54 protein-coding genes (1 of these 54 only partly in view) are annotated in these 56,700 nt (G+C 63.9%); 25 read left to right on the top strand and 29 right to left on the bottom strand.

The features are described 5' to 3' along the window. The 4 genes in view from grxC to GJ668_RS03310 are tightly spaced (at most 18 nt apart) and all read left to right on the top strand, a layout consistent with a single transcriptional unit that may run on beyond the window. On the top strand, positions 1-107 hold the end of the coding sequence (gene grxC, locus GJ668_RS03325; RefSeq protein ID WP_155448704.1) for a glutaredoxin 3. Its footprint begins 160 nt before the window's first position; the window shows 107 of its 267 coding nt (coding positions 161-267); its start codon lies off the left edge, out of view; the stop codon is at positions 105-107. Then, positions 100-516, top strand: a complete 417-nt coding sequence (locus GJ668_RS03320; RefSeq protein WP_155448703.1) for an RNA-binding S4 domain-containing protein — start codon at positions 100-102, stop codon at positions 514-516. Before grxC ends, GJ668_RS03320 begins: the two co-directional genes overlap by 8 nt. Before the next feature lie 18 nt (positions 517-534). Beyond that, positions 535-987: a hypothetical protein gene (locus GJ668_RS03315; RefSeq protein WP_155448702.1), complete on the top strand. Its 453-nt coding sequence runs from the start codon at positions 535-537 to the stop codon at positions 985-987. An 8-nt stretch (positions 988-995) separates the two neighbouring features. Beyond that, positions 996-1,859, top strand: coding sequence for an SDR family NAD(P)-dependent oxidoreductase (locus tag GJ668_RS03310; RefSeq protein WP_155448701.1), 864 nt, complete (start codon positions 996-998; stop codon positions 1,857-1,859). Here the strand turns inward: GJ668_RS03310 and GJ668_RS03305 are convergent. Continuing rightward, entirely contained in the window at positions 1,845-2,444 is a 600-nt protein-coding gene (locus tag GJ668_RS03305; RefSeq protein WP_155448700.1) for an EF-hand domain-containing protein, read from the bottom strand. The genes GJ668_RS03310 and GJ668_RS03305 overlap by 15 nt on opposite strands. A gap of 277 nt (positions 2,445-2,721) precedes the next feature. On the opposite strand from GJ668_RS03305, the gene vapB reads away from it, so the two are divergent. Next, on the top strand, positions 2,722-2,958 hold the full coding sequence (gene vapB / locus GJ668_RS03300) for a type II toxin-antitoxin system VapB family antitoxin (protein WP_155448699.1): 237 nt from the start codon (positions 2,722-2,724) through the stop codon (positions 2,956-2,958). After that, positions 2,958-3,365: a type II toxin-antitoxin system VapC family toxin gene (locus tag GJ668_RS03295; RefSeq protein WP_155448698.1), complete on the top strand. Its 408-nt coding sequence runs from the start codon at positions 2,958-2,960 to the stop codon at positions 3,363-3,365. Before vapB ends, GJ668_RS03295 begins: the two co-directional genes overlap by 1 nt. A 76-nt stretch (positions 3,366-3,441) precedes the next feature. On the opposite strand, the gene GJ668_RS03290 is transcribed toward GJ668_RS03295, so the two are convergent. The 16 genes from GJ668_RS03290 to dsrA all read right to left on the bottom strand — a co-directional run bounded on the left by GJ668_RS03290 (position 3,442) and on the right by dsrA (position 18,594). Further along, positions 3,442-4,233, bottom strand: a complete 792-nt coding sequence (locus GJ668_RS03290; RefSeq protein ID WP_186342851.1) for a DUF3108 domain-containing protein — start codon at positions 4,231-4,233, stop codon at positions 3,442-3,444. A 244-nt stretch (positions 4,234-4,477) separates the two neighbouring features. Further along, a complete protein-coding gene (locus GJ668_RS03285; RefSeq protein WP_155448696.1) occupies positions 4,478-5,599 on the bottom strand; it encodes a sulfur reduction protein DsrS in 1,122 nt (373 codons plus the stop codon). A 15-nt stretch (positions 5,600-5,614) separates the two neighbouring features. Next, a complete protein-coding gene (locus tag GJ668_RS03280; RefSeq protein WP_155448695.1) occupies positions 5,615-5,929 on the bottom strand; it encodes a HesB/IscA family protein in 315 nt (104 codons plus the stop codon). 97 nt (positions 5,930-6,026) lie between these two features. Beyond that, the gene (locus tag GJ668_RS03275) at positions 6,027-7,400 is read right to left on the bottom strand and encodes a cobyrinic acid a,c-diamide synthase CobB (RefSeq protein ID WP_155448694.1); all 1,374 of its coding nucleotides are present in this window, start codon (positions 7,398-7,400) and stop codon (positions 6,027-6,029) included. 1 nt (position 7,401) lies between these two features. Beyond that, positions 7,402-8,652, bottom strand: coding sequence for an NrfD/PsrC family molybdoenzyme membrane anchor subunit (nrfD, locus tag GJ668_RS03270; RefSeq protein WP_155448693.1), 1,251 nt, complete (start codon positions 8,650-8,652; stop codon positions 7,402-7,404). A gap of 89 nt (positions 8,653-8,741) precedes the next feature. Continuing rightward, complete coding sequence (dsrO, locus tag GJ668_RS03265) at positions 8,742-9,548, bottom strand: sulfate reduction electron transfer complex DsrMKJOP subunit DsrO (protein ID WP_155448692.1); 807 nt, start codon at positions 9,546-9,548, stop codon at positions 8,742-8,744. Further along, the gene (locus GJ668_RS03260; protein ID WP_155448691.1) at positions 9,545-10,021 is read right to left on the bottom strand and encodes a sulfur reduction protein DsrJ; all 477 of its coding nucleotides are present in this window, start codon (positions 10,019-10,021) and stop codon (positions 9,545-9,547) included. Before GJ668_RS03260 ends, dsrO begins: the two co-directional genes overlap by 4 nt. A gap of 17 nt (positions 10,022-10,038) precedes the next feature. Continuing rightward, entirely contained in the window at positions 10,039-12,003 is a 1,965-nt protein-coding gene (locus GJ668_RS03255) for an NAD(P)-binding protein (protein ID WP_155448690.1), read from the bottom strand. 116 nt (positions 12,004-12,119) lie between these two features. Next, positions 12,120-13,694, bottom strand: a complete 1,575-nt coding sequence (gene dsrK, locus GJ668_RS03250) for a sulfate reduction electron transfer complex DsrMKJOP subunit DsrK (protein WP_155448689.1) — start codon at positions 13,692-13,694, stop codon at positions 12,120-12,122. A 47-nt stretch (positions 13,695-13,741) separates the two neighbouring features. Continuing rightward, complete coding sequence (locus GJ668_RS03245; protein ID WP_155448688.1) at positions 13,742-14,473, bottom strand: respiratory nitrate reductase subunit gamma; 732 nt, start codon at positions 14,471-14,473, stop codon at positions 13,742-13,744. Positions 14,474-14,560: 87 nt separating this feature from the next. Next, positions 14,561-14,899 carry a TusE/DsrC/DsvC family sulfur relay protein gene (locus GJ668_RS03240; RefSeq protein ID WP_155448687.1) on the bottom strand — a complete coding sequence of 113 codons (339 nt, stop codon included), beginning with the start codon at positions 14,897-14,899 and terminating at the stop codon, positions 14,561-14,563. Between the two features lie 40 nt (positions 14,900-14,939). Then, positions 14,940-15,248, bottom strand: a complete 309-nt coding sequence (gene tusB / locus GJ668_RS03235) for a sulfurtransferase complex subunit TusB (RefSeq protein WP_155448686.1) — start codon at positions 15,246-15,248, stop codon at positions 14,940-14,942. 12 nt (positions 15,249-15,260) lie between these two features. Beyond that, on the bottom strand, positions 15,261-15,671 hold the full coding sequence (tusC, locus tag GJ668_RS03230) for a sulfurtransferase complex subunit TusC (RefSeq protein ID WP_155448685.1): 411 nt from the start codon (positions 15,669-15,671) through the stop codon (positions 15,261-15,263). Positions 15,672-15,683: 12 nt separating this feature from the next. After that, a complete protein-coding gene (gene tusD, locus GJ668_RS03225) occupies positions 15,684-16,076 on the bottom strand; it encodes a sulfurtransferase complex subunit TusD (protein ID WP_155448684.1) in 393 nt (130 codons plus the stop codon). 139 nt (positions 16,077-16,215) lie between these two features. Next, the gene (gene dsrB, locus GJ668_RS03220; RefSeq protein ID WP_155448683.1) at positions 16,216-17,286 is read right to left on the bottom strand and encodes a dissimilatory-type sulfite reductase subunit beta; all 1,071 of its coding nucleotides are present in this window, start codon (positions 17,284-17,286) and stop codon (positions 16,216-16,218) included. A 54-nt stretch (positions 17,287-17,340) separates the two neighbouring features. Beyond that, a complete protein-coding gene (gene dsrA, locus GJ668_RS03215; protein ID WP_155448682.1) occupies positions 17,341-18,594 on the bottom strand; it encodes a dissimilatory-type sulfite reductase subunit alpha in 1,254 nt (417 codons plus the stop codon). Between the two features lie 548 nt (positions 18,595-19,142). Here dsrA and GJ668_RS03210 point away from each other — a divergent pair. From GJ668_RS03210 to cas6, 3 genes are read left to right on the top strand one after another with little or no spacing between them, the layout of a single operon-like run. Next, a complete protein-coding gene (locus GJ668_RS03210; RefSeq protein ID WP_155448681.1) occupies positions 19,143-19,334 on the top strand; it encodes a sulfur relay protein DsrC in 192 nt (63 codons plus the stop codon). A 45-nt stretch (positions 19,335-19,379) separates the two neighbouring features. Next, complete coding sequence (locus GJ668_RS03205; protein ID WP_186342850.1) at positions 19,380-20,096, top strand: hypothetical protein; 717 nt, start codon at positions 19,380-19,382, stop codon at positions 20,094-20,096. A 16-nt stretch (positions 20,097-20,112) separates the two neighbouring features. Then, positions 20,113-20,817 (top strand): type I-MYXAN CRISPR-associated protein Cas6/Cmx6, encoded by a 705-nt coding sequence (gene cas6, locus GJ668_RS03200; protein WP_155448679.1) that lies wholly within the window; start codon positions 20,113-20,115, stop codon positions 20,815-20,817. Between the two features lie 30 nt (positions 20,818-20,847). Here cas6 and GJ668_RS03195 read toward each other — a convergent pair whose 3' ends face one another. Together GJ668_RS03195 and GJ668_RS03190 are read right to left on the bottom strand one after the other, a co-directional pair. Then, positions 20,848-21,480 (bottom strand): response regulator transcription factor, encoded by a 633-nt coding sequence (locus tag GJ668_RS03195; protein WP_155448678.1) that lies wholly within the window; start codon positions 21,478-21,480, stop codon positions 20,848-20,850. Between the two features lie 10 nt (positions 21,481-21,490). Next, a complete protein-coding gene (locus GJ668_RS03190; protein ID WP_246194611.1) occupies positions 21,491-24,073 on the bottom strand; it encodes an ATP-binding protein in 2,583 nt (860 codons plus the stop codon). A 150-nt stretch (positions 24,074-24,223) separates the two neighbouring features. On the opposite strand from GJ668_RS03190, the gene GJ668_RS03185 reads away from it, so the two are divergent. Then, positions 24,224-24,679, top strand: coding sequence for an RDD family protein (locus GJ668_RS03185; RefSeq protein ID WP_155448677.1), 456 nt, complete (start codon positions 24,224-24,226; stop codon positions 24,677-24,679). Positions 24,680-24,716: 37 nt separating this feature from the next. Here GJ668_RS03185 and lptG read toward each other — a convergent pair whose 3' ends face one another. Next, entirely contained in the window at positions 24,717-25,781 is a 1,065-nt protein-coding gene (lptG, locus tag GJ668_RS03180) for an LPS export ABC transporter permease LptG (protein ID WP_155448676.1), read from the bottom strand. Between the two features lie 116 nt (positions 25,782-25,897). On the opposite strand from lptG, the gene GJ668_RS03175 reads away from it, so the two are divergent. From GJ668_RS03175 to GJ668_RS03165, 3 genes are all read left to right on the top strand, one after another. Next, positions 25,898-27,394 (top strand): leucyl aminopeptidase, encoded by a 1,497-nt coding sequence (locus GJ668_RS03175; protein ID WP_155448675.1) that lies wholly within the window; start codon positions 25,898-25,900, stop codon positions 27,392-27,394. 88 nt (positions 27,395-27,482) lie between these two features. Continuing rightward, positions 27,483-28,844: a TrpB-like pyridoxal phosphate-dependent enzyme gene (locus GJ668_RS03170; protein WP_155448674.1), complete on the top strand. Its 1,362-nt coding sequence runs from the start codon at positions 27,483-27,485 to the stop codon at positions 28,842-28,844. A 48-nt stretch (positions 28,845-28,892) separates the two neighbouring features. Continuing rightward, positions 28,893-29,483: a LysM peptidoglycan-binding domain-containing protein gene (locus tag GJ668_RS03165; protein ID WP_155448673.1), complete on the top strand. Its 591-nt coding sequence runs from the start codon at positions 28,893-28,895 to the stop codon at positions 29,481-29,483. Positions 29,484-29,496: 13 nt separating this feature from the next. Here GJ668_RS03165 and GJ668_RS03160 read toward each other — a convergent pair whose 3' ends face one another. Beyond that, the gene (locus GJ668_RS03160; RefSeq protein WP_155448672.1) at positions 29,497-30,735 is read right to left on the bottom strand and encodes an HDOD domain-containing protein; all 1,239 of its coding nucleotides are present in this window, start codon (positions 30,733-30,735) and stop codon (positions 29,497-29,499) included. A gap of 41 nt (positions 30,736-30,776) precedes the next feature. On the opposite strand from GJ668_RS03160, the gene ettA reads away from it, so the two are divergent. Beyond that, a complete protein-coding gene (gene ettA / locus GJ668_RS03155; RefSeq protein ID WP_155448671.1) occupies positions 30,777-32,444 on the top strand; it encodes an energy-dependent translational throttle protein EttA in 1,668 nt (555 codons plus the stop codon). A gap of 162 nt (positions 32,445-32,606) precedes the next feature. After that, positions 32,607-32,990 (top strand): EF-hand domain-containing protein, encoded by a 384-nt coding sequence (locus tag GJ668_RS03150; RefSeq protein ID WP_246194610.1) that lies wholly within the window; start codon positions 32,607-32,609, stop codon positions 32,988-32,990. A gap of 33 nt (positions 32,991-33,023) precedes the next feature. On the opposite strand, the gene GJ668_RS03145 is transcribed toward GJ668_RS03150, so the two are convergent. Further along, positions 33,024-33,830, bottom strand: a complete 807-nt coding sequence (locus tag GJ668_RS03145) for an alpha/beta fold hydrolase (RefSeq protein ID WP_155448669.1) — start codon at positions 33,828-33,830, stop codon at positions 33,024-33,026. Between the two features lie 136 nt (positions 33,831-33,966). Between GJ668_RS03145 and GJ668_RS03140 the strand changes: the two genes are divergently transcribed. From GJ668_RS03140 to menC, 8 genes are all read left to right on the top strand, one after another. Further along, on the top strand, positions 33,967-34,875 hold the full coding sequence (locus tag GJ668_RS03140) for an alpha/beta fold hydrolase (RefSeq protein ID WP_155448668.1): 909 nt from the start codon (positions 33,967-33,969) through the stop codon (positions 34,873-34,875). A 123-nt stretch (positions 34,876-34,998) separates the two neighbouring features. Next, a complete protein-coding gene (locus tag GJ668_RS03135) occupies positions 34,999-36,381 on the top strand; it encodes an isochorismate synthase (RefSeq protein ID WP_155448667.1) in 1,383 nt (460 codons plus the stop codon). Beyond that, positions 36,378-38,087, top strand: coding sequence for a 2-succinyl-5-enolpyruvyl-6-hydroxy-3-cyclohexene-1-carboxylic-acid synthase (gene menD / locus GJ668_RS03130; protein ID WP_155448666.1), 1,710 nt, complete (start codon positions 36,378-36,380; stop codon positions 38,085-38,087). The genes GJ668_RS03135 and menD overlap by 4 nt, the downstream gene beginning before the upstream one ends. Positions 38,088-38,178: 91 nt before the next feature. Then, positions 38,179-38,421: an AbrB/MazE/SpoVT family DNA-binding domain-containing protein gene (locus GJ668_RS03125; RefSeq protein WP_155448665.1), complete on the top strand. Its 243-nt coding sequence runs from the start codon at positions 38,179-38,181 to the stop codon at positions 38,419-38,421. Beyond that, positions 38,421-38,759, top strand: a complete 339-nt coding sequence (gene mazF / locus GJ668_RS03120) for an endoribonuclease MazF (protein ID WP_343032169.1) — start codon at positions 38,421-38,423, stop codon at positions 38,757-38,759. The genes GJ668_RS03125 and mazF overlap by 1 nt, the downstream gene beginning before the upstream one ends. A gap of 102 nt (positions 38,760-38,861) precedes the next feature. Then, complete coding sequence (menB, locus tag GJ668_RS03115) at positions 38,862-39,722, top strand: 1,4-dihydroxy-2-naphthoyl-CoA synthase (RefSeq protein ID WP_155448663.1); 861 nt, start codon at positions 38,862-38,864, stop codon at positions 39,720-39,722. A gap of 42 nt (positions 39,723-39,764) precedes the next feature. Then, positions 39,765-40,664, top strand: a complete 900-nt coding sequence (locus GJ668_RS03110; RefSeq protein WP_186342861.1) for a 1,4-dihydroxy-2-naphthoate polyprenyltransferase — start codon at positions 39,765-39,767, stop codon at positions 40,662-40,664. Then, complete coding sequence (gene menC / locus GJ668_RS03105; RefSeq protein WP_186342849.1) at positions 40,661-41,728, top strand: o-succinylbenzoate synthase; 1,068 nt, start codon at positions 40,661-40,663, stop codon at positions 41,726-41,728. Before GJ668_RS03110 ends, menC begins: the two co-directional genes overlap by 4 nt. 14 nt (positions 41,729-41,742) lie before the next feature. On the opposite strand, the gene GJ668_RS03100 is transcribed toward menC, so the two are convergent. Genes GJ668_RS03100 through GJ668_RS03090 form a run of 3 tightly spaced genes read right to left on the bottom strand, consistent with a single transcriptional unit; the run spans position 41,743 to position 48,780 of the window. Continuing rightward, on the bottom strand, positions 41,743-42,285 hold the full coding sequence (locus GJ668_RS03100) for a hypothetical protein (protein ID WP_155448662.1): 543 nt from the start codon (positions 42,283-42,285) through the stop codon (positions 41,743-41,745). A gap of 9 nt (positions 42,286-42,294) precedes the next feature. Then, a complete protein-coding gene (locus tag GJ668_RS03095; RefSeq protein ID WP_155448661.1) occupies positions 42,295-45,675 on the bottom strand; it encodes a GH36-type glycosyl hydrolase domain-containing protein in 3,381 nt (1,126 codons plus the stop codon). 18 nt (positions 45,676-45,693) lie between these two features. Then, positions 45,694-48,780 carry a discoidin domain-containing protein gene (locus tag GJ668_RS03090; RefSeq protein WP_155448660.1) on the bottom strand — a complete coding sequence of 1,029 codons (3,087 nt, stop codon included), beginning with the start codon at positions 48,778-48,780 and terminating at the stop codon, positions 45,694-45,696. Between the two features lie 190 nt (positions 48,781-48,970). Between GJ668_RS03090 and GJ668_RS03085 the strand changes: the two genes are divergently transcribed. Together GJ668_RS03085 and GJ668_RS03080 are read left to right on the top strand one after the other, a co-directional pair. After that, positions 48,971-50,770, top strand: a complete 1,800-nt coding sequence (locus GJ668_RS03085; protein WP_155448659.1) for an ABC transporter ATP-binding protein/permease — start codon at positions 48,971-48,973, stop codon at positions 50,768-50,770. 8 nt (positions 50,771-50,778) lie between these two features. After that, positions 50,779-52,197, top strand: coding sequence for a GH1 family beta-glucosidase (locus GJ668_RS03080; protein ID WP_343032168.1), 1,419 nt, complete (start codon positions 50,779-50,781; stop codon positions 52,195-52,197). Here GJ668_RS03080 and mdoH read toward each other — a convergent pair. The 4 genes from mdoH to GJ668_RS20890 form a co-directional block, all read right to left on the bottom strand. Further along, positions 52,082-54,163, bottom strand: a complete 2,082-nt coding sequence (gene mdoH, locus GJ668_RS03075; protein WP_155448657.1) for a glucans biosynthesis glucosyltransferase MdoH — start codon at positions 54,161-54,163, stop codon at positions 52,082-52,084. The genes GJ668_RS03080 and mdoH overlap by 116 nt on opposite strands. After that, positions 54,160-54,696: a hypothetical protein gene (locus GJ668_RS03070; RefSeq protein ID WP_155448656.1), complete on the bottom strand. Its 537-nt coding sequence runs from the start codon at positions 54,694-54,696 to the stop codon at positions 54,160-54,162. The genes mdoH and GJ668_RS03070 overlap by 4 nt, the downstream gene beginning before the upstream one ends. Further along, positions 54,681-56,246 (bottom strand): OpgD/OpgG family glucan biosynthesis protein, encoded by a 1,566-nt coding sequence (locus tag GJ668_RS03065; RefSeq protein WP_155448655.1) that lies wholly within the window; start codon positions 56,244-56,246, stop codon positions 54,681-54,683. Before GJ668_RS03065 ends, GJ668_RS03070 begins: the two co-directional genes overlap by 16 nt. 184 nt (positions 56,247-56,430) lie before the next feature. Then, positions 56,431-56,700, bottom strand: a 270-nt coding sequence (locus tag GJ668_RS20890) for a transposase (RefSeq protein ID WP_186342847.1), incomplete at its 5' end; no start/stop codon positions are given.

Below are 56,700 nucleotides of genomic sequence, written 5' to 3'. Positions count from 1 at the left end.
CGCAGATCTTCATCGACGACTTCCATGTCGGCGGCTACGACGATATGGCGCTGCTCGACATGGACGGCGAACTCGACGAGCGGCTCGGACTCGACAGCGATGACTGAGCGCGCCGCTGATCCAGCCGACGCGATCCGGCTCGACAAATGGCTGTGGGCGGCGCGCTTCTTCAAGACCCGTCAGCTGGCCATCGCGGCGATCAATGGCGGCAAGATCCATGTCGACGGCCAGCGCGTCAAGCCGAGTCGTGTGATCCGTCCCGGCAACCGGCTGGAGATCCACAAAGACAGCCTGAGCTGGGAGATTGAGGTGCTGGCGATCAACAAACAACGCCGCCCAGCCGCTGAAGCCGCCCTGCTTTATGCCGAGTCCGAAACCAGCCGACTCAGGCGTCAGGAATTGGTGCGCGAGCGGCGCGAACTCGGCGCGGCGATCCCGGACAGCAAGGGCCGTCCCACCAAACGCGATCGCCGCCAGATCCAGCGTTTCACTGAACACGGCGACGCGGGCGGCTGAGCCGGAGTCGGGCACGCCATGGACAACGACGCTTTTCGCGACACCTACCGCGCCGTCAATGAGCGTTTCTGTCCCTATGAAAAAACCATCCTGACCAGCAACGGCGGTTGCTCGCGGGCGCGCAAGTTCTGTATCGCTGAGCGTGAAGGCGTGCAATGTGACTCGGCCCAGGCACAAGCCGATTGTCTGGCCCTGCTCGAAGCACTCAGACGCCAGGCGCGTTTTGCGCTCAAGTCGACCGAGACCAACAGCGCCCTGCCCCATAACAAGGCCATGCGTATCCAGGTCGGCGGACTGCGCGGACTGTGCGCGGTCTTGGAGCCAGACACGCCCGCCCCCAGCTATGTCGAGGACATCAGCGTGACGGTGGCCGCGTCGATCCGGCAGTTCGGTACGATCGACGCCCTGCCCTACTCGCTCATCCTGCGCGAGATCGCGCACTATCAGCCGCGCAAGCGCAAGCATCCTTGAGGGTCGACATGATGATGAAGACCGCCTTGGTTACGGGCGCCAATTCCGGTCTGGGCCGCGCCATCGCCCAGGGGCTGGCTGCTGCCGGCTGGCGCGTGGGTCTGGTCGCGCGTGATCGGGCGCGCGGCGAAGCAGCGCTGGCTGAGATCCAGGCGGCTACCGGCAATCCGCATCTTCAGCTCTTCGTCGCGGATCTGGCCAGTCAGGCCGAGGTGCGCGCCCTGGCTGACGCGGTGCTGACGCACTTCGACGCCCTGCATCTGCTAATTAACAACGCCGGCACCGCCTTCCGCGAACGGCGACTGACGGCGGACGGGATCGAGCGCGCCCTGGCCGTCAATCATCTGGCGCCCTTCCTGCTGACCCACCTGCTGCTCGACCGCCTCACCGCCAGCGCGCCGGCGCAGATCATCAATGTCGGCACGCGCATGAACACGGCGATGGATCTCGACGACTGGAACTGGGAGCGTCGTCCCTATCGGATGATGGCGGCCTATGGTCAGTCCAAGCTCGGCAACCTGCACTTCACCTTCGAGCTGGCGCGGCGACTCACCGGCACGGGCGTGCGGGTCAACTGTGTCTTTCCAGGCGTCTTCCGCTCCAATCTCGGCGGCACGGATGGCGCTCAGGGGCTGTTCTGGCGGCTGGTCGACCGGCTAATCGGCTGGGCGCTGCCGACACCCGAGCGCGCTGCCCGAGGGGTGCTGCGGTTGGCGTTCGACGAATCCTCGGCGCCGGTCGATGGCGCCTATCTCTGGAATGGGCGACCGATCCAGGCGCCCGCTCAGGCACGCGACCCCGAGCTGAACCAGCGCGTCTGGGCGCTGAGTTTGGCTGCAACCGGCCTTCTGGAGACATCAGGCCACCAGTGACAGCGAATCGCTGTTGCTGGATTCGTTGGAGCGATAGGACGAGCCATAGGCGTCCATGAGCTGCATGACGCGCCGCATCACGAACAGGTCGGGCCGGGTCTGTTCACGATTGACGGACTCGGCGGTGGCTGTCGCCGCCGCCTCTGTGGCCTGCTGCGCCTCCCCATCCTCGTCGGCGAGCTGACTGCTGAACGTCTGAGCAAATTTCATCGCTTCGGCGCCCAGCAGCTCGGCGCGGCCTTGCAGAAAGGAGAGACTGTCGGTCAGCGAGCGCATCCCCTCGCTGAGATCGCCCGAGCTGACCTTGCCGTCGCCGTCCATGTCGAGCGCCGCGACCACATCCTCGACGCCCGGCAGCGTCAAATTTTCGTCGGATTCCTCAGACGACTCGCCCAAACCCAATGCCTCGAACGCGGTCTCGAAGTCGCTGGCGTCGAGATAGCCCTTGCCCTCGGTGTCCAGCGTGGAGAAGACCTGCTCCAGGGTCTTGTTGCGCTCTTGATAGTCCTGAGTAATGGCGTTCGCCGCGCCATACAGCTTGGAGCCGATGTCGCTCATGCTGCTTGTGATCGTATTGATACTCATCGTGTTAATCTCCCGGCGGCTTGAGGTACAGGATCGCCCGGGGCACGATGATCAAAGCGATCATTCTGAGTTCCAGGGCGGCTCATGTCTCCTGGCAGCAAGCGGCGGGCCAGTTTGCGCGAGGCGCGTATCGAGGTGTTTTCGGCTGCGTTGCAGTGAACTGTGCAAACTGTTGCGTCTCGTGTGATTATGCAGTTCACCACCCGTTTAACAGTTGCCCGTCGCCACATCCCCGACTAAAGTACATACAGCGTACATCCAACACTCGGAATCGATCATGCACATCACGAGAGCATTCAAAAACGGCAATTCGCAAGCCGTGCGCATTCCGGCTGACCTGGCCTTCGAGCGGACGGATCTCGAACTGGAGATCGAACGACACGGCGACGAACTGCGCATTCGCCCTGCCCGCCGCTCTCTGGCGGGCGTGCTGGACAAATTCGCCCGTTTTTCTCCGGACTTCATGGCGGACGGTCGCGGCGACCAGGAACAGGACGAACGGGATCGACTCTGATGCCGCGCTACATGCTCGATACCAACATCTGCATCTACCTGATCAAGCACCAGCCTGAGATCGTGGCTCAGCGCTTTGCCCAATGCCATGTCGGCGATGTCGTGATGTCAGCGATCACCTTTGCTGAACTGGAATATGGCGTGGCCGTTTCGACTAATCCGCCTCAGGAGCGCACGCACTTGGACAGTCTGATCGAAGACATTCCGGTCGCGCCCTTCGATGAGGCGGCGGGCCGGGTCTATGCCGCAATCCGACTGGCGACACGCGACAGCCGCAGGGACGCGCTCGATAAACTGATTGCCGCCCACGCACGGTCGCTTAACCTCACCCTGGTCACGAACAACACCAAGGACTTTGTCAGATATCCTGGCATGATGATCGAAAATTGGTTGCTGCCTGGCGATTAAACTTCGACCAAAGCGAGAGGCGTCATTCCAAGAGGCGCCCGTCTCGAAACAATACGTTTCCCAATCTGGACGCGGTTTAGTCGAGACGACGCAACCGCATGGAGACGAACCCGACGCGCAGATCGGCCTGGATCTCGACAGGGACGCGGTGCTCGTCGTTGCTGAGCCAGAGGGTCGCACTCCGCAGTTTGTTATAGCTGGCCAATTCGTAGTCATCCGTGACACGACGAATCCGGACCGCAAGCTTGATCGTCTTCCAGCGTGTCTCGAAGACCCGGCGCTGCTCCTGGCCGACGACCGTGAAGGAGACCAGATACAGACGATCCAGGGGTTGCACCAACAGCGTGAGGCTCTGGTGCTGACTCAAATCGATTTGCTGAAGGAACAGCAGCGTAGACAGCACATCGCGAATCTGGTCATGCTCATGGGTTCGCGTCTCGCGCTCCACCCCCCGCCTGTCGCGTGGCGTCAGCGTCGACTCGACATGCATCACACCCTTGCGATAGGTCGCCTGGTAGGTTTCCCGCTCGCCACTCTCGGTCTGCTCATGCTCGAAGCGCGCCGGATACAGCGTCCGGCGCCAAATCTCCGCGCGCGTCGAGCTTTCATAGGGCCAGAACACGCGCACCGGACCCAGGCTCTGCGCCCTGGCTCTGGCCTCGATCAGCGCCTGCTGACGCCCGTGTTTTGGAGCGAAAGCGATGTGCAGACTGCCGGCCTGTAGCCATTGGCTCCAACTGACCTCGTAGCTCAGATTCAGCGGTCGGATCTCGGCGTCCGACCGCCGCACCAACGGCGTGATCGACGCTGACCAGCCTGGTGTCGCGGCCTCGGCCCTGACGGCATCGAACACAGCGAATCCCGTCAAGCCGCCAATCACGACCAGCAAAGCAACGTATGATCGCGGTATTGCAAGTGACATTGGGAACTTTGCGTGCATGAGTCGACATGGAGTTTGGCGCATTGGCCAGGGGGTCTCGCGGCGGTACGAATCTTCCGCGCTTTGACAAGCGAATGAAGTCAAGGATACGGATGGTGCCATCGCTCTGGGGTATTTCTTCCGCGACACCCCCAAGAGCCAGTTTCGGATCGGCGGTGGCCTGTCCGGTGGTCTAGCCCGGCGAGCCACCCATCAAGCGGTCGATCCGGTTCAAGATGGCATCGAGCATGGGCGCGAGCTTGCGGCGCATGAGCGTGCCCTGGGTGGTCGGATCGGACAGGAGCGGCCGGATCAGGGCATAGCCGACGCCCGACAGAAAGCGCATGGCCTGAAGGTCATGGCGACAGTCGGAACAGTCGCGCATTCGTTCGAGCAGGCGTGGATCGAGCGCATTGCTGGACAGCACGGCCTCGGCGTCCCGACTCAAGGCGTCGAGTCCGAGATTGGGATCGCCCTCGGGGCGCAGTGGCGCGAAGGTCGCGCGCAAACAGTCGAGAACCGCAAGCAGAACCTCTTGATTGGGCGGTTTGTCCAGAATGCGCGCCACGGTCTTGAGATACCCCTGCCCGTCCGGCGTCTGGAGTCGCGCGAACAGATGCGCGACCGGATCATCCGCGCCTAACAGAGACTTCAGCGATTCAGGATGTACAACACGGGCCGGAATCGGCTCGGGCCAGTCGTCGAACCCGGCACGCAGAAAACCCACCAGCCAGGCCGGCTTGCGCGCCGAACGTCTCCAGAGATCAGCCCGCCGCTCGGCATCGAGCAGTCCGGGTTGCAGGATCAACCGCACGCTCTCCATCATCGCCTCCGAGTCGGTCTCGAACGGCAGATACTGGAGCAGATACTCGGCCAGAACCGGCCCCATGCGCCCGTCGCGCACGCGCGGATTGGCCAGCATCCGACGCGCGTTGCTGGCCTCTTCCATTGCCCACCAGGCCCGATGCGCCAGCTCGTCGGTCAGTCCGGGCGAGCCGACAGCCGCGACCACCGCCTCCGGCTCACCGAGCAGCAGCAGTTGCGCCAGACTCTCGTCGCGCATCTGCCCCAGACGGGTCCAGCGGCTGAGATAGACCGGATAACCGCCCGGCGAACCCAGCACCTGACCCGAGATGAGCTCGCGCACCTGACGCAGATAACGCTCAGGCGCCGTGTTGGGATTGAGCTGAACGCTCGATTCACCGCGCTCGGTCAGGCCCTGGACCCGCATCCGTCCCTCGTCGATGCGGATCGCCAGCGGCTGACTGGCCAGCAGGACGTGAAGACGCAGACTGTCTTCGTGACTGAGATCCATGGCCCGGACGCGCGGTCAGTTCTCAGTCGGCGGATGATAGTTGGGGTCTTTTGGATTGAGAAAGATGAAGTGGAACTGTCCCGGCTCCAGCTCGACATAATCCATGGTCGTCTGATCGAGCAGCGGAACGAACTCGGGCGCGATGACCAGCTCGACACCCTCGCTGGTCAGCCGAATATCATCCTCGGTGAGATCGTCGAACCCCATGCGGTAGTCGATGCTTCCATCTGGATTCTGGCCGGCGGCCAGACGCAGGCACATGCCCTCGGTACCGCCTTGCTTGGCCGCCTTGAGGACTTGCTCGGCGGCGGCGGGTGTCAGCTTGAACATCTCAGGCTCCTCTTGAACCGCATCCAGCGCGACAGACCAGTGAACTTCATCGACGACACGGCTCAAGGTCGAAGGTAAAACAGCGCGCCGCAGGCTCTCAAAGCGTGCGACGAATATGAGCCAGAAACCGATCGGTCCAGCGGTTGCCGCCCACGGCGCGCAGATGGCTGTAACAGGCCAACAGATTACCCTGGACGATGCCGTCGTGCGAGCCGTCGATGCCCACGCCCCGCTGCACGGCATAGCCATAGCGCCAGTCGGGGTCCGGCTCCAGGATCGCCGAGTGATGGAACTCATGGGCGGCGATCACGTCCGGCTCAGCGCCCAGGCGCGGCCAGGGAAAGGCGTCGGTCTCGCTCAGACGCACATAGCCGCGTCCCTGGGGTCGGTCGTGCATCTGGACCTCGGCGTCGAGCGCACCGACCATTTCACGCCGCTCGTCACGCCAGCTCAGTCCGGCGCACAGGTACATGAGGCCACCGCATTCGGCATACAACGGGTGATCGTCGGCGATGAAGTCGCGGATCGCCTGACGCATCAGCCGATTGTCTTCCAGCTCGGCCATGCGATATTCAGGAAAACCGCCGCCGATGAAGAGCGCGTCGACTCTGGGTAAATCGCTGTCAGTGAGCGGACTGAAGGGCACCAGCGAAGCCCCGCCGGCGGCGAGCGCGCGCAGATCGTCTGGATAGTAGAAGCCGAAGGCGGCATCACGGGCGATGCCGATGCGCACCAGATCGCCATGATGCGCGGGCTGGATGACGCTGGCCGGCTCAGGCTGGGGGCGTGGGGCGCGCTCGGCGATCGCGAGCAGCCGATCCAAATCGATTTGCTCGGCGATACGGGCACGGATGCCCTCGATCCAGGTCTCGGCGTCTTCGGTCTCGTTGCTCGGCATCAGGCCTAGATGGCGCTCCGAGATGCCGATCTCGTCGGCACGGCGCAGCAGACCCAGCACCGGCAGATCAGTGTAATGCTCGACGACGCGCACCAGATTCTCGCCATGCCGCCCGCCGCCGACCTTGTTCAGGATCACGCCGGCAATATCGAGTTCGGAATCGAAGGCCTGATAGCCCTGGAGCAGCGGCGCGATTCCGCGCGCGAGTCCATGACAGTTGACCACCAGCACCACGGGCGCACCGATCAGCTTGGCCAGCTCGGCATTGCTGTACGCGCCCTGAAGATCGGTGCTGTCGAACAGCCCGACATTACCCTCGATCAGACCCAGATCGGCCGTGCCCAGCTCCTGGGCGAAGGCCGCGCGGATCTCGGGCTCGGGCGCGGTGTGGAAGTCGAGATTGAAGCAGGCACGTCCAGCCGCCTGAGCAAGCCACAGAGGGTCGATGTAGTCCGGCCCCTTCTTGAATGGCTGCACGGTCAAACCGCGCCGCGTGAACTCCCGGCAGAGACCGATCGAGAGCGTGGTCTTGCCGGAGGACTTCTGCGGCGCGGCGATATAGAGATGCGACATCTCAAGCCGGTTTGGCGAAGGGCGCCGCGTCCAGAGTCTCCTCGTCCAACGCGACCACGTCGTCGGCCAGCGACTCAGGCAGGAATTGCAGCACACGCACCCCGACCACGGTGATCAGCAGTGCCACGGCCACACCGCCCAGACCGAGCAGGATCTCGGGAATAGTCGGCCAATAGGGCGCCGCTGCACCGTTGACGCCATCGGTGAATCCGGACTCCAGGATGGTGTATCCGGGGAACATCGCCATCGGGAAGGCCTGGCTGCCGATGATGATGACATACATGGCCGCGAATCCACCGACGATGACCAGGGCGCAGGCGGCGACGATCCAATCGCGCTTCTGACTCAACACCGGGTGATAGAGAATCCACATCGGCACCAGACTGCCGGCCAGAATCCAGCCGCCCCAGAACAGGGCGGTGTAGATCCCGCCGCTGAGCAGCAGCCAGTGCTCCAGACTGTCGTTCTTGGCGATATAGAGGTTGGTCAGGTGGTAGATCAGGATGAAATAGAGCGCCACGCTGATAAAGAGCGCGAGCAGATTGCGCAGACGACGCATCATGCGCGGTCCGATCGGACGCCCTTCCTCCTCGAAACCGAAGATGAGCACCAGCATGAACACCGCCAGCCCATAGGCAAAGGACAGCGCCACGAACATCGGGCCGAGAATCGCCGCGTCATAGGCCTGACGCGCAACCAGGAAGCCGAAGATCGAGCCGGTACCCGTGGTCAGGGCCAGACGCCACACCAGCGCCAGCATGCCGATCGGATAATTGAAGGGTCCGCCCTTGCGGTCGGCCATTGACCACAGATAGGCGATGACAATGGCCATGAAGCCGGTGTAGAGGAAGATATTCCAGGCGAAGATGGAGCTGAAATTGTAGTTGGTCATGGCCACGATCAGACGCTCGGGGCGCCCGAGATCCATGACCAGCACCAGCAGCCCCCCCATCAGCATCGCCACCGCCAGCAGACCCGAGAGTCGACCGAGCGGTTTGTAGATCGGCTTTTTGAACACAGTGCCGATGGAGGCGATGTTGAGCGCTCCCGAGGCGGCGATGATGAGGAAGACCGCGAAGACGTGCGGCATACCCCAGACCACGGAGTTGTTCATGCCACTGACCCAGTGGCCCTGATGTTCCATGTAGCCGAATGAGAGCGCCGCGATCCCGATCAGGGCCGCCAGGAAGCCCAGCAGACTCCAGTAACGCTCGGGCGGGATGCGCCATTCGCGATAGACGACTCGTTTCATCACTTCACCTGTACTTGAACCGCGCTCAATGTGATCCGCGATCTCTCAGTTGTTTGGGACGACGACCACAGCGTGCGCCGTCCGAAGGCTCAGACGCCCGCGTAGCGCACGCCGGTGTTCAACACCAGATCTTCGCGAATCTGCCGGCTCGGGAGCTCGCGCAGACGCTGGCTGATAACGCTGTTGGGATCCTTGAGATCGCCGAAGACGATGGCCTCGTGCCCTTCCTGCACGCAGGCATCGACGCAGGCCGTCGATGCCTCGCCATAGTCGCGCCGGTGCACGCACAGGTTGCAGCTCTCGACACACCCCTTGCCGCGCGGCACGGCCGTGAGCTGACCATGCGTCTCCTGATGGACGAAGCTGCGCGCCTTGTAGGGACAGGCCATCATGCAATAACGACAGCCAATGCACAGATGACGGTCGACCATGACGATGCCATCGGCACGCTTGAAGGAGGCGCCGGTCGGACAGACATCGACACAGGGCGGATCTTCGCAGTGCTGGCACATCAGCGGCAACTGGGTGATGCGCCCGGTCTGGTTGTCCTGGAGCTTGACCTTGCGGATCCAGACCGCTTTCTGGTGTTCCCACTTGGACTCTGAGCCTTGCGGCTCCTGGAGATCCAGCCCGTTTTCGCGATCACAGGCTTCGACACAGGCCGAACAGCCCTCGGCACATTTGGCGGTGTCGATCAGCAGGCCCCAGCGCACATCGCTCGTCACCGGCTCAGTACGCGGAGCCGCCGCGACGCTGTGCAGAAAGACGCCCGGCGCCACCAGGGCGGCGGCGCTCAATCCAGCCGCCGTGCCGATGAAACCGCGGCGGGCGCCGTCGACATCTGGAGCCTGGGGCGTGTCGTGCGTGGATTCGGTACGTGTCTCGTTCTCGTTCATTGTTCACTGGCCTCCTTGTGAGGCGTGCTCGCGACCTGTCCCAGGACACCAGCGGCCCGATGCGCGGTCTCGGCATCGGCACCGGGCCGGTTGGGTACGGAGGCGTGACAGTCGAAGCAGTTCAGATCCACGGCGGCATAGTTGTGACAGGCCCCACAGAACTGATCGGGCTGGTCGATCGGCCGAGGATTCTGGTTTGCGTCATAACTGATGTGACAGTCGACGCATCCGGTGAGGCTGTACTTGGTGTCCCGGATGCCCTCGTGAACTGTCTCGATGCGCTGATGCTTGATGAATTCCATGTGCATGCGGCGCATCTGATCGGTCGGTTCGACGCAGGCATCCAGCTCAGCGGCCGGCGAACCCTCGACCACATATCGCTTGACCTCATCGGCCAGGACGGTCTGGGCGGCAAACGCTCCCCAGACCAGCCCCAGGACGACGAGACCGATTCTGACTGCGGCTTTGGCCATCGACGCCTCCAGGGGCCTCACTCGCCCAGACCCATCTTGATATAGCCGGTCGGACAGACGTCGGCGCAGATGTGACAGCCGATGCACTTGGCGTAGTCGGTGGCGACATAACGGCCGGTCGTGCGCTCGGACTTGTCGACGCGATAGACGGCATCCTGCGGACAGAAGATGACGCAGTTGTCGCACTCGAAGCACATGCCGCAGCTCATGCAGCGCTTGGCCTCGTCGATCGCTTCCTGTTCGGTCAGACCGATGACGCGCTCGTGGAAGTGACCGAGCACCTCATCGGAGCTGGGAACTTCTTCCTTGCGCAGATTGCGCGCCACATAGTTGAAGTGCCCGAGGAAAAGCTCATCGTGCGGGATGACCTCGGCACCGGAGCGATCTTCGTAGTTGTGGATCGCATAGTTGGCATCCGAGGTTCCGCGCATATCGCCGGCCTGATCGGCGACGAAGGACTCGGGGGCCAGATTGGTCTCGGTGAGCTTGTCGAGCAGGTTGAAGTGGTGCACATCAACCTTGGGTCGGCGCTTGTGCTCAGCCTGCATCACATAGGCGTCGATCGAGTCGGCGGCGATCCAGGCCTGACCGATGGCGGTGGTCAGCAGGTGCGGACGAATGATGTCGCCGGCGACGAAGTGACCGGCCTTGCCCGGCACCTGATAGAACTTGTCGGAATCCATCAGCCCGCGCCCGTTGTCGAGCGGCTCCAGACCCGAGAGATCACCCCCCTGCCCGATCGCTGAGACGATCAGATCGGCTTCGAGCACGCGCTCGGTCCCCTCGACCGGGGTCGGACGGCCATCGGTCATGTTGCAGTCAGCGACCCGCAGGCCGGTCGCGCGGCCATTGGCGTCCTTGATGACTTCGAGCGGCATCACGCCGTCGAGAATGGTCACACCCTCGCGGGTCGCGTCATCGACCTCATGCTCGGAGGCAGTCATCTTGTCGCGGGTGAACAGCGAGGTGAGCGTCACGATGGCGCCCTGAGCCGCCGCCGCACCGGCCGCGTCATGGGCGACATAGCCGTCGCGGATGACGGTCTCGGGCAGATCGCTCTTGCTCGGGCTGTCGATGTGGCCGAGACGGCGTGCAACCGAGACCACGTCGATCGAGGTGTCGCCGCCGCCGACGCAGACGACCTTACCGGCGGTGACCTTCATGCGACCTTCGTTGAAGGCTTTGAGGAAGGCGACACCCGTGACACAGTTGGGCGTGCCCTCCCAGCCCGGAACCGGCAGACCGCGACCGGCTTGACAGCCGATGGACCAGAGGATGGCGTCGTAGTCTTTTTCGAGCTGCTCGACCGTGACATCGCTGCCGATGCGGGTCTTGAGCTTGACCTCGACGCGGCCCATATCCAGGATGCGCTGGATCTCGGCGTCGAGCTTGTCGCGCGGCACGCGATAGCCGGGGATGCCGAAGCGGAACATGCCGCCCAGGCCGTCGTTGGCCTCGAAGATGGTGCAGCTATGACCCTTGCGGCGCAGTTGATAGGCCGCCGCCAGACCCGCCGGACCGCCGCCGACGATGGCGATGCGCTTGCCGGTGTCGAGTTCGGGTGCGTCGAAGGTATAGCCGTTGGTGATAGCGGTGTCGCCGATGAACTGCTCGACCGAGTTGATACCGACGAAGTCTTCCAGCTCGTTGCGATTACAGCCGTCCTGACAGGGCGCCGGGCAGACGCGGCCCATCATCGCCGGGAAGGGATTGGCCTCGGTGGAGCGACGGAAGGCGTACTCGCGCCAGTCCATGCCCTGCGGCGGCTGCTCCATGCCGCGCACGATCTGCAGCCAGCCACGGATGTCTTCGCCCGAGGGACAGCTCCCCTGACAGGGCGGCGTCTTGTGGACGTAGGTCGGACACTTGTGGGATTGGTCCTGATTGAAGATCTTATCGGTCAGGTTGTCCCAGATGTGGTCGCCGTCCTCGAATCGACGCCAGGTCGGCTTCATCTTCATCTCGTCGCTGGAAGTCGCCATCTCAATCGTTCTCCGTACCAGTTGAACCCTGACGCGGGGATCAGGGGATTCGTATCAGGTCGCGCGGCCGGCTCCGCTGGATTGGGGCCAGGGACGCCGCGCTTCGATGGCCCCGGTCAGGCCGCCTCGTCTGTTTCTTCTTCTTCGTTCGGACCGTCCAGATCCGGCTCGTCGTCGTCTTCGTCCTCGTCGTCATCCGGCCCAGGCGTGAGCACGATGGCGTTGGAAACGAGTTGATGGACGCTGACGATCTGATCCATCTCCAGGCCGTAATAGGGCAAAACCTTGGTGAACTGGCTCTTGCAGATGGCGCAGATGGCGGCCATGTGCGTCACGCCCTTTTCCTGGATCACGTTGTTGAGCGCATCGAGTCGGGGTTTGGCACCCTTGACGCGCAGTTCCATGAGATCGTCGGTTAGCAACCCACCACCGCCGCCGCAACAGAAGGTGCGGTCGCGGATGGTGTCCTCGTCCATGTCGTAGAAGTTGTTGCAGGTCGCGCGGATGATGGCGCGCGGGATCTCGAACTGACCGCCCGGCGTGTTGCCCATGCGCGAGGCGCGCGCGACGTTGCAGGAGTCGTGATAGGTCAGAACCTTGTCGTCGTTCTCGCTCTTGTCCAGATTGAGCTTGCCCTGCCGGATGAGCTCATAGGTGAACTCGCAGATGTGCTGCGGCACCGGATAACGCGGATCGAGGAAGTCCCAGGGACCGGCCAGTGTATTCAGGAACGAATAGGCGACACGCCAGGCATGTCCGCACTCGCCGAAGACAATGCGCTTGACCTTGAGCTTGATCGCCGCCTCACGGATGCGCTGGGCCACGCGGCGCATGTTGTCGTAGGAGCCGATGAACATGCCGAAGTTGGCCGCTTCGGAGGCATGTGTACTCAGGGTCCAGGACACGCCGGCTTCGTGGAACACCTTGCCGTAGCCGATCAGGCCATCGACGTGCGGCTCGGCGAAGAAGTCAGCCGAGGGCGTCACCAGGAGGATCTCGGCGCCTTCCTCGTCGATCGGATAGCGCACCTTGACGCCGGTGTCGTCGTAGACGTCCTCTTCCAGACCTTCGAGCGTGTCGATCAGCGCCGGACCGGGCAGACCCAGGTTGTTGCCGATCTTGTAGACCTTGCCGATGATCTCGTTGCAGTACTTCTGGCCGACGCCGATCGAATCCATGATCTCGCGCGCGGCCATGGAAATTTCAGCCGTGTCGATGCCGTAAGGACAGAACACCGAGCACCGCCGGCACTGCGAGCACTGATGGAAGTAGCTGTACCAGTCGTCGAGCACGTCCTGGGTGAAGTCCTCGGCCCCGACCAGCTTGGGAAACAGCTTGCCGCTCAGGGTGAAATAGCGCCGGTAGACCTTGCGCATCAGATCCTGGCGCGCGACCGGCATGTTCTTGGGATCGCCGGTGCCGAGGAAATAATGGCACTTGTCGGTGCAGGCGCCGCACTTGACGCAGGCATCCATATAGACGCGCAGTGAGCGGTATTTGCCCAGCAGCTCGCCCATCTTGTCGATGGCCTTGGTCTGCCAGTCGTCGACCAGCTCGCCGGGAAAGCCCAGCGGCGTCTGGAAGTCTTCTTTGGATTTGAAAGGCGCGCTGTGCGCCATGGCTCCGGGCGTGACCGACGGAACCTCGGTGTATTGGGTCAGCTCTGGGACTTCGAACGTTGCCTTGGCCATGGATCAACCTCTGTAAGCGGACGACTGGGGCACTCGGTTCATCGGCTTCATGACCGTTCGAGCTTCCTGGCCCAGGGCGCGATGTGGCGCTGCTCGCGCGGGTTGTCGACCTGATTGCGCGTCGGGCTGAAGAAGAGTCCGGGCGCGTGCAGCAGCTTGCTGTAGGGGAAGATGATCATGAGCATCGCCACCAGAAACAGATGCAGCAGCAGCAGCGGATCGGCCGGCAGCGGCTCGATGTCGTAGCTGTAGAGTCCCTGGAAGAAGTGCTTGATTTCAACCACGTCGACATGGAAGACGAACTTCATCAGCAGCCCGGTGCAGCCGATGGCGACCAGCAGGCCCAGGATCAGATGGTCCGAGGTCGAGGTGATGTACTTGACGCGATCGACCAGAAAGCGTCGCGCCCAGAGTCCGGCCAGCCCCACGACCATGGCGATACCGCCATAGATGCCGAAGGGCTGGACGAGTTGAATCGGGAACCACACGGGTTCGATGAAGTAGCGCAGATGGCGTAGCGTGACGAGAAGCAGGCCGAAATGGAACATCCAGCCAAAGATCCAGGTCCACTTGTTGCCGCGAAACAGGCTCTCGAACAGGACGACCTCTCGCATCATCCTGAAGACGACACCGCGTCCGGTCGTCGGCGCCGGGGTGGTCGGGATCTTCAGCGGCGCCGGAGTCCGGGCGTACTGAATGATCTTGCGAGCCAGACCCGCCACGAGTACGAAGGCGGCGAAATAGAACAGGAAGACATAGAAGTTCGTCAGAAACGCCATGTTTCCGCACCCTCGATGGAGCTTGATGGGATCCGGCGCACGGCACCGGCCGCGAGGCCAGGTGCAGCGCGCCGGACACTCGTCCGCTTAGACGCAGCCGGTCGGCTTGGGCAGGCCGGCGAAACGGCACGCCTGCTTAGCCGGACCATAGGGGAAGAGGCTGTAGAGATACTTACTGTTGCCCTTCTCCTTGCCGAGTTTCTTGCCGACGGCCTTGGTCAGAACGCGCACGGCCGGAGCAATCTGATACTCCTCGTAGTACTCGCGCAGGAAGTTGATGATGTCCCAGTGCTCTTCGGTCAGCTCCAGGTTGTCCTGCTTGGCCATGACACCGGCCACGCCCGGAACCCAATCGTTCAGGTTGGAGAGATACCCCTCCTCATCCACGGCGAATTGCTTGCCATCGACTTCGATCGTGTCTGCCATTGGAGTCTTCCTCTCTTGGTTTCGGTAAAAAAATCAAAAATTACAACCAGGCCTGGACGGTATCGCATTCGGTCGTCAGATCGACAAAACCGGCGTAGTCCACGACGCTGATCCCTGGAATGACGCGCTCGTCGCCGAACCCCCTGGCCTTGAGGTCAGGGCCGAGCACGTACAGCTTGAGCTTGCCGAGCGCCTCGGTCACCTGGGACTCGACGCGGGTACCTGCGAGTGCGGCATAGATGCCGTCCTCGAACAGCAGGACGCAGGCGCCCTCGGTGGCAAACTTCAGGCAGGATTCTAGCGAATTCCGCTCGAAGGGTGATTTATTGACAGTATGCAGAATGCTCATTCCACCCTCCCCTTAGAAGCTGAAGACCGCATCGGATTCGTTCATCAGCTCGCTGACGCGCGCTGAATCAATGACTTCGACGATGTTGTCGAACTCTTCTTCGGTCTCCATGTCCTCGTAGGCGATCTCGACCAGATCGTCCTGGGTCAGTCCGCGCGCTTCCAGCGAGGCGCGGTCGACATAGATGCGACGCACTTCGTAGTCACCCAGGGTGCGATAGGTCGGGGAGAAGTTCTTCATCCCGATGCCCTTGGTGTCCTGGCCCTTGGTGAGCTGATAGACCCCGTCGTCGAGGAACATGACGCATACGTCCTGATCGAAGGCGGCGCCGATGAGCACGACTTCCAGGGCTTCCCACGCATAGATGGTGCCGTAGGGCGCCTTGCGATTGAGGTACATGAATTTCTTCACGACTTCCGACATGATGGCGCTCCCTCAGTCACCGAAGACGACGAGACGGTCGGCCTGGATCGCCGCCTCGACCAGTTGCCCGAGTCCCGAAATGCGGAACCTGGGATGGATGTTGGTCGCGTCCTTGCCGTTGCGGGTCATCTCGCCCTCGTCGACAATGCCGCGACGCTGAGCGGCCGCGACACAGACGACCATGTCCAGCTCGTACTGCTCGGCCAGCTCGGCCCAGCGGTTGACGATGTGACGATCATCCTGCGGCGGCGTGGTCAGACGGGTCGAGTTGTTGACGCCGTCGTGATAGAAGAAGACCCGGAAGATCTCGTGACCCTTCTCCAGCGCCGCCTTGGCGAACTGATAGGCCGAGTCGGACGCCTGATGCTGATAGGGCCCCTCGTTGATCTGAAGCGCGAACTTCATGTAGACCTCGTGGCTATCCAAATCCAGTCATCGCGCTCCCGGATCGGTCGAGCGAGGCGTCCGACCCGAGGCGATGGATTGTCGTTCGATCATGGCGCGCCCGCGTTCCGCCGGACGCGCCCTCCCCCGCACGCTCCGATCAGAAACGGATGTAGGACGAGCTGTTGAAGCTCGCGCGCGCGCCGCGCCAGGTATCGATGTGATACTTGGTGAAGGGCAGCTCGACTTCCTCGAAGAAGCGCGGCCAGCCGATGCGCTCGATCCACTCGTTGATGCGCTCCCAGTCCTTCGCGCCTTCTTTGTAGGCCTTCAGGATGCGCTTGACGATGGCGGTCGCCTCGGGCCAGCGCGGCGGATTGTTCGGGATGCCGGCGGCGACCAGCTTCTGGAAGGTCGGCTTGCCACGCGCGTTGGAGTGGTTGCCGCCGACCCAGATGGCCAGCTTGGAGTGCTCGGCGTCGTTGATCTGCATCGGCGGACAGGGCGGATAGCAGGCACCGCAACAGATGCATTTGCGCTCATCGACTTCGAGCGAGGGCTTGCCGTTGACCATCGCCGGACGGATGGCCGCCACCGGGCAGCGTGCCACGACCGAGGGCCGCTCGCAGACATTGGCCACCAGATCATGGTTGATCTTCGGCGGCTTGGTGTGCTGGATGTTGATCGCGATATCACCCTGGCCGCCGCAGTTGATCTGACAGCAGGAGGTGGTGATGTGCACACGATTGGGCATGGTGGCGTTGCGGAACTCGTCGATGAGCTCATCCATCATCGACTTGACCACGCCCGAGGCGTCGGTGCCGGGGATGTCGCAGTGCAGCCAGCCCTGGGTGTGCGAGATCATGGCCACCGAGTTCTGGGTGCCGCCGACGACGAAGCCGGCCTCTTCCAGGGCATCGATCAGCGGCTGAACCTTGGCTTCCTCGCTCACCAGATACTCGATGTTCGAGCGAATGGTGAAATGGACATAGCCATCGGCGAACTGATCGCCGATATCGCACAGCTTGCGCAGCGAGAAGACATCGAGGATGCGCTGGGTGCCGGCCTTGACGGTCCAGAGCTTGTCGCCGCTGTAGGCGACATGCAGCAGCACGCCAGGACGCGGATGCTCGTGATACTTCCACATCCCGAAATTCTTGCGCATCACCGGATGCATGTACTGCCAGGGGTCCGGACAGCCGGACTCGATGGGCTCACGCATTTCCGCCATGGACTGATCCTCCAGTGTTTCGATTCTTGGGGAAGACGGTGTGGTCGGCGCCGCTCAGCGACCGGCCTCGGCCTGACGTGCGAACCATTCTTCGGCCGCCTCGTCCCAGCCATCCATGCGGATGTAGGAACTCTGACGCGGGTGGCTCAGCATGTTCGGATCCGGCTCGATGCCGATGGCCTCCAGGAAGTTGGATAGACCGATACGCTCGATCATCTCGCCGCAACGCTCGTGCTCCAGACCGTTCTCGGCCCAGAAGTCGATGATGGTCTCGGCCAGCTCGACTAAGGACTCGTAGTCTTCCTCGGTCTCCAGCTTCTTGAAGGGCACGACCACGGTCCCCATTAGGTCGCCGATCTTGAGCGTGCGCTTGCCGCCGATGAGGATGGTGACACCCTTGTCATCGCCGGGATGCAGCGCCTTGGGCATGACGTTCAGACAGTGCATGCAGCGCACACAGTCGCGGTTGTTGACGTTGAGGGTGTCATCGTCATTGAGCGACAGCGCATTGGTCGGGCAGCGGGTGATGACATTGTCGATGTAGTACTGACGGCCCTTGTCGGCGATGTAATTCTTGACTTCGGCCTGATCGACCTTCATGTCATCGCGCCAGGTGCCGAGCATGGCGAAGTCCGAACGCTCGATGGCGTTCTGGCAGTCGTTCGGGCAGCCGGAAACTTTGAACTTGAACTTATAGGGCAGCGCCGGACGGTGCACGTCGTCGACGAAGTTGTTGACCAGCATCCGATGCGCCTTGAACTCATTGGTGCAGGACATCTCACAGCGGGCCGCGCCAACGCAGGACATGGCGGTACGCACGCAGGGACCGGCGCCGCCGAGATCCCAGCCGTATTCGTTGATCTCGTCGAAGAAAGGCTGGGTGTTCTCAGTGGTGGCACCGATGAACATGATGTTGCCGGTCTGGCCATGGAAGGTCACCAGACCCGAGCCGTACTTTTCCCAGCTATCGGCGAGCTGGCGCAGCATGGCGGTGGTGTAGTGGTTGCCCGCCGGTGGCTGGACACGCAGGGTGTGGAATTCCTTGGAGCTGGGGAAGACCTTGCCGACCTCGGAGAAGCGCGGAATGATGCCGCCGCCATAGCCGAAGACCGACACCGTGCCGCCCTTCCAGTAGCCCTTGCGGGTCTCGTAGGAGTGTTCGAGCTGGCCGAGCAGGTCGTTGGTGACAGCATTGATGCGCGCGTCCGAATGCTGGTCGCGCAGACGCTTGATGCCAGAAATAAAGCTCGGCCAGGGCCCGGTCTCGAGTTGGTCGAGCATCGGGGTCGCGTGCTTGTCGATAGCCATTGCGCGGTCTCTCCTATCGATTAACCAGGAAAGGATGTGGTTTGGGGTGCGTGCATGGACGCGCCACAGCGGCGGGTCGATGCATCACGTCAGGTCTTGGTGTGGAGTTCATGGTGCCGACACTCACTGCGTGCGTATCGAGCCGGACCGGCAACCCCATCGGCGTTCGCTAATGTACCCATGGACCGGGTCGATGCCCATTCCACGATCGGGGGGTATCCCCCCCTGACCTCTATCCCGTTCGAGATATACACCCTCTCTACAGCTTAGTTGAAAGGGCGTAGCTCGCTGGCTGCGAGAAACGGCCGGATTTCGAAAATCCTACAGGTCGCTTCACCAGAAAGTCAATAAACTCTAATATTAACGTTTTCTAAAATTTTGAGCAGTCAACACCACGGGTGGCGCGCTCCAAGTTGTTTTCAGCCGTGCGTGCCTGCACATTCACCAGCACACGGGTACCGAGTGCGCCGCGTCTGGCCGGCAGGAACGGACAGCGACCTGGACGACGCGCTCCCGCCCCTTCGATCCACACGGACACTCAACAAACGATGCTCAAGCTCAGCGAAATCCTGGTTGCCAACCAAGACATCGAATCCTTCGACGAACTGATTCCGCTCATCCAGGCCGTGGCTCGGTCCGGCGAGCGATTCTTCCGCATGGATGTGAAGCCCCCCTATCCGGATACCCCGGAGAACTGGGAGGACCGACTCGAAGCCGCGTTCAGCGGTCTTCTGCGCTGACCCCAAGATCCACTGACCAGCAGGGTTTCTCAAGACATGAACACCATGAAGTCATTCGACCCCTTCGCCATCCGACTGCCGGACACCGCCGCTGACTCTGTTTTCAATCAGGGCAGTGAATTCGCGGCATTGGAGTCGCATCTTCAGGTGCTCAACGAACGGCTCGCGGCCATCGAACACAGCAGTGGTTCAGCCCATGAGCTGGCTGATCTGCGCTTGCAGGTCGCCCGCACCCTGGTCGGTCTGGAGCGCGGCGCCGAGGGCTGGCCGCTGGCACGCATGGCCTTCGATCACTTCATCGAATGGAACCAGTTTGAATCGGCGGCGGATGCCTGTGACGTGCTGTTCCAGTCCGCGCAGCCGGGCGCCGTCGCGGCACTCGGACAGGGCATCTGGATCGCTGTTACCTGCCCCATCGACCCCGAACTGACCATTGAGCTGCTCAACCATGTGATCGACGAGACCCCAGACGATGCCGATGGCGCCGCCGTGGCGGCGACCACCGCGCTGTTTCTGGCCGACGTGCGTGCTGAGGGACGCCATCGCGAGGATCTGATGTTCTTCACCACCCAGTTGCTCGGCACGGTTGCACGTCGGCACAGTCAGATCGAGACGCCTGAGCAGCTCGATCACTGGATGGAGCGATTGGAGTTGAAGGAACCCGAGAAGTTCCTGGTGCGCTTGCGCAATGTCGTCGATGTGCTGGTTCAGGACGACTGGTGGTTCGACCGCGAGGCGCTTCAGCAACGCCTGCCTTATTGAATGATCGAGAGTTGCGATGTTCTGGAACGAAGACGAATCGGCCGACGCCCCTAAACTGCCGGACGACATCCTCGACCTGCTGTTTGCAATCGACTGCAAGCGCCTGCCGGTCGATCATGCCTATGCGCTGTCGCGTGCCGTGCGTGCCCTAGTGCCCTGGTTCGATGAGGAGCCGCATCTGGGGGTGCACAGCATCCATGTCGCTGGATCGCAGAACGGCTGGGAGCGGCCCGAGCACTCACCCGAGGCGCTGATCATGGTCTCACGCCGCACCAGGCTGACGATTCGCGTTCCGAGCGCGCGGGCGGACGATCTGGTCGCGCGGCTCCAGGGGCAGCGGATCGACATCAGTGGTCAGCCACTGACGATCGGCGCGGCCAAGTCGAAGCCCCTGAGCCAGGAGACGACGATCTTCGCGCGCTATGTCGCCGCTGATTCCGACGTCGATGCCGAGGCGTTCAGCGACGAGTCGCGCTTTCTCGAAGCCGCCGCGCAAGCGCTCGGCGCGCTCGACATCCGCGTGCGCAAGGCGCTCTGCGGCAAGGCCACGACGCTGCACACGCCCGATGGCCCGCTCCACACCCGCGCCCTGATGCTCGCCGGACTGACTCGCGAGGAGTCGATTCGGCTCCAGCGCGAGGGACTCGGGCCGCATCGTGCGCTCGGCTGTGGTCTCTTCATCCCGCACAAGGGCATAGATCCGGTGAAGAGTCCGACCTGAATCACGTGCTCGTGAGACGCACAGCCAACTTCAAACCAGCGTCTCCGGCGCCGCGATCAGCGCCATACGCACCAGCTCGGCCAGCGACTCAGCACGCATCTTTTCCATCACTCGCGCGCGATGCGCCTCGACCGTCTTGGCGCTGACACCGAGCGCGGCGGCGATCTCTTTGTTGGATTGCCCGTCCGTGACCATGGCCATGACCTCGTGCTCGCGCGGGGTCAGTTCGGCCAGACGCATGGCGATGTCGGCACGCGCCGAACGGCTCGCGCGCGTCTTCTGATCGTACTCCAGCGCGTTGCGGATACTGCGCAACAGATCCTCGTCATGAAAGGGCTTTTCGATGAAATCCATGGCACCGGCCTTCATGGCACGCACCGCCATGGCCACATCGCCATGCCCGGTAATGAGGATGACCGGAATCCGGAAGCCTTCGCGTGCCATATAGGCTTGCAGCTCCAGACCGCTCATGCCCGGCATCCGCACGTCCAGCAGCAGACAGCCGGCGCGGCCCGGATAGTAGTCGGCCAGGAACGCATCGGCCGAATCATAGGTCTTGACCGACATCCCGGTCGATTCAATCAGCCATTGCAGCGAGGTGCGCATGGCCTGATCGTCATCGACGATGAATACAGTGGCGTTGGCGGTAACTTCAGCAATCATGGATGGATCTTCAGGTTTCCAGCGCGTCGGCCCGCGCGCTCGCCTCGTCCGCGCTGGACGACACGAGCGGCAGGCGCAGATGAAAGGTCGAACCCTGTCCCAGCACGGATTCGGCCCAGATACGTCCCTCGTGATTTTCGACGATGGTCTGGCTGATGGCCAGTCCCATCCCCATGCCGCCCTCCTTGGTGGTCACGAAGGGGTCGAACAGTCCCTGGAGCCGCTCGGATTCGATGCCCGGCCCGCTGTCCTCGACCTTGACCTGCGCCCAGTCGTTCTCAGTCATAGTGCGGATCAGGAGTCGACGCTCCGGCTCTGGCCGCTCTTCCAGGGCATCGAGCGCATTGCCGACCAGATTGAGCAACACCTGTTCGACCTGGACCAGATCGACACAGACCGGGATCGCATCGGCGCTCAGCTCCAGCTCGATCATCACCCCGACCCGGCTGGTCTCGAATTCCAGGAAGGAGCAGACCTCACGCACCAGATGATTGAGATCGGCCTCGGCGCGCGCCGGCGGCTGCTTGCCGACCAGAGCACGCAATCGCTTGATGATCTCGCTGGCGCGCTTGGCCTGGGCGGTGATCTGATTCATGGCCCCGACCAGCTCGCCGGGCTGTCCCTGACCGCTTTGCAGACGCCGGGTGCAACCGTTGGCATAGTTGACGATGGCTGAGAGTGGCTGATTGAGTTCATGCGCCATGCCGGTGGCCACCTCGCCCATGGTGCTCAACCGGCAGACATGCACCAGCTCGGCCTGATGCTGACGCGCTTCCTGCTCGGCACGGCGCACGGCCGTGATGTCGCGCGCATACAGATTGACATAACCGAGATCGCGAATCGGCGCCAGCAGCAGCGAATAGACCTGTCCACCAACCTCAAGTTCACGCTCCAGGGGTTGCGACGTCTCCAGTGCGGCCGCGACCACCGCCGCCCAATCCTCGGGCAAGGACTCACCCGGATCGGTGCCCCAGGCGCGCAACAGCGGACGGCCGGCATTATTGGCATAGACGATCAGCCCGTCGGCGGTGACGCGCAGGATCGGATGCGGGCTTTCACTGGCGAAGCGCGCCAGACTCTTGATTTCCTGCTCAGCGCGCTTGCGACTGCTGATGTCATGGATATAGAGCGTAAAGAAGCGTTCGCCGACCCGCTCGATGGGCGCAATCGATATCTCAACCGGGATCTCGCCGCCGTCGTCGCTCAGAGCGATCAGCTCGCCGCGCCCGAGCGGCTCGCGCTGGCGATGGCGCGAGCGGTCGAGCAGGCGCTTGAAGGCGGGCCGAGCCACGTCGGGCAGGAAGCGGTCGCTGAAGACGGCGCCGAGCGCAAAGGGGCGCCCCACACCGAACAACCGCTCGGCGGCCGGATTGTATTCGATCACCCGCCCGCTATGGTCGAGGGTGACGATGGCATCGAGCGACGCCTCCATCATCGCCGCCTTGAGCGCCTCGCTCTCGCGCATCGCCGCCTGATGGCGCTGGCTCATCTCCTCGCGTGCCTTGAGCACCAGCTGGGTGAAGTGCTGAATCCAGTCCTCCAGCAACACCAGTTGATTGCCACCGCGCTGAAAGCCCGGCTCGGGGATGCCGAGCGCACGCTGCGAAAAGCGGGTCATGCGCTTGAGGACTTTGTTCAGACGCGAGGAGACCAGATAAATCAACCCCGTGAACACGATCACGAAAACGGCGGCGGCATAGAAGCGCTGGCGACGCTCGAAGATGCGCACGTGACGCGACATGCGCTCGACGCGCGACTGAGGCACCAGGGTCGCAAACAGCAGGTTGGAGTCTGAACCCTCGTATTCGGGCAGCGACTGCGACGTGATGACATGGGTCTCGCTCCAGTCGCTCAGGAACGAGTCGATGGGGATGAGACCTGGATCGAGACTGGCGAGCAGACGCTGATCGTCGCTGTCGACCAGGGCCACCGAGGCGCGCCCGACATCGACGCCGCGTTGCGAAGCGGCCAGGAAGGTCGCGTCGACCGGGATCAGCACCAGCAGATAGCCCATGTGATAACCGCCGGCATCCTCGGCCGCATCGCTCGTGATCAGATAGAGCTGCTCGCCGAGACGATCGATGACAGTGCGGATGTCGTGACGGTCGAGCAACTGGGTCGGCACCTGAGTGGCCATCTCGACGGGCACAGGATCAGTGCCAGGCTGGAAGATCTCGCGCACCCGGCCCTGTGGATCGGTCAAGAGCACATAGCTGGGCGGTGTGAGCGCATCGCGCTCGAAGAAGTCCGGCAGCCACTGTGGACGAAAATCCTTGTAGACGACCGGATCGATACGCTCGTCGTCGGACCAGAACAGGGGTTCGAGATATTCCGAGAGCTTGCGGTAGTTGGCGAGCAAGCGCGTGGTGGCGGCATAGCTGGAGAGATAGCGGTCGAAGCGGATCAGACTCTCGCGCGCGCGCAGTTCGAGCTGAACCTGGAGTTCCTGGCCGAAGATCTTGTCGACCTGGCGCGTCTGGATCTGGTCGAGCACAGTCCAGATGACGATCCCTGTGGCCAAACCGACGACGATCGCGATCCAGGGCATCGGTACCCGTCGCAAAAGCCTGAAGAGAAATGGTTTAATACTCATCTTTGAATCGCGTCGGTGATGGCGTGCTGTGGGTCGGATGCGTCCAGACTCACGCGCGGCGCCGTGCTTATTCCGGGCGCGGTTCGATCAGCCCTGGCGGCCTCGCCCGAGGCCAATTCACTCAACCCTTTTGGATCGATACAGAAGACCATGTCATTCGACCTCTCGAACGCTCAGAAGCCCTCCGTCCTTCGCCGTCTCGGCGCGCTCTTCTACGATGCGCTGCTGCTGCTGGCCGTGCTGATGGTCGCCAACGCCATCATCGTCATCCCCTACGAAGTGATCAACGGCCATCCGGTCTATGAGAGCTTCATTCCTCTGACCCTGATGCGACTCTATCTGATTGGCGTGGTCGGCGCCTTCTATGTCTATTTCTGGACCCACGGCGGACAGACGCTGGGCATGAAGGCGTGGCGCATCCAGGTCATCGCTCAGGATGGCGAGCCCGTCGGCTTCAATGCCGCCGTCAAGCGCTTCGTCTGGTCGATCCTGAGCCTGATTCCGGCGGGTCTGGGTCTGTGGTGGAGTCTGTTCAACCGCCAGGGTCTGGCCTGGCACGACAGCCGGTCGAACACCCGCGTCGTGCTGCTGCCAAAGAGCGCTTGAGTTCAAGCACTGCTGGGTACGCACGGCGTACCCTGCATCACCCCAGCCGCCTGATCAGAAGTGCCGCCGTGCCGATGAACAGCGCCGGCGGAGCAATGGCGGCCAAAAACGCGTTCATCCCAAACAGCAGCGCCAGATAGGCGAAGGTGCGACTGACCAGATAGTAAACCAGGCCGACCAGGATGCCGGCCAGCATCCGCCGTCCCATCCCCGTGCTGCGCGAGGAACCCAGCAGCATCGGAATGGCGATCAGGATCATCGACAGTGTCAGCACCGGATGCAGCACCTTGCCCCAGAACGCGATCTCGTAGGCGCTGGCGTCCTGTTTGTTGACGGACATGAAGCGGATGTATTTGTAGAGTCCCCACACCGGCAGCGCACGCGGATCGGCCACCACCACCTTGAGCAACCCTGGATCGAGCATCGAATCCCATTCGGCCTGTTCGATGCGCTCGACCTTTACGCCCTCACGATCGGCGCGACTGAGCGCAATTCCCTCCAACTGCCAGTGTCCATCCTCATAGCGCGCCCCTTCGGCATGACTGGCCTCCAGCGTGCCCTTGGCGGCGTCCACGCGATAGATATAGATATCGCGCAAACTGGTCCCGGAACGGATCTCGCGGATGTTGACATAGGCCCCATCGTCGATCGCCCAGAAGCCGTAGGGCGTCAACTGCGCCACATCGCCCGAGAGCGCCTGGCGCCTGAGTTCGACGCCGCGCTGTTCGGCGATGGGCGCGACCAGCTCGCCGAGCACCACGGCCATCGTCGCCAGCACCAGTCCGCCGAGCAGCGCCGCGCGTACCAACTGCCCCACCGAGATCCCGGCGGCGCGCATGGCGACCAGTTCCGAGCGGCTGGCCAGCGTCCCCAGACCGATGAGCGCACCGATCAGGGTCGCGATCGGAAACAGCTGATAGAGATAACGCGGCAGACTCAGCAGCGTGAATAGCAGGGCCTCGCTCAGACCATAGCCCTCGGTGCCGATGGCGTCGAACTCGTCCGACAGGATGAAAACGCCCATCAGCGGCAGCAGCCCACCAAGCGTCAGCAGCGTGCCGCCCATCACCGCCCAGGCCAGATAACGATCCAGAATCCGCATGAAACCGCGTCCAGGTTGATTGTTCAGGACGGCACTGCATACCACGCCGGACGCGACTTGACCATTTTCTGTAAACTTCGGGCTTTCGCCTCGCGACCGATTCTCAGGAGCCGACGATGGAATTCAAGATCAAAACCGGCGATCTCGCCACCCACAAGACCCCCTGTCTGGTACTCGGGATCTTCGAGAAACGCAAGCTCTCGGGAGCGGCCGAGCGCATCGATGAGGCCAGCGACGGGCGTCTGAGCGCACTCCTGAAGAAGGGTGACATCGAGGGCGAGGCCGGTCAGACGCTGATGCTCTACGAGCTGCCTGGTGTGGCGGCCGAGCGCGTACTCCTGATCGGGCTGGGCAAGAAGAAGGACTATACCCGTGCCAACTATCGCAAGGCGCTCGCGGCGGCGACGATGTGGCTGCAACAAAGCGGCGCCGGCGAGGCCACCTTGGCGATGCCCGACAGTCTGCCGTGCGCGCTCGATCTCTATACCAGCGCGCGCGACGCCGTGGTCACGATCGAGGATAAAGTCTATCGCTACAGCCACACCAAGGACGACAAGCACGCGCCCAAGACGCCGCTCAAGCGCCTGAATCTCTGGATCGGCAAGAAATCCGAAACAGCCAACGTCGAGCGGGCCGCGCGTCACGGTCAGGCGATGGCCGAGGGCATCCGGCAGGCGCGCGAACTCGGCAACCTGCCCGGCAATATCTGCACCCCGAGCTATCTGGCCGAGCAGGCGCGCGCGCTCGGCAATCAGTATCCCAAGCTCGAAGTCGAGGTGCTGGAAGAAGACCAGATGGCTGAGCTGGGCATGGGCGCCCTGCTCTCGGTCTCGCGCGGCAGCCGCCAGCCGGCCAAGCTGATTGTGATGCACTATCGCGGCGCGCCCAAGGAGACCAAGCCCGTGGTGCTGGTCGGCAAGGGCCTGACCTTCGATGCCGGCGGCATCTCGATCAAGCCAGCCGCCGAGATGGACGAGATGAAGTACGACATGGCCGGCGGAGCCGCCGTCATCGGCGCCCTGCGCGCGGCCTGCGAACTGGAGCTGCCGATCCATCTGATCGGCGTGGTCCCGGCCTCCGAGAACCTGCCTGACGGCGAGGCCAACAAGCCGGGCGACATCGTCACCAGTCTTTCGGGCCAGACCATCGAGATCCTCAACACCGACGCTGAGGGACGACTCATCCTCTGCGATGCGCTGACCTATTGCGAGCGCTTCGAACCTGAGATCGTCGTCGACCTGGCCACACTGACCGGCGCCTGCGTGGTCGCGCTCGGCAAGCATCCGGCCGGGCTGTTCACCAGCGACGACCGGCTCGCCGCAGAACTCCTGGCCGCCGGCGAGGCGGCGGGCGATCGCGCCTGGCGTCTGCCGCTGTGGGAGGAGTATCAGAGCCAGCTCGACAGCAACTTCGCCGATATGGCCAACATCGGCGGACGCGACGGCGGGGCCATCACGGCCGCCTGCTTTCTCTCGCGCTTCACCAAGAAGTATCGTTGGGCGCATCTGGACATCGCCGGCATCACCTGGTTGAGCGGCAAGGAGAAGGGTGGCACCGGACGCCCGGTGGCGTTGCTCACACAATGGTTGTTGGAGCGCGCCGGACACGGCTAGCCCCTGGCAGGCTGGCCATCGTCGACCCTGACCGGCGGCCCAGTGACCGCCGGTCGTCATCGCAATTCATCTGAGACGACCCGATCGCATGAACGACACCGTCAAATATCTGCTCGACGAGCAGCACCTGCCCCGCTTCTGGTACAACATCAACGCCGATCTGCCCAAGCCGCTCGATCCGGTGCTGCATCCGGGCACCCAGCAGCCGATCTCGCCCGAGGAGCTGGAAGTCATCTTCCCGCGCGGCGTCATCGAGCAGGAGATGAGCACCGAGCGCGAGATCGAAATTCCCGAGCCGGTCCGTGAGGTCTGGCGTCAGTGGCGCCCCTCGCCGCTCTATCGCGCGCGCCGTCTGGAACAGGCGCTCCAGACCCCGGCCAAGATCTTCTACAAGTACGAGGGCGTCAGCCCCGCCGGCAGTCACAAGGCCAACTCGGCCATCGCCCAGGCGTTCTACAACAAGGCCGAGGGTGTGAAGCGCATCACCACCGAGACCGGCGCCGGTCAGTGGGGTTCGTCGCTCTCGCTTGCCGGCTCCATGTTCGGCATCGAGATCCTGGTCTACATGGTCAAGGTCAGCTTCAACCAGAAGCCCTATCGGCGTGCCTTCATGGAGGCCTTTGGCGCCAAGTGTATCGCCAGCCCCAGTGACACCACCGAATCGGGCCGCGCCGTGCTCGCCGAGCATCCCGACAGCACCGGCAGTCTGGGCATCGCGATCAGCGAGGCGGTGGAGCTGGCCGCGCAGCGCGAGGACACCAAGTACGCCCTCGGCAGCGTGCTCAACCATGTGCTCCTGCACCAGACCGTGATCGGACTGGAGGCCATGCAGCAACTGGAGATGGCCGACGCCTACCCCGACATGGTCATCGGTTGCACCGGCGGCGGCAGCAACTTCGCCGGCATCGCCTTCCCCTTCCTCGGCGAGCAGTTGCGCGGCGGGCGCCAGGTCGAATGCATTGCGGTCGAACCCTCGGCCTGCCCGACGCTCACCAAGGGCCAGTTCGCCTATGACTTCGGCGACACGGCGCATCTCACGCCGCTGTGCAAGATGTTCACCCTGGGGTCGAGCTTCGTGCCGCCCGGCTTCCACGCCGGCGGACTGCGCTATCACGGCATGGCGCCGCAGGTCAGCCATCTGGCCGCACTCGGTCTCATTGCCCCGCGTTCCTACAACCAGCTCGACTGCTTCGCCGCTGGTCTCCAGTTCGCCAAGGCCGAGGGCATCATCCCAGCGCCCGAGGCCAACCACGCGGTGCGAGCGGTCATTCACGAGGCTGAAAAGTGCCGCGAGACCGGCGAGGCCAAGACCATCCTCTTCAACCTCAGCGGTCACGGCCACTTCGACATGCAGGCCTATACCGATTACTTGGGCGGCAAACTCCAGGATCTGGACTATGCCGAGAACGAGGTTGCCATGGCGCTGGCCGGGCTGCCGTCCATCGGCTGACAGGCTGCCGCCCTGATTGTGTGTCGACTTGGAGCGAGGACATCCCGGATGCGGTATCGGTCATCGAGACGCGAATCCACGGCGTGGAGTCGAGAATTCTGGATACTCCTGATCGTACTGGCCGGGATGCCTGTCGGGTTGGCGCTGGCCTCGGAGCCAGCGCCCGACGCTGAGCCTGAGACAGCGACATCACAGGCAACAGCCGCGGAAGGGGCGGCGGCCACACCCGAGCCGTCGCACCAACGGTTCGACGAACTCCAGCAGCGCGTTGAGGGCATGGAGGGCAAGCTGCGCGAGTCGGCACACGCGCGCAAAAGCGCCGATCAGGCACGGATGGAGGCCGAGCGTCGGCTGGCTGAGGCCATGCAGACGCTCGAAGCACTACGCGCGAACCAAGCCGATCTGGAACAGCGTCTGAGCAACTGCGAGTCAGCCAGGACGCAGCTTGACGAGGCGTTGCAACAGCACAATGCGGCCAGCAAGATGCTCTACCGCGTTCGCCCCGGCGACAGCCTGGCCTTGATCAGTCTGCGTGTCTATGGCCGCAGTGACCAATGGCAGCGGATCTTCGAAGCCAATCGTCACCAGCTTGCTAACCCCGATCGCCTGACGCCCGGCATGACGCTCGTCATCCCCTGAAGGCGCGTCCGGCTCAGGGCTCCTTGTCGCCCTTGAGCATCGCCATGACGGCTGACAGCTCCTCGCTGGCTTCGGCGATCACGTCGACCGTGTCATCGGTGGCCGGAAAACCCAGCCCGAGCTTGTAGTAGGCCGGCACCTCGTCGTAGCGCGGCAGCGGACCGCGCGACTCGGACTGATTGAGCCGATAGAGCCGCGCGATCCGCACGATGTCGCCATAGTCCGGCATGTCCTTGTCGTCGCGGTACCAGTCGCCCGAATAGCGCACGATTTCGGTGATCTCCGGTCCCAGCCCCCAGTAACCGACCACCAGCTCCCCGACCATACGGTGCAGCTTGATGATCGCCGCCTCCAGTTCGTCCTCGCCGACCTGAATCTCATGGCGGCTGACATAGTCGAGGATGGGAATTACGCCCACGTCATGCACCAATCCGGCCAGCATCGCGTGCTCAGGATTGAATTTCGGACAATGGCGCGCGATCACATAGCTCAGCGCCGAGATGTGGACACTGCGGTTCCAGGCCGCTTTCATGCGGTGCTTCATGATCGGCGACTTAGCGCGGAACAACTGCTGCATCGACAGGCTCATGACCGCCGAGCGCGTGATTTCCATGCCGAGCCGGATGATGGCGTTGCGCACGTCCGGGATGCTATTCACGCCGCGATAGACGACGCTGTTGGCCAGCCGGATCAGGCCGCCGGTGACGGCTTGATCGACCTGGACGATGCGTGCCAGCCGCGCCGAAGTAATGTTGGGATCCTTCATCGCGTCCTGAATCGCCCGGGCCACCTTGGGCAGCGTGGGCAGGGCCAGCTTGTCCTGCTTGCAGGCCCGATAGAGCGCACCGAGCAGCGCCCCCTCGGCGTCGCTGAGATCCAGCTCCTCCAGCGAGCCGGGCACGGCCGGACGTTGCTGGCCGCTGAGGCTCTCGTAGAGCTGACGATCGAGCCGCAACAGCTCGGAATCGGCCATGAACACCGCCTGATCGAGCAACTGGTGCTCGGAGAAGATCGGCTGACAGGCGCGACGACTACCGGCCTGGATGACCTCCTTGGTCTCGCCCCGGATCAGGCAGACTTGCCCAGCCAGCAGATAGCCGATCCAGGGATGCTCCTGGACGGCGGTGATCCGTTTGCCGGCCGGCACGTCGGCGATCTGGCCGCTTTCAGCCAGACGCGCACGCTGGTCCTTGTCCAGATCATGGACGGGCGTGAGATCGTCCAGGGTCGAGTTGGTCAGGATCTGGGGCATAATGGTCTCTCTTCGCCGTTTACCACATTCATACGGAATCCATGGCTCAATATATCTACACGATGAACCGGGTTGGCAAGGTCGTGCCGCCCAAACGTGTCATTCTGCGCGATATCTCGCTGTCCTTTTTCCCCGGCGCCAAGATCGGCGTGCTCGGTCTCAATGGTTCGGGCAAGTCCTCGCTGCTCCGCATCATGGCGGGCATCGATACCGAGATCGAGGGCGAGGCGCGCCCGCAGCCCGGCATCAATGTCGGCTATCTGCCGCAGGAACCGCAGCTCGACCCGACCAAGGACGTGCGCGGTAATGTCGAGGAGGCGCTCGGTCATATCAAAGCGGCGCTGGAGCGGCTCGACGCTGTCTATGCCGCCTATGCCGAGCCGGACGCCGATTTCGACGCGCTCGCCAAGGAACAGGGCGAACTCGAAAATCTGATCGAGGCCACCGACGGCCATAATCTCGACCGCACCCTGGAAGTCGCGGCTGATGCCCTGCGTCTGCCGCCCTGGGACGCCGATGTCACCAAGCTCTCTGGTGGTGAGCGCCGGCGCGTGGCGCTGTGCAAACTGCTGCTGTCCAAGCCCGACATGCTATTGCTCGACGAGCCGACCAACCATCTCGACGCCGAATCCGTTGCCTGGCTGGAGCGCTTCCTGCACGAGTATCCGGGCACCGTAGTGGCCGTCACCCACGATCGCTACTTCCTCGACAATGTCGCCGGCTGGATTCTGGAGCTCGACCGCGGTCACGGCATCCCCTGGGAGGGCAACTATTCCTCCTGGCTCGATCAGAAGGAACAGCGTCTGGAGCTGGAGCAGAAGCAGGAGCAGGCCCGCATCAAGGCCATGAAGCAGGAGCTGGAGTGGGTGCGCACCAACCCCAAGGGCCGTCAAGCCAAGAGCAAGGCGCGTCTGGCGCGCTTCGACGAGCTGCAATCGCAGGAATTCCAGTCCCGCAACGAGACCAACGAGATCTATATTCCGCCGGGTCCGCGTCTCGGCGATCTGGTCATCGAGGCTGTGGGTTTGAAGAAGGCCTATGGCGACAATCTGCTCTATGAGAACCTGTCGTTCAATCTGCCCAAGGGCGGCATCGTCGGCATCATCGGTCCCAATGGCGCGGGCAAGACCACGCTGTTCCGGCTGCTGACCGGACGCGAGCAGCCGGATGCCGGCGAACTGCGCATCGGCGAGACGGTCGAGATCGCCTATGTCGACCAGAGCCGCGATGCGCTCAACGACGACAAGACCATCTGGGAAGAGATCTCGGACGGGTCAGACATCATCAGTGTCGGGCGTTACGAGATGCCCTCGCGTGCTTATTGCGGGCGCTTCAACTTCAAGGGCACGGATCAGCAAAAGCGCATCGGCGATCTGTCGGGCGGTGAGCGCAACCGGGTGCATCTGGCCAAGGTGCTCAAGCGTGGCGGCAATTTGCTGCTGCTCGACGAGCCGACCAATGATCTGGATGTCGAGACCCTGCGGGCGCTGGAAGAGGCGCTGCTGGTGTTCCCCGGCTGTGCGGTGGTCATCAGCCATGATCGCTGGTTCCTCGACCGTGTCGCCACCCATATCCTGGCCTTTGAGGGCGATTCAGAGGTGGTCTGGTTCGAGGGCAACTATGCCGACTATGAGGCTGACCGCCATCGCCGTCTCGGCACCGAGGCCGATCAGCCGCATCGCTTGAAGTATCGGCGGTTGTCGGCCTAATCGGGGCGCGTCCAGTCGGTCTCAATGCAAAAAGACTGGGCGCGTGCTTTTCAATGACATTTGATTTCACTGTTGCTGCACGCTTGCGCGGGCTTCCAGGTCGATAATTGCCTCAGATCCAACAAACGCCGAATGTCGGCCTGGACTTGTAGAGAGGTTGATATGAACAATCGATCCAATCTCGTTCGTTGGCTGGGTGCATTCACGCTCAGCGTCTGTCTCGTCCCGCTCGCCATGGCTCAAACGCCGGCGACTCCCCAAGCCGGCGGGGGTCCAGGCGGTGGCATGGGACGCGGCATGGGCTGGCAGGCTCCCGCGTTCGCCGAGTTCGATCTGGACGGCAACGGCGTCCTGACCGAAACCGAGTTCTACCAGGCACGGGGGCAACGCATCGCTGAACGTTCGCAACAGGGCTATGCCATGCGCGGTCTGGCCAATGCGCCCGAATTCAGCGCGATCGACCGCAACGGCGATGGACAGGTCGATGCGACCGAATTCGCCTCGGCCCAGGCCCAGCATCGTCAGCAGCGGTTCCAGACGCCTTGATCGCTGGAGCGCTCGCTCGGCGGCCATTCTGACTCACTCGATCAGCAATGTATTCACCGCCGCCACCGAGCGCGCCAGGATCTCGGCGCGGCGTTGTTCCGCACCCTGGGGGTCTGGCTCGCACAGCGCGCGGCAGAGCCAGTCAGTCGGGGCTTCAAAGTCGCAGTGACTGGCCCCGGCGATGCGCTCGATACTGACCTGTTGCGCCGCCGCTAGTGTGGCCAGGCCATTGTTGTCGGCATTGCAGGATGCCGGTTCGCCGAACAGCCCGATGATGGGCCGGTCGAGTCCCTGCACCATGAGACGCCCCAGCTCCTGGGCATCGACCAGATCCAGCGTCAGCACGCCGAGCGTGCGCGCATCGTTGCGCGCCGCCACCAGCGCCGCCAGTCCGCCCGCCGAAAAACCGGCATAGACCCGACGTTGCGCTCCCAGTCGATCAGCAACCGCGATCAGATCGAAGCCATTGCGCGCATGATTACCACGCCAGGGTTTGGTATTGCAGAAATCGACCGTCACCACTGAAATCCCCGATTCAGCCAGCGCCCGTGCCAGACCGTCGAGCCGCGCCTTATTGCGCAGAAAGCCATGCGCCAGCACCACCAGCTCGCCCGGCCTAGCCGATGCTGGACGATACCAGGCATAGTCCAGGGCGCAGCCGGTCGCCGACCGGGCCTGACCCCGGTCGATCCGCACGCCTGGAGCCACGCCCGCCGCAAGCGGCCGGCTCGGTCGCGACGCAGACGCCGGGTCAGACGTCGTCTGCATGACACCGCCGAAACAGCCAGCCAGCACCAGACAAGCGACCCAGACCGCTGTAAACTTCGATTGACAAGGCATCGTCAAGCCTATTTGACAGTGAGGCTGCCGTCTCGGCCAACACCAGCGCAAGGCGCTGGCAGGCTGTGAACAGTTCGCCCATGGATGCCGCCCACTCCGAGCGACCTCGTGATTCACGAAAGAGGTAATTGAGACGATGGACTCCGCGATCAACTCTCCAGACAAGCCTTCGACACGCGGCCCGGTGCTGCCCGCTGCCGTCGACGCCCCGCGCCATGACCTCCAGACCAGCGGCGGACGTGTCCACTATTACGCCGACACTCAGGCCAGCGGGCGTCCGCTGGTTCTGATCCACAGCATCAACGCCGCGCCCAGCGTGCTGGAAATGAAGCCGCTGTTTACGCATTTCCGTGCCAGCCGTCCGGTCTATGCGCTCGACCTGCCCGGCTTCGGGCACTCCGAGCGCGCCAAGCGCCGTTATTCACCCGAACTCTTCGCCAAGGTCATCGGCGAATTTCTGGCCGAAGTGGTCAAGGAACCGGCCGATCTGATCGCCTACTCGCTCGGCTGTGAGTTCGCCGCCATCGTGGCGGCTGATGCGCCGGAGCGCGTGACCTCATTGACGCTGCTCTCGCCGACCGGCTTCAACACCCGCGGACTGCCGACCGGCGCCGCCGCCGAGCGCGCACATAAGTTCCTGAGCATCCCCGGACTCAGCGACGGTCTCTACAGCCTGCTGACCACCCGCACCAGCATCAAGTATTTCTACAATCAGGTCTTCGCCGGTGCGACCCCGCCCGAGCTGATCGACTACGCCTATGCCACCACGCATCAGCCGGGCGCCAAGATCGCACCGCTCTATTTTCTCTCCGGGCAGCTTTTCACACCCCGCGCCTGCGACACGCTCTACGACCGGGTGAGCCAGCCGGTACTGGCACTTTACGATAAAGATCCCAATATCGACTTCCATGAGCTGCCGGACTTCCTCAGCCGCCATGCCAACTGGCGCGCCGAGCGCCTGACGCCGACCAATGGCATGCCGCACTGGGAGAAGCCCGCCGAGACCGTCGCCGCGATCGAGCGTTTCTGGGCATCGCTCGGCTAGGAGCGTGCCGCGCGATCCGACATAGCGCCTCATGTCTTGACTCAGGAGGCGCGGGAACCTGCGAGGGTATTCGCGCATCCCATGGAGTCCATTTCATTCCCCTGCCCCGCCACGACTCGACTCATGCTGCAATCGCTCCAAGTCCTCGATCAGCTCAAGGCCCGACTGCGCGAGACCCTCGGTCTGCTACCGCTCGCGCGTGGTACCGGCCCCGTCTCGCTGATCCTTGAACTCCCGCATCCGCTGGCCAGCGCGCCCGATCTCGACGGACCGCGCTTTCATTTCGCGCACAATCATCGTGGTGACCTGCGCGCCGGCTATGGCATCGCCGGCGAGTGGCGCGCGCAAGGACCGGAGCGTCTGAGCGACCTGCGGCGCGTTGGCCGGTCGCTACGCGACACCTGGCTGCAATACGATCCGGACGAGACCGGTTTCAGCGGCTTCGGGATGCTTGGTTTTGCCGCCACGCCCGAGACACCTGCGGCGAGTGACGACCTGCCCAATGCGCTCCTGTGGCTGCCGGAGCTGGCACTGATCGCGCATGGCGGGCAGTCAGCCCTGGTGCTGACGACTGAGCGCCCTGCGGCGCGCGAGACCGTGCTGGCGCGCTGGGAGGATTGGCTCGACCGACTGGTGCCACTGCTCGACCGTCCGGCGCTCGATCCGCTGACCTCGGCCCATCTCGAACCCCTGAGCAGCACACCGGATCGCGACGACTGGCGGACGCTGGTATTGAACGCGCTCGACGAGATCGAAAACGAGCGGCTCGAAAAGGTCGTCGTCTGCCGCCGTCAGCGGCTCCAGGGGCATCGGCATTTCGATCTCGATCGGCTCAACGCCGCCTTGAGCTATCTGTTTCCGTCCTGCCAGGTGATCAACATCCGCCGCCATGCCGCCAGCTTCGTCGCGGCCACGCCCGAACGGCTGTTTACCCAGCGCCGTGACCGCGTCGAGGCCGATGCGCTGGCCGGCACGGCCTGCCGCGCCGAGGACAGCGAACGCGATGCCGAGATCACGCTCGGACTCCAGACCTGCGAGAAGAATCTGCGCGAGCATCGCGTCGTGGTCGAGGCGGTGCGCGAGGCGCTGGGACAGTGCTGTCGCCGTCTGGAACCGACCGAGGAGCCGCGCATTCTCCAGCTCAACAATGCCCAGCATCTCTGGACCCGCCTGCGCGGCGAGCTGCATCCAGAGGTCGATGTGTTCGAGCTGGCCGAGCGGCTGCATCCAACGCCGGCGACCAACGGTCAGCCCCGCCGCGAGGCGCGCGACTGGCTGAACGTCAACGAGCCGCTCGAACGCGGCTGGTACACGGGTGCAGCGGGCATCTTCGAGCCGGATCTGACGGGCGAACTCTGGGTGCTGCTGCGCTGTGCGCACATCCTCGACCGCACGGCTGATCTCTATGCCGGGGCCGGTATCGTCGCCGGCTCCGATCCGGTGAGCGAGTGGCGGGAGACTGAGCACAAGCTCGCGGCCATGTCGACGGCCTTGCAGTTTGCATGAGCGACCACGGCTGTCTGAATCTGTGCTGGGCGCTGGCACTGCTCGATGGACTGGTCGCAGGCGGAATGCGGCATCTGGTGCTCTCGCCCGGATCGCGCTCCACGCCCTTGGTACTGGCGGCTCAGCGTCAAGCAGCACTGACCGTCACGCCGGTCCTCGACGAGCGCAGTGCGGCGTTTTTCGCGCTGGGTGTGGCGCGTGCGTCTGGCCGTCCAGTTGGACTGCTCTGCACTTCGGGGAGCGCGCTGGCTCACTGGTTCCCGGCGGTCATCGAAGCCTCGGAATCCGGGATTCCGCTGGTGCTGCTCTCGGCCGACCGTCCGCCCGAACTGCGCGGCTGGGGCGCGAACCAGACCATCGATCAGACCCGCTTCTTCGGCGTGCATGTGCGTGCCTTCCATGATCCAGGTCCGCCTGAAGCCGGGCCGGCGGCCTCGAAATTGATGCGGGCACTGGGTCGGCGTGCCGCCGCCGAGAGCCTGGGCGACTGGCCGGGACCGGTGCATCTGAACCTGCCCTTTCGCGAACCACTGGTTCCGGGGCCGGATTGCGTGGCCGAGAGTACGTCGGGCACGGTTGAACCTCTCGATATCCAGGTTCAGGCACCTGCGACGCGGATTTCGGCCGCGTTGCCCAGACTCGCGGGTCGCGGCCTGATCTGCGGCGGACCGGGCGACTGGACGGCAGATGGCGCGGATGCACTCTGGCAGTTGGCCGCGCGGCTCGGCGTGCCTGTGCTGTGCGATCCGCTCTCGGGCTTGCGTTTTGGTTCAGCCTCGTCACATCGCCTCACCCACTACGACAGTCTGCTGCGTCATCCAGCGACCGCCGCCGCGCTCAAGCCGGATTGGGTGCTGCGCTTCGGACGCTCACCCGTCTCCAAGACGCTGCTCGGCTGGCTGGCGGATGTTCCGACCATCCTGGTCGACGCGGGACGTAGCTGGAGCGATCCAAATCATGACGTTCGATTCAAGATCGATGCCGATCCCGCCGCGTTCTGTGCCTGGTTTGCTGATGCGAACCTGAAGCTTGGCACGCCGGACCCTGATTGGATCGCGCGCTGGCTCCAGGCCGAACGCCGCCTGGAGCGCTTCGCGGCGGACTATCTCGATCAGGCGCCCTGGTGCGAGGGGCATCTGATCCGCGATCTCATTGCCCAGCTGCCTGAGGGCGAAGGATTGCTGTGCGCTAACTCCATGCCGATTCGTCAGTTCGATACCTGGTCGGGTCAGCGCTCCCAGCCGCTGCGTATTTTCGGCAATCGCGGTGCCAGTGGCATCGACGGTCAGACCTCGACGCTGGCCGGACTCAACGCCGGTGGTACACCGACCACGGCGCTGCTCGGTGATCTGTCCTTCCTGCACGATCTCAGCGGACTGCTGGAACTGCGTGCGCTCCAACGGCCCTGCATCGTCATCAACAACGGCGGCGGGCGAATCTTTGACTATCTGCCTCAGCATGGACTGCCCGGATTCGAGCGGCTGTGGCGCACGCCGATGGCGGTCGATCTGGGCACGCTGGCTCACACCTTCGGGCTAGCGCATCGTCAGGTGTCCGATGGCGCTGGGTTCCGGCAGGCCCTGGCTGAGTCCATGCAGGCGGGGCAGTCTGCCGGACTGATTGAGGTCGTCATCGATGCCGATCTGAGCCGACAGATCCATCGCGACTTCTGGCAGGCGGTCAGCAGGCTTCGTAACGATCCCTGACCGTTAGGCGGTGCTCAGCATCATCGGGCAGTAGGCACTCCGGCGAAAATGGCTTAATGTATCTACATTGAAGATACATCGAGACACCATCATGCAGATTCTAGTCAAGAAATGGGGCAACAGTGCTTCAGTACGTATCCCAGCGTCCATCATGCAGGCCGCGCATTTGAACTTAGACGATGCTGTCGACATACGCGCTGAAAACGGTCTGATCGTCATCGAACCGATCCGTTCCAAAATCTATGATCTCGACGAACTGCTAGCGGGCATCACTCCGGAGAACCGGCACGAGGAGGTGGATTTCGGGCCAGCCGTCGGCCAGGAAGCGTTTTGATGGCACCTTATGTTCCCGATTCAGGTGACATCGTGTGGCTGCAATTCAATCCACAGGCCGGACACGAACAAGCCGGACATCGTCCAGCACTGGTGCTCAGTCCCGCGACCTACAACGGCAAGACCGGTCTGATGCTGTGCTGCCCCATGACGTCCCAGATCAAAGGCTATCCGTTCGAAGTGCTGATTGCAGGTCAGGCGCCAAGCGCAGTGCTCGCCGATCAGGTCAAGAGCCTGGATTGGGTGGCGCGCAAGGCGGTTCACAAAGGCCAGGCCAGTGCCGCTGAACTCGACGAGGTTCGCACCAAGGCGTTAGCCTTGATTGGTTCTGGTCGTTGAAATTCCGCCGTCAACCCGTCACCGATCCTGGACGCTTTGCGGCTAAAATGACGCCTTCCGTTTCCATGTATAGCGAGGCAATCACAGGTGGCGTCAGAGAACTTGCAACCAACCGCGAATCGACCCGAGACCGACTCGCGTCCCATCCACTGGGAGGCTCCCTCGGACGCCCGCTATCAGGACATCCTCTACCATCAGGCCGAGCACATCGCCAAAATCACCATCAACCGGCCCGAGGTGCGCAACGCCTTCCGCCCGCAGACGGTGCGCGAGCTGATCGACGCCTTCCACCGCGCCCACATGGACCCCGAGATCGGCGTCATCATCCTCACCGGTGCGGGTGATCTGGCCTTCTGCTCGGGCGGCGATCAGCGTATCCGCGGTCACGAGGGCTACAAGGACGAGGCCGGCGTCGAGCACCTGAACGTGCTGGAACTGCAACGCCAGATCCGCACCCTGCCCAAGCCGGTGGTGGCGATGGTCGCCGGCTATGCGATCGGCGGCGGGCATGTGCTGCATCTGATCTGCGATCTCAGCATCGCCGCCGACAATGCGCGCTTCGGCCAGACCGGACCGCGTGTCGGCAGCTTCGATGCCGGTTTCGGCGCCGGACTCATGGCGCGCACCGTGGGCCTGAAAAAGGCCAAGGAGATCTGGTTTCTGTGCCGTCAGTACGACGCCCAGGAAGCGCTCGACATGGGGCTGGTCAACACAGTCGTGCCGCTCGCCGAGCTGGAAACGGTGACGGTCGACTGGTGCCGTCAGATGAACCGTCTGTCGCCAACCGCGCTGCGGGTGCTCAAATCCGCTTTCAACGCTGACACCGACGGTCTGGCCGGCATCCAGGAACTGGCCGGCAACGCCACGGCACTGTTCTACACCACCGAGGAAGGCCAGGAAGGTCGCAATGCCTTCCTCGACAAGCGCGCGCCAGACTTCAGCCGCTTTCCACGGCGGCCTTGAGCGGCATTGATGCCAATACTTCACGCCTCGCGCCCTGACGCCATGTCTGAGCAACTGACTCCGTCCCCAATGGCCCGCTGGCTCCTGGCCGCGCGCCCCAAAACGCTGCCATTGACGCTATCGCCGGTGATCGCCGGCCTCGCGCTGGCCATCGCCACGACCGGCACCCTGGCCTTCTGGACGGCGCTGGCCACCCTGCTGGCGGCGGTGGCGATCCAGATCGGCACCAATCTGCACAATGACGCCGCCGACTTCGAGCGCGGCACCGATACGGATGAACGCCTCGGCCCGCCGCGTGCCACGGCGCAAGGCTGGCTGACCGCGCGGCAGGTCAAGAACGCCGCGCATGGCATGTTTGCGCTGGCCTTTGTGCTCGGGCTGACGCTGCTGGTGCGCGGCGGCTGGCCGATCCTGCTGGTCGGCCTAGCCTCGCTGGCCGCCGGCTATGCCTATACCAGTGGTCCGCGTCCAATCGCTTACGGCCCCTTTGGTGAGGTCTATGCGCTGCTCTTCTTCGGCGTGGCCGCGGTGGGCGGTACCTATTATTTGCAAACGCTCACGCTCGACGGCTCGGCGCTGATCGCCGGGGCGGCGCTCGGCTGTCTGGCCTCGGCGGTGCTGCTGATCAACAACTATCGCGATCTCGAAACCGACACCGCCGCCGGGCGGCGCACGCTGTGCCGCGTACTCGGACGCGAGCGGGCCAGGGTGCTCTATGCGCTGCTGCTGCTCCTGCCAATCCCGCTGCTGATGCGACTCGATCCGCTGCATGTTTCCTGGCCGCTGCTCGCCGCCCTGCCGCCGGCGGCGTTCCTGATCTGGCGGCTGTGGCGCGGCGCCCTGGGGCCGGCACTCAATGCGCAACTGGCGCGCACGGCGCAGTATCAGGCACTGCTGGTCGGCCTGCTGATCCTGAGCCTGCTGCTGCCCGGCGCGGCGTGATCGAGCGTGCTGGATGCCGGCCCTATGATTTGCCGCTATGCCGTGCCTGGGGCAGCGCGCGCGGCGGGTTCGCACGGCGGCGCGGCTGGTTGGTCTGGGTCGAGGCCGATGGACTGAGTGGCTACGGCGATTGCGCCCCGCTCCCGGCCGCCGGGACCGAGACCTACGAAGCCGCCGGCGCGATGCTCGAACAGCTCATCGCGCGCCTGCACGGACAGGCGGTCGAAACGTTGTTGGCAACGCTGGATGCGGAGAGCGATACGGCCACAACTCCAGCCGCGCGCTTCGCTCTGGACTGTGCCCTGGCCGATCTCGCCAGCCGTCGTCGGGGTCTGAGCCTGCGCCATTGGCTCGCGTCCGAGGCGGTCGACCGTCTTGCCGTCAATGCCATGCTCGGCACGCTTGGCGCGGTAGACCACGAAGCTCTGCGCCTCAGTCGTGAGCAAGGCTTTCGGGTGCTCAAGCTCAAGGTTGGGGTCGAGACGCCGACGTCCGATCTGGAATCGCTGATCGCGTTGGTCCAGCATCAGTCCGTCGGCCTGGATGTCAGTCTGCGCCTGGACGCCAATGGCGCCTGGCGCTTCGATCAGGCGTGCTGGTTTATCGAGCGATTGGCGCGACTTCGGCTGCCGATCGAGTCGATCGAGGAACCGCTGGCCGAGCCGACACCTGAGCGACTGGCCGAGCTGCAAGCCCTCGCCCCCTGCGCGCTGGCGTTGGATGAATCACTGCCGACCCGCTTTGCCACGCTCGATCCCACTGAACTCGGTGTGCGACGCCTGGTGCTCAAGCCTGCCGCGCTCGGCGGTCTGCGCCGCACACTGGCGCTGGCATGCCACGCCCAGGCTGCCGGGATCGAGGTGGTCGTGACCAGTCTGGTCGAGAGCGCCGCCGGACTCTGGCCCACGGCGCAACTGGCCGGAGCCATCGCCAGTCCCATTCCGCAAGGACTGGCCACGGCCGATTGGCTCGCTGCTGACCTGGGCCAAGCGCCCCGGCCACAGGGCGGCTGGCTCGACCTACCCGATCGGCCTGGTTCGGGATTCGTGTCCACGCGTGTTTGACGAAGCGTCGCTATTCAGTCAGCGTCGACATAGTAGATCCAGGCATCCTGATCGACCTGGAGATCGATGAGGCTGCCATTGCGCACGTCGAGATGGACATAGATCGGCTCACCGGCCTGCACCATGAGGCCATAGCCGGACGGAAAGGTGATAGTGGTATTGGTGATGTTGGAACCGACATAGGTGCTGCCCGAGGTCGAGCCATAGTCAAACAGTCCGGGGCCGGCATATTTTGCGCGGAAGATGCAGCCCTTGGAATCGTCCCCGGCGCACTGGTACATCTCGGGCCGCGTGCTCAGCTCGATGTCGGTATAGAGGTCGATATCGGCCTGCTCGGCAACCGAGACGGAAAGAATGGCGATGGCCTTCTTCGGCGTCCAGGAACCGGCACGGTCCTTGTGGCAGGTCTCGCCGCGCTTGCAGAGACCGGTGGTGGCCTTGATGACCGCGACCTTCAGCGGCTCGATGTCATCGGCACGCAGTGCGGCAGTTGGGGCCAGCGTGCTCAGGAGGATAGCGGCGATCAGCGGACGCGCGCGCGAGGTGTTCAGGGACATGGTCGATCCTTATCGAGTCGCAACAGAAACGGACGAAGCACCAAGCCTCACCCGGATGACATGGTGGCCAAGACCGGCGGGCAGCACGGCACGCGCCACGCCCGCCTGGATGGTCAGGGGTTCGCTATCGAGCGTGGCGGCAACCACGGACCCGCCGCCGTCGCTATTATCCACCTGGATCTCACATTCGGTCACGCCATCGGGCAGGCGGTAGCGGAGGCGAAAGCCCGGCCAGTCCGCCGGAATGCAAGGCCGGATCAGCAGCTCGCGCCCATTCTCGACCCGCAGACCCAGAACGGATTCGAGCGCGACTCGATACCACCAGCCCGCTGAGCCGGTGTACCAGCTCCAACCGCCACGCCCAACATGCGGCGGTGCGCCATAGATGTCGGCAGCGACCACATAGGGTTCGAGCCGGTAGCGCTGGACGTCCTCGGGCGTGCGGCTGTGGCTGATCGGACTCAGCCGCGCCAGCCAGGACGCGGCCTGTTCGCGCCGCCCCAGCTCGGCCAGAGCCGCGACCGTCCAGCAGGCGGCATGGGTGTATTGGCCGCCATTCTCGCGTACTCCGGCAACATAGCCCTTGATGTAACCGGGATCATGGACGGTATCGACGAAGGGCGGTGTCAGCAGCCGGATCAACTGGTCCGACTCGCTGGCCAGATGACGCTCCAGGGCGTCCAGTGCCTGCTCGGCGCGTGCGCGCGGCACCGCGCCGGAGAGTACCGCCCAGGACTGCGCCAGCGCATCGATGCGGCATTCCGCGTCGGCCGCCGAACCGAGCGGTGTGCCGTCATCGTAATAGGCACGGCGGTACCAGTCGCCATCCCAGCCGCTGATCTCCAGAGCACGTTCGAGTGTGGCCTGATAGGCGCGATAGCGGTCGATGCGGGTCTGATCGCCGCGCCGCTCGCACAGCGGCAGGAAGTCGCTCAGCACGCGATAAAGAAAAAATCCCATCCAGACGCTCTCGCCGCGTCCCTCACGCCCGACACGGTTCATACCGTCGTTCCAGTCGCCGGTGCCCATGAGCGGCAGACCGTGCGCGCCGCATGTCAGCGAGCGGTCGATAGCGCGGCAGCCGTGGTCGTAGAGATCGCCCGATTCGCCGCTGAGTTCAGGCGCCAGATAGTCCTCGTCCTGCCCCGGTGCCAGCTCGGGCGCGGTCAGATAGGGCCGGCGCTCGTCGAGCACGCCGACATCGCCCGTCACCCGGACATAGTGCGCGGTGACGAAGGGCAGCCAGAGCAGATCGTCGGAGAAGCGCGTGCGCAGTCCGCGTTCGAGCGGCGCTGGATGCCACCAGTGCAGCACATCGCCCTCGACGAACTGATGCGCGGCGTGCAGCAGGATCTGGGCGCGCGTGATCTCGGGGCGGATGGCAGCCAGCGCGGCGGCGTCCTGGAGCTGGTCTCGATAGCCGTAAGCGCCGCCGGATTGATAGAACGCCGAGCGCGCCCAGATGCGGCAGCCGAGATTCTGGTAGAGCAGCCAGCCGTTGAGCATCCGATCAATGGCTGGCTCGGGCGTCTCAACCTGGACGCGCGAGACCAGATCGTCCCAGAAGGCGACCGCCTCATCGAAGGCCGCGCCGATGGCGGACGGATCGGCATAACGTCGTCGCAGGTCGCTCAACGCTGATTCGCTCATCGCCTCGCCGAGCAGCCAGTCGCAGACGAGCGTGGCGCCCGGTTCGAGGCTCACCAGCCGTCGTTGCGCGAAGCAGGGATCAAGCACCGCACCCTGCCGACCGTCGAGCCGCTGGCCAGGTTCCAGAGCCACGGGGTCGCTGAGATCGCGATGACGGCCGATGACGGACAGACGGTCGGTGCTGTCATCGCGCTCGATGACTGCACCGCCCGAGACCACGACAGCGGCAAAAGCGATGCCGCCGGCGAAGTCGCCCGCGCCCGGATTGGTCGCGCGCAACAGACCGGATTCAGGCTCGATCGCCGTGACGATGGCGCTGGCCGCTGACGGCTGCTGCCCCATGACCAGACGCTGATAGCCCAGCAGCGACAGCCGCCGCGCGCCGGCGCCGAGATTGGTCAAACGCATGCGCAGGACGCGCAGTGGATCATGACGCGGCACAAAGAGCGTCGTTTCCTGATCCAGACCGGCATACTGAAGCGAGACGCGCGTAAAACCCAGCCCATGCGTCACCCGATAGTCGGCGGGCGCCGGGCGCGGCCCAGGCAGCGGCGACCAGGACTCACCCGTGGCCTCGTCGCGCACATAGAGCGCCTCGCCAGGCGGATCGCTGACCGGATCGTTCGACCAGGGCGTGAGCCGGTTGGACTGACTGTTGCGCGACCAGGTGTAACCGGCCCCGGACTCGCTCACCAGACAACCGAAGTCGGGATTGGCGATGACGTTGATCCAGGGCTGAGGCGGGCGGCGATGCCCCTTGCCGACCTGATACGGCAGCGGGATCTCGTAACACCGTCCATCGGCGGAAAAGCCCCCGTAGCCATTGAAGCATTCTAGATCTGGAGCCGATTCAGTCGCGTCGACCTCTGGCTGAGTCGCGATTTGCAGCCCATCGCCATTGGCGGGCCTCAGCGCCTCCCCCGCCAGGAGCGCCAGCGCCGACTCGCGATCAGAGGCCGCCCCCGTGATCCAGGTCAGCTCGATGCCGGCGCCCGGCTCCAACGCCACCACAGCGCGCAGTGAGAGAATCGGATCGAGCACATTTCCCAGGCTTCCAGACAGCGCAGACGCTTCACGATCTGCACCGAACAGTGCCGCCGGACGCGCCCGACTCCGCCCGCGACCGATGAACGCGGCACGGTCGGTTTCCCATTGCACAGCCTCGGCGCCAAGCAACGCATGGACCATCCAGGGCCAGGATTCACCCTGACCACGCGGGCGTCGGCGGGCGAGCAGCGCCCCGGTCGCCGCATCGCGCTCGGTCTGCACGAAGAGCTTGGCAAACGCCGGATGTGCCGCGTCAGCTTCAGCTGGAAAGAGCACCACTTCCAGATAGCTGGTCAGCTCGATCCGACGCGCACGATCCGAGAGATTGGTCAGCCGCAGACAGCGCCGTTCGAGATCCTGGCTGTCATCCAGACTCAGATCGAGCCGCAGCGCGATCCCCTGATCCTCGCGTTCGAGCCAAAAACGCCCATCCTGCCCGCCAGCGCGATAGACGCGCGGCTCGACCCGCGTCGGCTGATAGCCCAGCGACCAGACTGCACCTGAGTCCAGATCGCGCACATAGAGCAGGCTGCCCAGATCGTCCTCGACGGGATCGGCGCGCCAGCGGGTGAGCGCCAGCCCGTTCCAGCACAACTGACCGGCGCCTGAATCCGTGATCCGGGCTTCGAGCCGTCCATTGCTCAGTTGATGGCTGATCGGCTCAGGTCCGCGTGGATCGGAGAACTGTCGCATGTCGATGATCCTCGTTGGCTAACCGACCAGTGCGATCTCAGCCGGAAGCGTCGTGACATGCGCCTCAACCGCCGTGAAATCGCGGCTCGGCTCACCGTTGACGACAACGCTCAACAACGGCCCCGGCAGCGGCGGCGCCAGCCACAGACCACCGGGCGGCAGCCGCAGATCACCGCTAACCTGCATCCGCACCGCGCCGCCGTCGAAACGCGCGATGTCCAGATCGAGCAGGCCGTACACCGTCGGCACGCGACGCGCCCGGATGTCACCCGACTCCAGCCAGGCGCCTGGAATACCCGCCGCGATCACCAGCGAGCGATCGGCCTCGCGCTCATGGACGAACAGATCGCGGAACACCAGACAATACTCAGCCCCGATCCAGGCATGCGGCAGATCGCCCTGATGACCGGGCGCCCCAGGATCGCGCCAGTTGATCTCGGGCCACTGGTTCCAGACCGCCGGTCGGCGCTCGGCGAGATAGAGGTTCAGCAGCTCATGCGCCTCCGCACGCCGCCCGAGCCGAATCAGGGCGCCGATGATGCGGATCTCATAAGCGGTGTAGTTGGTCCAGGGCACCGGATCGGGGCCGTGCATGGCGCGGAACCGCTGCATGAATAGATCGAAGCTCCTGTGCATGGCTACCGCCGGCAGCCGGTGGCTCTCGTCGATAAGGGTCAGCGCGTTCGCGGTCGCCGTGGGATCTGGATCGGCCCATTCGACCGATCCGGGCAGGAAATCGATGCCGCGCGCTTCCATCACGCGATCCATCGAGACATAGAGCGCCGCGCTGAACGCATCGCGCAGACGCACAAAGTGCGCGGCACGCTCGCGGTCGCCCAGCGCCTCGGCCAGCTCAACGGCGTCTTTGAACCCGCGCAGCGCCCAGAAGTCATCCCAGTAGGCATGGACGGGATGCGCCAGATACCCTTCATGGCTTACCGACTCCGGCAGCAGACCCAAACAGGCGCGCTGCTCCGGAGCTTCATACCTGGGCGTCAAACGCTCGGCCCGCAACTGCTCCAGATAGGCGACCGCCTTGCACACCGCCGGCCACAGTGCTTCGAGTCGCGCCCGATCCGCTCCGAAACGCCAGGCATCTGCCACGGCAAAGATGAACTGACCATGGCTGTCGTGCTCGGCCAGCCAATCGACACCCTGACGGTCGACGCAACAGGGCACATTGCCGTCCTCGGTCTGGAACGGCGCATACCAGTCGATGAACGCGTCCGCCTCGCGCCCGAGACCGAACCGCCGCAGTGCCGCCGCCATGACCGCGCCATCGCGAATCCAGGAACGCGTATAGCGACGTGGTCCGGGCTGGAGCGCGGGACCGTCGCGATTGATGAGAATATGCGCCAGCGCGCCCTGACAGGCGTGCAACGCGCCGCGCGCGACATCCGGCAGCTGCATCTCCACAGCCCCGAGCCGCTGCGACCACTGATCGAGCGCCGCTTGCAGGCGTGTCTCGATGTCGCCCGCCGTGCCGGTCAGATCACTGGGAGGCGTGTCCTCGCACTCGCCGAGCGGCGCAGCGATCCAGATCTCCTGCTGATCGCCGGGCGCGACGCTCAAATCGAACCGCAGTGCCGCCGAGGCACAGCCGAATCCATCCTCGACCGCCCTGGACTCGGGCCGGGTGGCGTCCGTCATTGACTCGGCACTCGAACCCTCGTCGAAGCGCATCGCCCCGAAACCGTCCGGTTTGGACAGCGGAACCAGCGCCAGCCGACCATTGACCCGCACACCGTTCGCTTCCAGGGCGATGCGCTCGATTCGCGCCATCCCGCCGATGTCCCGGTAGCCCTGCCAGGGCGGCGAGACCTGAAACGGCCGCAGTGCGGCATAAAGATTGGCGCTCAGCACCGACGTCCCCTGGTTCTCCAGACGATAGCGGATGAACAGCCAGGCCTGTCCCGGCACGCCTTCGGCGAAGGCCATGGTCTCGAAGCGCAGTCCCTCGACACTCCAGGTCGAGCACGGGATCGGCAGCGGCGGCTGGAGCAGCGATGGTTCGACGGTGCAGTCAGCCCAGGTCAGCAATGCGCCCTGAACGCGCAGCAGCGGCTCGATCACAGATCCGGCACGCCCGACTTCGATCAGACCGTCCTCGTTGAACAGTGCCGGGATGCGGCCGTCAGGGATGTCGATCGGCGTCCAGTAGCTCTGCTCGCGATAGAGCCAGCGCGGATATTGTCCACGCGGCGCCGTCGCGGCCAGATGATGGAAGAATTCCGCGCTGGAGCGCGCAAAGGTTTCGGACTTCAGCTCGATGTCGACCAGACCTGGAACCGAATCGTCCGCCGCGCCGTCCAGTCGCAGCCGCAGCCGGCGTGAACAGCCATCCGGCAGATAGACCGGATTACGCACACCGCGGGCGCGCGGTGCCTCATGCAGACAGGTCCAGTCTTCACCATCGTCGCTGGCCAGGATCGCGAACGCGCGCGGCCCAGGCGCGTCCCAGTGCAAAACCAGAGCGCTGTAATCACGCGGTTCATGGAAATCCAGCTCGATCCAGGCTGGCAGCTGGGCCGCTCGCCAGGCCGTGTCGGGCTGACCGTCGAGAATGCAGACCGCGCCCTGCCCGGCGTGCTCACTGGAGGCCCGGATCAGGGGTGGCTGGGTCGGGGTCCGATCTTCGATCCGCAGATCGGCGAGCCACAGACAGCCGCGCCCGCCCGGACCCGCGGTGATGGCGATCTCGATGGCGCCGATCTCCTTGGGCGCGCCGCCGCCGGCCGGTCCCCAACCGAAGTCGATGGCGCGGCTGCCGATACGCTGCTCGTGCCAGTCGGCCTGACCGAAGTCGAACGACTCGTCACGAAACCGCCAGACATTCTCACCGCTCGGATCGATCAGCTTGAACTCAAAGGCATTGGCGGGCGCTTGAGCACGCACCTGAAGCCGGATGGCAAAGCTGTCCGGCAAACTCAGACGCACCTGTTTGCGCGCCACCACGAAGCCACCGCCCGCGCCGAAATCGAAGTCCAGCCGCATGGCGGCACCTTCCGGCCCTGCGTCGGGCAACAGGTCCAGATGCGCCTGCCCGGACACCACACCAGACCAGGCGGAAAGGTCACTGAAATCGTCCAGATTCAGGCATTGCATGCGGTCGATCCTCGGCAAGGGGAGCACGCGACAGAAGCCGCGCGGCACCATGCTCAAAGGCGCGGCTTAATGCATCCCGGTGATGCGGGCACTAGGCTATACTGCGCGCGGCTCAAAGTCATCCGATGCGCGATTCGCACCGGTCAAGGCCCTTATCCATCTCAACTCCATTTGCACGACCAATCGCCGCATGCGCACCCTCTGGTCACTGCTCAACGCACTCAAGGTTCCGATCACGCCGGCCATCTGGAGCCGGTTCATCCTCATGCTGCGTCAGCTCGGCGCCTCGGAGGTCGGCGGCAAGGCCAAGGTGCTGTTTGCCCTGCTGATCCTGTTTCTGTTCGCGATCAATGGCCTGAACGTCGTCAACAGCTACGTCAATCGCGACTTCATGACCGCGATCGAGAACCAGGACATGCCGGGGTTCACGCGGTACGCCCTGCTGTTCATAGGCTTTCTGGGGCTCTCGACCGTGGTCGCCGTCGTCTACAGATACACCGAGGAGCGCCTGGGACTGCTGTGGCGCAAGTGGCTCACCCAGCGCGCCATCGACCGCTATCTCGATGAGCGAACCTACTTCAAACTGCATGCCAGCGGTGAGCTGCCGAATCCCGATCAGCGGATCTCCGAGGACATCCGCGCCCTGACCGCGACCACGCTCTCCTTCACGCTGATGTTCCTCAACGCCAGCTTCACGGTGGTCGCCTTCTCGGGCGTGCTCTGGACCATCAGTCCGCGGCTGTTCGTGGTCGCCGTCGCCTATTCCATTCTCGGCTCGCTGCTGACCATCTATCTCGGCAAGCCACTGGTCAAGCTCAACTACGATCAGCTCGACCGCGAGGCCAACTTTCGCTCGCGTCTGGTCCATGTGCGCGAGAACGCCGAGTCGATCGCCCTGCTGCGGGGCGAAGAACGGCTCAGGGCGCGGCTGCGCGACCGTCTGGACCGGTTGACGGACAACTTCCAGCGTCTCATCGAGGTCAACCGCAATCTCGGTTTCTTCACCACCGGCTACAACTATCTGATCCAGATCATTCCGGCGCTGCTGGTCGCTCCGCTGTTCATCGAGGGCAAGGCCGAATTCGGGGTCATCACGCAGTCAGCCGTGGCCTTCGGGCATCTGCTCGGCGCCTTCTCGCTGATCGTCACCCAGTTCCAGTCCATCTCCAGTTATACCGCCGTGGTTGCGCGGCTCAACGCCCTGCGCGACGCCATGACCCAGGAGCGCCCGGAACAGGCGCCGCGCGTGGAGTTCTGCGAGGACTGTGGCAGTGTCGCCTTCGAGCATCTGACGCTGTACTCACCACGCGACGACCGGACCCTGATCGAGGATCTGAGTCTATCGCTCCCGGCGGGTGTGAACCTGTTGGTTCGTGCGAGCGGCGAATCGGCTGAAAAGGCCCTGTTTCGGGCAACGGCAGATCTGTGGCCGAGCGGCACGGGGCGGATTTTGCATCCCGGACACGACGCCATCTTCTTTCTGCCCGAGCGACCCTATGTGCCGCCGGGCACGCTGCGCGAAGTGCTGCTGCGTCCCTGTCAGGAGCGCTGGCTGCCAGACTGGAAGATCCTGACCGCGCTGGAGTCGCTGCATCTGACGCCGACCCTGAACAGGGCCGGCGGTCTGGATCGGGAGCACAACTGGAGCGATCTGCTGTCGCTGGGCGAGCAGCAGCGTCTGAGCTTCGCGCGCGTGCTGCTGGCCGCGCCGCACTTCGTCTTCCTGGATCACCCCAGCCGCAGTCTGAGCGAATGCCCGGTCGGCGAGCTGCTCAATCTGTTGCGCCGACAGGGGATCACCTATTTCACGCTGGGCGACCTGGAGGATGATCCACGCTTCTATGATCGCCTGCTCGAAATTGCAGGTGACGGCTCCTGGCGTCTGCGCCCGCCGACCGCCGACGATCTGCGCCATCCTGAACCACCCCCGGTCAACCCCAGTCGCCGACACCCCGACGACCCGCACGGCCCGGACAACGCACAGGACTGAGCGTGGCGGTGCCATTTCCGGATGACTTTCTCTGGGGCGCGGCGACCTCGGCCTACCAGATCGAAGGCGCTCCGCTCGCCGATGGCGCCGGCCCCAGCATCTGGCATCGCTTCGCCCACACGCCCGGACGGGTTGCGGGGAATGAAACCGGCGATCTGGCCTGCGATCACTATCATCGTGCGTTGGACGACGTGGCGCTCATGGCCGAACTGGGACTGGATGTCTACCGCTTCAGTCTGGCCTGGGGGCGGGTGCTGCCCGAAGGTCGGGGCGCGGTCAACCGCCGGGGACTGGACTTCTACGCGCGACTGGTCGATGCCCTGCTGGAGCATGATATCCAGCCGATGGCCACGCTCTATCACTGGGATCTGCCCGTGGCCCTGCACGAGCGGGGCGGTTGGCTCAATCCGGACAGCCCGCACTGGTTCGCCGACTATGCCGAGACCCTGTTCAGGGCTCTGGGCGATCGGGTGCCCTTCTGGATCACGATCAACGAACCTTGGGTGGTCACGGTGCCCGGCTATCTGGACGGTCAGCTCGCGCCCGGACATCGCGATCTGTTCGAGCCGCCTCGGGTCGCACACCATCTGCTGCTCGCCCATGCCGAGGCGGTAGCGGTCTATCGGACACTGGGCCGGCAGCAGATCGGTCTGGCGGTCAATCTCGAACCCCAGCATCCGGCCTCGCCATCGCCCGCCGATCTGGAGGCCAGCCGTCGACGCGACGCCTTCATCAACCGCTGGTTTCTGGATGCGCTCATGTTCGGGCGCTATCCCGAGGAACTAGCCGATATCTTTGGTCCGGCCTGGCCGGAGTTTCCAGCCAAGTCACTGGAACAGATCCGCTGTCGCGGCGATTTCGTCGGGGTCAATTACTATTCGCGCGGACTGGTGCGGGCCGCGCCCGACGTCGCGCCGCTCGGTGCTGTCCGCCTCACGCCATCAGACGCTGAGCTGACGACCATGGGCTGGGAGGTCTATCCAAAGGGACTGACCGAGACCCTGCTGTGGCTCAGGGACCGCTACGCCAATCCGCCGCTCTACATCACCGAGAACGGTGCCGCGTTCGACGACCCGCCGCCGCGCAACGGACGGGTCGAAGACCCCAGACGTGTCGCATATCTGCGCGCTCATATCCGAGCGGCTGCCAAAGCACTGGAACAGGGCGTCGATCTGCGCGGCTATTGCGTCTGGTCGCTGTTCGACAACTTCGAGTGGGCCGAGGGCTATTCCAAGTGCTTCGGTCTCTATCAGGTCGATCCCAGCGACCAGACGCGCCGGCCCAAGGCCAGCGCGCGCTTCTATCGTGAGGTCATGGCTTCGCGAGGGGCAGCGGCTTTTCAAGAGCCGACGCCGCCCACAGCCGGGTATGCAGCAGATACAGCCCCTCGCGATGCGAGAGCAGCGCCCGCTTCTCGCGCAGACTGAGCGAATCCTCGCCCTCGTCCTGGAGCTGAAGGACTAAGCCTTCGAGGATGTGCCGGCGCCGCCGGGTCTGCGGCTCATCGTGCAGCAGCGCATCATGCAGCGCATAGACGCCCGGATTCATCATGGCCTGCGTCCAGAACGCCCGCCTGTCGGTCGACAGCTCACCCAGGAGCGACGGCTCGGCCAGCCGTTCCTCCAGCCGCCGCAGCACCGGCGGCTCCTCGGTCTCGCTCGGAGTCAGGAAGAGTCCGGCCCGTTTCGCGCGCTGTCCCAGCGAGGTACGGCTGGTGAAAATAGACACCGGGATGGACAGCAAAAGCCCCGCGAGCACCGGCGTGAACCACCAGAAAAAGTCCGGCACCTGCATATAGGCCACAGCGCCGACGGCGACTGCAATCAGGGTATGGACACCATGGGCACCGATGGCCTCCAACCAGCCGGTCTGATGATCGCCGCGTTGTTGCGCCGGCCAGCCGACGCTGGTTCGCAGCAGGATCGCCGCCACGAACTTGCTCTGAAACAGCATCAGCACCGGCGCCAGCAGCACCGACAGCAGGCTCTCGATCAGCACGCTCAGACTGGCCTTGAGCAGACCGCCGAAGCGCTGCGCCTCGTCGCGATCGAGCGCGAGCAGAACCAGCGCCAGGATCTTGGGCAGAAAGAGCAGGATGAGCGTCACCCACAGCACCGTGGTCATCTCGACCACATAGGACTCAGGCCAGATGGGCACGACGCTGTAGCCGAAGAAATACACCGGCTGCTGCAAACTCTTGAAATAAGCCTCGACCCCGGTCGCGATCAGAAACAGCAGCCACAGCGGCGAGGCCGCATAGGACATGACGCCCATGGCGAAATGCAGTCGGCTCAGGGGCTTGAAGCCGCGCGCCAGGATCAGCCGCGCGTGTTGCAGATTGCCCTGACACCAGCGCCGATCGCGCTTGGCATAGTCGATCAGGGTCGGCGGGATCTCTTCATAGCTGCCACCGAGATCATAGGCCAGCCGCACCCGCCAGCCCGCACGGGCCAGCAGCGCCGCCTCGACGAAGTCATGGCTGAGGATGTCGCCGCCGAACGGCTCGCGCCCCGGCAGCCTCGGCAGACCGCAGTGATCGGCAAAGGGCCGCACCCGGATGATGGCGTTGTGTCCCCAGAAATTGGCCGTGTCCTGCTGCCAGAACGCCAGCCCGGCCACGAACAGCCGTCCATAGAGACTGCCCGCGAACTGAAGCATGCGCGCGAAGAACGATGATCGGTTGACCGGCACCGGCGGCACCTGAAGCAGCGCCAGCCGCGCGTCGGCCTCCATCCGGCGCACCATCTCGACCAGAGTCTCGCCGCTCATCAGACTGTCGGCGTCGAGCACGATCATGTAGCGATAGCGCCCGCCCCATTCGCGACAGAAGTCGGCCAGATTGCCGCTTTTGCGCGCGATATTCTCGACCCGGTTGCGGTAGAACAGCCGTGCCGGCTCACCGAGTTCCTCCGACCAGCGCCGCCACAGCAGCTCCTCCTGGAGCCAGATATCCGGCTCGCGGGTATCACTCAGGATGAAGAGCTCGAAGTCGTCCAGGCGGCCGGTCTCGGTCAGCGCGTCGACCATGGCCCGCAGTCCGGCGAAGACGCGCTCCGGATCCTCGTTGTACACCGGCATCACCAGCGCGGTCTTGAAGGTGCCGGGACGGCCGGACGAGACGCGCTCGGGTGAGGGCGCAACCGGCTCGGCCCTGCGGCTCTGGAAGGCCAGCACCAGGAAACCGATGGCCGCCGTCCAGAACGAGGCGCTGATCCACAGCATCAGGATGGTGTAAAGGATCAGCAGCACCAGTTCAAGCGTCGAGAGTCCGCCGTCCTGGATCGCCGCCGACAGCAGCGACAGGGTGAAGAGCGTGGTGAGCAGAACCAGGATGAAATAGATCGGACGCTGGAAGTGCCGCGCTACGACGGCTGAAAATCCTTGCAGACTCATGCGCGTCGCCTCCGGATGCCCAACCCGCGCCCGATCCTGGCCAGCAGACGCGGCACCAGGCGATGACAACAGAGCTGAATGGGATTGGGGTCCATGGTCAGGGGCGCGCGCTCGGGAACCGCCTGGAAGTGCACCCGGCGCATGGATTCAGCCAGCGACACCTCGCTCAGACCCGCCCAGCGCCGCGTCCAGCCCGGCAGATGGCCGCCGAGCACGGCGGCGCGGGCCGACGAGATCTGGTCCGGCTCGGCCTCCAGGCCCAGCTCGGTGACCAGCCAGCGATCGAGCAGGCGATGCGTCTCCTCGATCGCGACCTCCAGCGGCTCGCCCAGTTGACCCAGTGTGGCCCTGAACTCGACCCGTTCGAGCACCTGCGGCGTGAGTCCTTCGATCTCGCGCGGATCATGCACACCCAGGGCGTTCAGATAGCGCCGCACGCGCTGCTCGACGGCGGCACGGTCATCGGTCACGGACCAGGCGGCTGGAACCGGCGCGTCGAGTGCGTCGAGCCGGTCGCTCACTCCCGCACCCATCTGTAGCTCCAGGTCTCGCTGAGCACATCGTGATCGTGACGCAGGAAGGCACGCAGATCCGCCGGCTTCTCCCCATCCGGCTTCAGCTCGAAGAACAGCCGCCAGCCTTGCAGATGTGGATTCCACTGTACGACCGGCTTGGACAGCTCGCCCGAGGTGCTGGTGACCACGGCCTCGATCTCGGTCTCGGGCGACAACTGCGCCAGCGATTCTCCAGCAAAGTCGATCACGAACTTGCGCTGGCTGGAATCCAGGATATCCGTGCCGGCGGCACCGATGCGGGTCGAGACCGCGCGCCCGCCGAGCAGACCGGCCTCGGGATCCTGGCCGAAGCGCAGGCGATATTCGAGCTTCAGCTCATCGCCCGGTGCGGGCACACGCTCGGGCATCCAGTAGGCGACGATGTTGTCGTAACGCTCGGCATCGCTCGGGATCTCGACCAGCTCAACCACGCCCCGGCCCCAGTCGCCGATCGGCTCGACGAGCGCGCTCGGGCGGTTCTGATAGTGCGCCTCCAGGTCTTCGTAGCGGCTGAAATCGCGATCACGCTGGAAGAGTCCGAAGGATCGGGGATTCTCGGCGACGAAATCGCTCACGCGCAGACCGAGCGGATTGGTCAGCGGCCGCCAGATGCGCTCACCGGTGCCGTTCTGGACCAGCAGACCATCGGAGTCGTGCACTTCGGGCCGGAAGTCGTCGATGAAGCGGTCGGTGTTCTCGCCATGGAAGAACATGCTCGTCAGGGGCGCGATCCCGAGCTTCTGGACCGACTGGCGCATGAACAGACGTGCCTTGACGTCCATCACGGTCTCGATCCCCGGACGAATCACGAAACTGTAGGCGCCAGTGACGCTCTCGCTGTCGAGCAGGGCGAACACCGTGATGTCGACCGCATCGGGCGCGGGCTTGAACACCCAGAATTCACGGAAGATAGGGAACTCCTCCTGGGTCGGCAGCCCGGTATCGATCGCCAGTCCGCGGGCCGTGATGCCGTAGTTCAGCCCCTTGGAGACGCCGCGAAAGTAGCTGGCGCCCAGAAAGACCACGACTTCGTCGAATATGTCGTCCGTGTTGATCGGATAGAGCAGCCGCAGACCGGCGAAGCCAAGGTCCGCCGGCATGTCGTCAGGAACCTGATTTTTGCCGTAGTCAAAGAGATCGTGCTTGAAGGGCACGACCTGAGCGGCGCCATCTTCAATCACATTGACCGTCACCCGATCCTTGAACAGGAAGCCGCGCGGAAAGAACTGCATCTGGAACGGCAGCCCCTCGGCCTTCCACAGGCTTTCGTGACGATTGAAGCGAATGTCGCGATAGGTGTCGTAGTCGAGATCGGCGAGATAGTCCGGGAGCGCCGGGCGATCGGGCTGGTAGTCAGTGGTTGCCAGCTCCTGGGCGCGACGGACCACGGCCGCGAAGGTGAAGTTGCCCGGCGTGCCTTCGCTCGACGTCGGTTCGACCAGGCCGGGGGTGTCGTCCGCCCACAGCGGTGCGCCAGAAACCAACGTCGATCCAAGAACCAGGATTCCGAACAGTCGAACAAGCGTCATGATGTTCTCGATGGGATGTGGTTGAACACAAAGGTGCCTGTGATGCCGGCTACATCCGCCGCATCCGTCCAGGCACACAGACACCAGCGGCTTGCACAGAAACGACGAGCCGCTGGTGTCTGGAGGACGGTCGATGAAGTCGCGCGGATTCTAGTACCGCGCACCCTAAATTGACTGGACAATTTCATGCCATCAGCGGCTTGCCGATATAGGTCCAACGAAACGGCTTGGCGAGGGTCTGGTTGAAGAAATCGATGAACGCAAGGATCCGTTGCTTGAGTTCATCAGTGGAGGCGAAGCGCGCGCGCTTGAGCAACCGACGGGTGAGGATACCGAACCAGATCTCGACCTGATTGAGCCAGGAACAGTGCTTGGGGGTATAAACAAAGCGGATGCGATGGGCGGGATCCTGGAGAAAGGCGGCGCGGGAGGCCATGCTCTGGAGGATCCCCGT

It is taken from the genome of Allochromatium palmeri (genome assembly GCF_009720725.1).
GTDB classification, from domain to species: domain Bacteria; phylum Pseudomonadota; class Gammaproteobacteria; order Chromatiales; family Chromatiaceae; genus Thermochromatium; species Thermochromatium palmeri.
Note: the sequence above shows the minus strand (reverse complement) of the source record. Positions and strands in the feature narration are given on the sequence as shown.

Coding starts and splice junctions, on each gene's coding strand:
- GJ668_RS03320 (WP_155448703.1), top strand. CDS start 100: ATGACTGAGCGCGCCGCTGATCCAGCCGACGCGATCCGGCTCGACAAA.
- GJ668_RS03315 (WP_155448702.1), top strand. CDS start 535: ATGGACAACGACGCTTTTCGCGACACCTACCGCGCCGTCAATGAGCGT.
- GJ668_RS03310 (WP_155448701.1), top strand. CDS start 996: ATGATGATGAAGACCGCCTTGGTTACGGGCGCCAATTCCGGTCTGGGC.
- GJ668_RS03305 (WP_155448700.1), bottom strand. CDS start 2,444: ATGAGTATCAATACGATCACAAGCAGCATGAGCGACATCGGCTCCAAG.
- vapB (WP_155448699.1), top strand. CDS start 2,722: ATGCACATCACGAGAGCATTCAAAAACGGCAATTCGCAAGCCGTGCGC.
- GJ668_RS03295 (WP_155448698.1), top strand. CDS start 2,958: ATGCCGCGCTACATGCTCGATACCAACATCTGCATCTACCTGATCAAG.
- GJ668_RS03285 (WP_155448696.1), bottom strand. CDS start 5,599: ATGGATCTCAGTCACGAAGACAGTCTGCGTCTTCACGTCCTGCTGGCC.
- GJ668_RS03280 (WP_155448695.1), bottom strand. CDS start 5,929: ATGTTCAAGCTGACACCCGCCGCCGCCGAGCAAGTCCTCAAGGCGGCC.
- GJ668_RS03275 (WP_155448694.1), bottom strand. CDS start 7,400: ATGTCGCATCTCTATATCGCCGCGCCGCAGAAGTCCTCCGGCAAGACC.
- nrfD (WP_155448693.1), bottom strand. CDS start 8,652: ATGAAACGAGTCGTCTATCGCGAATGGCGCATCCCGCCCGAGCGTTAC.
- dsrO (WP_155448692.1), bottom strand. CDS start 9,548: ATGAACGAGAACGAGACACGTACCGAATCCACGCACGACACGCCCCAG.
- GJ668_RS03260 (WP_155448691.1), bottom strand. CDS start 10,021: ATGGCCAAAGCCGCAGTCAGAATCGGTCTCGTCGTCCTGGGGCTGGTC.
- GJ668_RS03255 (WP_155448690.1), bottom strand. CDS start 12,003: ATGGCGACTTCCAGCGACGAGATGAAGATGAAGCCGACCTGGCGTCGA.
- dsrK (WP_155448689.1), bottom strand. CDS start 13,694: ATGGCCAAGGCAACGTTCGAAGTCCCAGAGCTGACCCAATACACCGAG.
- GJ668_RS03245 (WP_155448688.1), bottom strand. CDS start 14,473: ATGGCGTTTCTGACGAACTTCTATGTCTTCCTGTTCTATTTCGCCGCC.
- GJ668_RS03240 (WP_155448687.1), bottom strand. CDS start 14,899: ATGGCAGACACGATCGAAGTCGATGGCAAGCAATTCGCCGTGGATGAG.
- tusB (WP_155448686.1), bottom strand. CDS start 15,248: ATGAGCATTCTGCATACTGTCAATAAATCACCCTTCGAGCGGAATTCG.
- tusC (WP_155448685.1), bottom strand. CDS start 15,671: ATGTCGGAAGTCGTGAAGAAATTCATGTACCTCAATCGCAAGGCGCCC.
- tusD (WP_155448684.1), bottom strand. CDS start 16,076: ATGAAGTTCGCGCTTCAGATCAACGAGGGGCCCTATCAGCATCAGGCG.
- dsrB (WP_155448683.1), bottom strand. CDS start 17,286: ATGGCGGAAATGCGTGAGCCCATCGAGTCCGGCTGTCCGGACCCCTGG.
- dsrA (WP_155448682.1), bottom strand. CDS start 18,594: ATGGCTATCGACAAGCACGCGACCCCGATGCTCGACCAACTCGAGACC.
- GJ668_RS03210 (WP_155448681.1), top strand. CDS start 19,143: ATGCTCAAGCTCAGCGAAATCCTGGTTGCCAACCAAGACATCGAATCC.
- GJ668_RS03205 (WP_186342850.1), top strand. CDS start 19,380: ATGAAGTCATTCGACCCCTTCGCCATCCGACTGCCGGACACCGCCGCT.
- cas6 (WP_155448679.1), top strand. CDS start 20,113: ATGTTCTGGAACGAAGACGAATCGGCCGACGCCCCTAAACTGCCGGAC.
- GJ668_RS03195 (WP_155448678.1), bottom strand. CDS start 21,480: ATGATTGCTGAAGTTACCGCCAACGCCACTGTATTCATCGTCGATGAC.
- GJ668_RS03190 (WP_246194611.1), bottom strand. CDS start 24,073: ATGAGTATTAAACCATTTCTCTTCAGGCTTTTGCGACGGGTACCGATG.
- GJ668_RS03185 (WP_155448677.1), top strand. CDS start 24,224: ATGTCATTCGACCTCTCGAACGCTCAGAAGCCCTCCGTCCTTCGCCGT.
- lptG (WP_155448676.1), bottom strand. CDS start 25,781: ATGCGGATTCTGGATCGTTATCTGGCCTGGGCGGTGATGGGCGGCACG.
- GJ668_RS03175 (WP_155448675.1), top strand. CDS start 25,898: ATGGAATTCAAGATCAAAACCGGCGATCTCGCCACCCACAAGACCCCC.
- GJ668_RS03170 (WP_155448674.1), top strand. CDS start 27,483: ATGAACGACACCGTCAAATATCTGCTCGACGAGCAGCACCTGCCCCGC.
- GJ668_RS03165 (WP_155448673.1), top strand. CDS start 28,893: ATGCGGTATCGGTCATCGAGACGCGAATCCACGGCGTGGAGTCGAGAA.
- GJ668_RS03160 (WP_155448672.1), bottom strand. CDS start 30,735: ATGCCCCAGATCCTGACCAACTCGACCCTGGACGATCTCACGCCCGTC.
- ettA (WP_155448671.1), top strand. CDS start 30,777: ATGGCTCAATATATCTACACGATGAACCGGGTTGGCAAGGTCGTGCCG.
- GJ668_RS03150 (WP_246194610.1), top strand. CDS start 32,607: ATGAACAATCGATCCAATCTCGTTCGTTGGCTGGGTGCATTCACGCTC.
- GJ668_RS03145 (WP_155448669.1), bottom strand. CDS start 33,830: ATGCCTTGTCAATCGAAGTTTACAGCGGTCTGGGTCGCTTGTCTGGTG.
- GJ668_RS03140 (WP_155448668.1), top strand. CDS start 33,967: ATGGACTCCGCGATCAACTCTCCAGACAAGCCTTCGACACGCGGCCCG.
- GJ668_RS03135 (WP_155448667.1), top strand. CDS start 34,999: ATGCTGCAATCGCTCCAAGTCCTCGATCAGCTCAAGGCCCGACTGCGC.
- menD (WP_155448666.1), top strand. CDS start 36,378: ATGAGCGACCACGGCTGTCTGAATCTGTGCTGGGCGCTGGCACTGCTC.
- GJ668_RS03125 (WP_155448665.1), top strand. CDS start 38,179: ATGCAGATTCTAGTCAAGAAATGGGGCAACAGTGCTTCAGTACGTATC.
- mazF (WP_343032169.1), top strand. CDS start 38,421: ATGGCACCTTATGTTCCCGATTCAGGTGACATCGTGTGGCTGCAATTC.
- GJ668_RS03110 (WP_186342861.1), top strand. CDS start 39,765: ATGTCTGAGCAACTGACTCCGTCCCCAATGGCCCGCTGGCTCCTGGCC.
- GJ668_RS03100 (WP_155448662.1), bottom strand. CDS start 42,285: ATGTCCCTGAACACCTCGCGCGCGCGTCCGCTGATCGCCGCTATCCTC.
- GJ668_RS03095 (WP_155448661.1), bottom strand. CDS start 45,675: ATGCGACAGTTCTCCGATCCACGCGGACCTGAGCCGATCAGCCATCAA.
- GJ668_RS03090 (WP_155448660.1), bottom strand. CDS start 48,780: ATGCAATGCCTGAATCTGGACGATTTCAGTGACCTTTCCGCCTGGTCT.
- GJ668_RS03085 (WP_155448659.1), top strand. CDS start 48,971: ATGCGCACCCTCTGGTCACTGCTCAACGCACTCAAGGTTCCGATCACG.
- mdoH (WP_155448657.1), bottom strand. CDS start 54,163: ATGAGTCTGCAAGGATTTTCAGCCGTCGTAGCGCGGCACTTCCAGCGT.
- GJ668_RS03070 (WP_155448656.1), bottom strand. CDS start 54,696: ATGGGTGCGGGAGTGAGCGACCGGCTCGACGCACTCGACGCGCCGGTT.
- GJ668_RS03065 (WP_155448655.1), bottom strand. CDS start 56,246: ATGACGCTTGTTCGACTGTTCGGAATCCTGGTTCTTGGATCGACGTTG.